This window comes from Streptomyces sp. NPDC104096 (assembly GCF_055584385.1).
In genome coordinates this window covers 114140-171471 of the sequence record NZ_JBVJMD010000006.1, presented here as the reverse complement: position 1 = coordinate 171471, position 57332 = coordinate 114140, and the positions used below count along the sequence as shown (strand labels likewise).

Below are 57332 nucleotides of genomic sequence, written 5' to 3'. Positions count from 1 at the left end.
GGGCGTGCCCGAGGGGGTGAAGTCCCGCAGGCTGCACGTCCATTCCTCCAGGTGGTGCCCCTGGCTCAGGTAGGTGTAGGCCTGCTGCGGAGGGCAGTCGACGTGGGCGTGGATCGTGCAGTACTGCCCGTAGACCTGATGGTGCGGGTACACGGAGTGGGTGAGCTCCATGCAGTGCGCGATGAGTTCCTCCTTACCGGGGTTCTCGATGCGCATCAGACCGGGGACGTCAGCCAATGCGGACGATGCCTTGCTCATGGGGACTCTCCTTGCTCTCGGTCTCCGGACTGTCGGCGGCGTCGCCGGTGCGGGGCGCTGCGGCGGCTTCGGTGAAGGACCGGAAGGGACGGAACGGAGGGATTTCATGGGGGTCGCACTCCAGCGCCACGAACGCGGGGCCCGCGCCCTCGTTGCCTTCCAGGAGCGCCTTGTGCAGCTGCGCCGCGTCAGCGGCATCGCAGACCTTCAGGGACGGGAAGGCGGCCGCCATCGCGGCGGCGATGTCGGTGCGGGCGAACAGGTCGTCGCCGCGGATTCCGCCCTGGAGGAATTTCTCCCGCAGCGCGCACATCGCGTGTGCGTTGTTGTTGAAGATCACGAAGGTCACGGGTGCGGCGTGCTCCACGGCGGTGTGCACCTCCATCCCGTGCATGAAGAACGCTCCGTCGCCGGCGAGTACGTAGGTACGGCGTCCGGTGGCGAGCGCGGCACCGATGCCGGCGCCGAAGGTGTAGCCCATGCCGCCCATGCCGAGCGCCACCACGAAACGGCCGTGGCGTGGCGCGGGCAGGTGATGGATCGCGCCGGCTCCCGCGTTGCCGGCGTCCACGAAGACGTGTGCGTCCTGGGGGAGTGCCGCCGCCACCGCGGCGAGAGCCTGGGGGTAGGGAACGGTTCGCGCCGTGTGCCGGGGCGCGGGGCCCGGTGTGAGGGTGGGGAGGGGACCGGCGTGCCGGGGGCAGGCCCGCGAGAGTGGCGGAAGCCGGTCGGCCACCGTGCGCAGCACCTCCCGCAGATCTCCGCCCAGCGCGGTGCCTTCGACGAACGCCGGCTCGGGCCCCAGGCACACGACTTCGGTGTCGGCCAGGGCATGGTCGAGGCCGCCACGCGCCACCAGCGGCAACCGGGTACCGGCCAGCACGCACACGTCGGCCCGCCGCAGGCAGTCCTCGACGTTGGAGTGACCCATCACCCCCGCCACGCCCGCGAACCGCGGATCACGGTTGTCGAAGACGTCCTTCGCGTCGGGGGTGACCGCCACCCATGCCCCCAGGCGCCGGGCCAGTTCGGCCAGTTCGGCACGCGCGTCGGCGGCGGCGACGTCCTCACCGGCGATGACGAGGACGCGGCCGGCCCCTCGAAGGGTCTGCGTCACGGAGGTGAGGGCCGCAGGGTCCGGCCGTGCCACCGGCGCCGCGGGCGCCAAAGCCGCGTTCGGTGCCGGTCTGTGGCCGGGTATCGGGAGCTGCGCCTGCTGCACGTCCTTGGGCAGCAGCAGCACCGCCGGTCCGCGCGGATGGGTCCGCGCCGCGGTCAGGGCCTGATCCAGCAACTCGGGCAGCGCGTCGGCGTCCTCGATGCGGGCGCAGAACCGGGAGACCGGTCCGAAGACATCCCGGGCGTCGAAGGAGCCCCCTCTGCCACTGGAGTCCTGGAACGCCCCGAGGCCCTCCTGCCCGGTCGGCGGCTGTCCCACCAGCGCCAGCACGGGTATCCGGGAGGCATGTGCCTCGGCCAGGCCAGGCAGGAGATTCATCGCGCCACCGCCCGAGGTGGCGGCGACCACGCCCAGGCGCCTGGTGGTGCGGGCGTATCCGTCGGCCATGGTGACGGCGGCGAACTCGTGCTTGGCGACGATGGCGCGGACGGCACCGCCGCGGTGAACGGCGTCGTACAAGTCCTCGATGTTCGCGCCGCCGACGCCGAACACATGGGTGACGCCCGAGCGGGCGAGTTCCCCCGCCAGGTAGTCGACCAGGCGTGTCGCTGCTGCCGCGGGCGGGTGCGAGGTCCTGGTCGTCATGCGGGGCTCCTGTCCGTCTCGTGGTGCCGGTCGGCGGGGCCGGACGTCGACACGAGCTGAAAGCGGTGCCGGTACTGCCTGGGGGTGAGTCCCAGTGCTCGTCCGAAGGAGCGGAAGAACGTCTCGGGGGCCGCGAATCCGCAGCGTCGCGCTATCTGGGCGATCGCCAGATCGGTGGTCTCCAGCAGCTCACGGGCGCGGGCGATGCGCTTTCGCTCGACGTACTGCCCCGGGGTCGCGCCCACCTCGCGCCGGAAGACTCGTGAGAAGTTGCGCGGGCTCATGTTGGCCCGCAGGGCGATCTCGGCCACGGGCAGCCGATGGTCCAGGTTGTGCATGATCCACTCCTGGGCGGCGCGGATCGGCGGATGGTCGGCCAGCTGCGCGTCGAGGACGGCGCTGACCTGCGGCTGTCCTCCGTGCCGCCTGAGGGGCAGCACCAGGAACCGTGCCACCTCCAGCGCGAGCGGGGCTCCGTGGTCGGCCTCCACCAGAGCAAGCGCCATGTCGATCCCGGTCGACACGCCCGCGGAGGTCACGAAGGGGCCGTCCCAGACGAAGATCGGCTCCGCGTCCACCGTCACTTCCGGATAGCGGCAGGCCATCGCCTCGGTGTATGCCCAGTGGGTGGTGGCGTGTCTGCCGTCCAGGAGGCCGGCCTCGGCCAGCAGAAAGGATCCACCGCATACGGAGGCGACCCGGCGGGAGCGCGCCGCCGCCCCGCGGATCCAGGAGACCAGCGCCCGGTCCCGCAGGGCGCTGTGGAGACCCCAACCGCCCGGCACGAGGAGCGTGTCGATCGCTCCTTCGCCCGCCGCCAGCGGCGAGGCCTCCACGGCCACTCCCGAACTTGTGCGCACTAGCGGTCCGTCGGCGGAGACGAGGTCGAGCAGATAGGGCCCTCCCGGCGAGCCGAGGAGCCGGTTGGCGGTATCGAACACTTCCATCGGTCCGGTGATGTCCAGGGCCAGTGCGCCCGTGTACAGCACCACAACAACACGTCGGTCTGACACGATCACACCCTGTATCGAACAGGGCACTGGCTGCAATGCCGGATTATTGACGTATCCGGCCAACGTCCAGGCGGTGACCATCCGAAAGGGGAGACTGACCAGGCAGTTCCGGTGCCGCCCGGAAGGGAGGCGGGTGCGGCGGCTCACCGGGTGTTGGCTTGAACAGCGTCGCCCTCGCCTCAAAACGAGTCGTTCTCGGGCTGGACGACGGCCTTCCCCACCCGCGGCAGCCGCCAGGCCTCGCCCCGGCCACCGAAGGGCCGCTGGCCGAGGCGCCCCGGGGCGAACAGCCTCTCGGCCGGGTCACCCGGGCCCCGCCCTTCAGGAACCCTTTGATCAGGAGTTGCACCGCTTGTCCTTGCACGCCCTTTTGAGGGAGAAGGCGTGGAGCTTGTTGTTGGGGACAAAGGGGGAGTGGTAGCCGGAGCCCCAGTAGACCGAACCGTTCACGATGGCAGCGCCGCCGACTGCCGACCCGCCACTGTCGAAGCTCCACTTGATGGTGCCGGTGGCGCCGTCCAGGGCGTACATGTCGCCGGACACGGAGCCGGCGTAGACCACGCCGTTGGCGCTGGAGACGAAACCGTAGTCGAAGGTGTGGCGGGACCGGACGACCTTGCCGGTCTTCAGGTCCAGACCCAGGACCGAGTCCACGTGGTTGTCCGGCGACGGCGTGGTGCAGCCGGTCTGGTCCGGCCTTGTGCAGACACCGTCCGGCACGGAGTAGTTGTTGCCCGTGCTCACGTACAGCAGCCCGGTCCGGTGGTCCACCACCGCGGTGCTGGACCACACCGCACCACCGGTGTATCCGGGTGGAACCGTGTGTGTCCTCCAGAGCACTTTTCCGGTGGCCACGCTCAGGGCGACGACGCTGCCGCGGAATGTGTACTGCGCGTCCGTGAGTTCGGAGTTGGAGGACACGCCCACATAGGCGATGCCGCGTTTCTCGTCGATCACCGGAGAACTGGTGATGAGCGCGTTCGGGTGGTCGTCGACCTTGGTGCGCCACAGCGGTGCGCCGGTCGCGGAGTTGGCGGCCATCACGTATGCGCCGTCGGCGCTGGTGGAGGTCAGCACGCCTTCCCCGAACACCAGTTTGCCGCGCGCGTGTACGCGGGGCTGGTGCGCGAGATGTCCCCGGCGACGCGGCTGTACACGCTGATCGGGTTCGACCACAGCGCCTTCCCCGTGGAGGTGCTCACCGCCGACAGCTTCCCGCCCCAGTCCGGTACGTACGCCACTCCGCGTACCACGGTCGGCGTCATCGGCGCCAGGCTCGCCGCCGGCCCCTGGAGCGGCTGTATGGCCGACGTGAATCGGCGCTGGTTGTTGAACCGGTCGACCCATTCGCCTGGGCGGCGGTCCCGGCAGGGACGCCGTGAACTCGGGCTTCATGTACATGCTCCTATTGGGTCCGAATCCAAAGGGAGCCTGGCGCATTCGTGATCAAGTGACCGGCAAGCACAATGGGGACACGCCGCTTGATCATCGGATCGGCTCAACAGGTAAACAGCCCGGACGGAAGACGCCTCAGCCACTTGACCCGTGTGTATGAGCTGTCCCCTCGAAAGGCGAGGCGGGGAAGGTCTGAGCCTCGGCCTGGGCTACCCACCGCCCGCCCCAAGGTCCCGAACGCTCGCCACAATGTGTCGGCACTCGCGAGGGGCGCCCGTCCATCCTGGAGCCTGAGCTACCCCGTCGGAGGCATCGTTCTGACGGTCACTGAGCGTCTACGGGTTTCCTTCATCCCTTGCGCTGCCAGGGGTCATCTGGCGAAACACGGGCCGAGCCAGGGCCGGACCGAGGCGAGGGCCGGCCAGTGCCCTAATCGTGTTGACCGCCCCCGGCAGGCAGTGCTGGAGTCGGCACGTGGACAGCATCCCCGCCAACCGGCGGCTCTGGAACCGGATCAGCAGCGCCTACCAGCACGAGCACGACCCGCAGATCGGCGCCGCACCCCGGCTGTGGGGCATGTACTCCATCCCCGACGCGCACCTGCACGCCCTGGGCGACGTCACCGGCAAGCGCGTCCTCGAACTCGGCTGCGGTGCCGGCCAGTGGTCCAGGGCGCTCGCCGCCGAGGGCGCCACCGTGGTCGGGCTCGATCTGTCCGAAGCCCAACTCGCCGCAGCGGCCCGCGCGATGGGAGCGGCCCGCTACCCGCTGGTGCAAGGCGCCGCCGAACAACTCCCCTTCGCCGACGGCAGCTTCGACCTGGTGTTCTGCGACTTCGGTGGGCTCAGCTGGGCGCCCCCGCATCTGGCCGTCCCGCAGGCCGCACGCGTCCTGCGCCGGGGCGGGCGCCTGGTGTTCAACGTCGCCAGCCCATGGTTCGAAGCCTGCTACGACGAGGCCGCCAGCCGCGTGACCACGACGCTGCAGCAGGACTACTTCGGGCTGAACGCCATCGCCGAAGGCGACGACGCGACCAGCTATCAGCTCACCTACGGCGACTGGGTCAGGGTCCTGCGCGGCGCGGGTCTCGTCATCGACGACCTCATCGAGCCGCGGCCCGGACTCGGAACACCCAACGGCTACAACGAAACCGACCCACCCGACTGGGCACACCGCTGGCCGGCGGAACTGCTCTGGGTAACCCACAAACCGTAAGTTCCGCCGCGTCGAGAGGTGAAGGCAGCATCCCCTCGACCTCGGCGTACGTGTCGTGGGAATCGAAGAGCGTCGGTGGTTGCCCGTCGTCCAGGCGTCGGGTCCAGCACTCGCACCAGAAGCCGGGCCCGGTCGTCGCCCTCAGCATGGGCGCCTTCGGCATGGACCGCAGGCCACCCTCGTCCACCTTGCTGACCAGGTCGACCGCGGACACCTGCCCGATACGTAGCCGACGCGAAAAAATCGCTGGTTACAGCGGTACCCGATAGGCAGAATCGGCGGAATGCCGCGTTTCTTGTGTGACCACTGTCGATTCCCCCTCACCGGACCGGTCGCCAAGGTGAAAGTACCGCTACCCGTCCCGATGTCAGAGATCCCGGGCGTCCGGACACGTCCGGCCCGTATGCCCCGCGGCACCTATGCCCCGAACCTCCGACTGTGCGAGTTCAGCAACGACGTCCCCGGCTTCGTCGTGCACCCCGACGACGTGATCGGTACGGAACAGCATCCCGAGCCGATGCGTTCGATCGGCTGCTGTCAGGGCCCCGCAGGCGGCAATGGCCAGAATCTGGTCTGCCGCGACTGCGGAGCCGAGGTCGCCACCCTGCAAGCGGACTGTTACACCCAGAACCAGGTGACCTTGGATCCGTCTGCGGTCTGCCTTTCCTTCTCCGACGACTGACTGCCGGGCCCGCCGCACATGGGCCGCGCTCGCCCGCCGGGCCCACGAGGAAGGGGCGGGCGCCGCGTTCGCCGCAGTCGACGGGGGGGGCGTCGACGCCCCCCCGTACGACGTGAAGCGGGAGGACTCGAAGCAAGCCCTCGACGTGGTCGCCGCGGCCGAACTCGCAGCAGCGCGCGACCTGCAAGAGGATGACGCGAACCCACGGGGCGCCCTCCTCCACTACCGGACGCAGGCTCGGCGCATGGCTCCGCGCCAACGAGGAACGCCACCGGCTTCGGGGGACGTGGCACCGGCTCCGCGCTGATGCCGAGCATGATGTCCTCATCACCTCGGCCGCTCCCACTGCGGCGATCCCGGCCGGCACCCGCTCTCTCACGGTCGACGGCGTCGAGCGGAGCTTCTTGGGCCAGACCGGCTGGGCCAACCTCACCAGCCGCGCCGGTCCGCCCAGTGTGGTCGTACCTGTGGCGCGGAACGCGGAGGGGCTCCCGATCGGCGTCCAGCTCGTGGGACCGATGCATTCGGACCGAGCCCTGCTCGCAGCGGCTACAGCGGAAAAGTATGCGGCACCGTACGGTGAAGGAGTGATCGTGATCAAGGTTCCTGCAGCCGACTGTAAGCGGCTCTTCAGGGGTTACGAATACCCGCATCAAAGTGGACTGGATGCAGAGGTTGCGATCCACGGCTATGACGTCGAGAAGCTTGATGAATATTCGAGGAGTTGGTACAAGCGACCTGGGCAAGCCCTCGCTGTCGGTGGTGGCTGCGCGGCTGAAGGGCATGGACAACGGCGATGAGCAGCTGCTGCGGGGGCCAGATCTATGGATTCGACGAAACTCTCCAGGCCTAGCCGCAGGAGGCGGAGGTCATGGGGGAGCGGTTCGTGATCGCCCGTGAGACGGTGGACGAGGTCGTGGCGGAGCCTCGCGCAGACGAGGTCGTGCCGCCGGTCCGGGCCCTGGCACGGTGGCGGCTCGCCCAGCGTGGATCCAGTGCGCTCCCTGCTGGTCAAAGGCGGAGGCTGCGGTGGAAGGGCGGCCTGCCGCACCCCTGCAGCAGGTCCGCATCCACGCCGAGTCGCACATCTGCAGTGTGGTCCGCGCGTCCTACTGGTCCAAGAGGGCCAGTTCCTCATCAGTGAGCCGGCTGAAACATGACTCGTCCGTGACCATGGCGGTGGCCTGGCTCAAGGCGCTTGCGCTGGCATGGCGCGCGTACAGGTTCCACCCCTGCTTCCGGTATGAAGCCATGAAGTAGGAGCCGTTTTCTCCGAGGGGCACTTCTTGGGACGGTTTGCTCTCCGCCCACCCCCGTGATTTGAGGCCGGCGAGCATGGCGTTGAGCTTTCGACGCGTTTGTGTCGAGGCAGTCGTGGACGCATTCCCCGTTTCAGCAGCCGACCAAGAGACCACACAGGGGGTGAGCCGAGACGCGAGGGCGGCCAACTTCCTATCCTTCTCCGAGGCCGCTGGGCCAGCCAATCGGTCGGACGCAGGAAAGCCCGCTTTCGACCTGCTTCCCGGCAGCCCTGCTGCGGCCAGGGCCGCGTCCAGGTCCATCTGCACGTTCCTTTGGCCGAAGGATGTCGAGGAGGAGGCGGTAGTCGGGGCGGGGCGTTCAGCGCCGCCACCGCATCCGGTGACAAGAAGGGCGATTGCCGCGGCCGCTGCTACTCGTCCGGCTCTGATTTTCGTGGTGCGCATGCTTTTCTTCCCGTGGTGCCTTGGCCGTGGGGGACGGCTCATCCAAGTCCCATGGCGTCTGTTGTGATTCGCTCGCCCCCGGAGCGTCGGTCACTCAGCTGGAAGCCTGGTGACCGACGCTGGCAGGGCGTTCTCTACTGCTTCTCGGGCAGCGCCGTATCGGGTGTCTGCCCCTGCCGGGCGCCGTCGGCGCGCAGGGGCGAGTGCTCCTGCGCGGTGCAGGCGGTGAGCAGGGCGAAGGCACACGCCACCGGCAATGCAGATCTCAACGGGGTTCCTGCCTGGTACGACGGCCCTATCGGCCCTGGTGGCCGCTCAGTTTGCCACGGCAGAGATCGCTCTCATCATCGAGGTCCGGCACCTCCAGTTCGGGCGCGAGTGCTGCGATGGGCGGCGCCGGCCCTTGCGCTGATGCCGTTGTCGCCTTTGTTCTCGTTCAACAGAAGGCACCGGACTGGAGTCCCGCTCCTCACGCAGATGTGCCTCAGACCTCGCGCTACGGCCGCTTTGCTGACGGTTTCAAAATGCGTTCGGCGGGAGACTGGAGCCGGCTCCACGCTTCCTGCCATCCTCGCCGTCGTGGCCGACGACCTGTCGTTGGACGACTGAGTCAGCCGGCCGGCGCACGTGGGACGGGCTGTCCCCTCGTGGTGAGGCATCTTCCTGAGCAGCGAGGATCTGAAGGAGCATTATGGCGATCTTGGTGACCGGAGCCACTGGCACTGTCGGCCGGAACGTGGTCCGGCAACTCGTTGAGGCCGGTGCGGAGGTGCGGGCTCTGACCCGCAGCCCACGCACAGCGGCGCTCCCGGAAGGCGTGCGCGTAGTCGCCGGAGATCTCATGCAACCGGACTCGTTCAGCGAAGCGTTAAGGGGTGTCGACCGGATGTATCTCTTCCCGGTCGCCGAAACGGCACGGGAAGTGGTTGCGTCGGCACGGCAAGCTGGCGTGAGTCGCGTTGTGGTGCTGTCCTCCGGGGCTGTCACGACGGGCTTCGACAGCGACTTCCACTTGCCGGTCGAGCAGGCCGTAGAGGCGTCGGGCCTGGAGTGGACTCACGTGCGCCCCGGCGAGTTCGCGATGAACAAACTGGCCTTGTGGGGCCCGTCCATCCGTGCCGAGGGGGTAGTGCGCGACCCCAACCCCGGCGCGGCAGGGTGTCCGGTGCACGAGCAGGACATCGCCGATGTCGCTGCCCTGGCTCTGCTGGAGGACGGACACTGCGGACGGGCGTACACCCTCAACGGCCCCGAAATGTTGTCCCAACGCCGGCAGGTTGAGCTCATCGCCGAGGCCATCGGGCGCCCGGTCCGTTTTGAAGTCGTGAGCCGGGACGAGGCACGGGAGAGCTACCGCAAGCAGGGGGGATTCGCAGCGGCGAACGCGAATTTCCTGCTCGGTTTCGAGGACTATTCGGGCGGCGAGACGGACCTGCAGGCACTCCAGGAATTCGATCCGACGGCGACCGGCCCGGTACCCACGGCCGAGGATGCCATCGGGGTCCCGGCTCGCACCTTCGCTCAGTGGGCACACGACCATGCCCGGGAGTTTCTTCCCGACTGACGGTTCCATCCGACGGATCGGAGCTTTCGAAGGCAGATGATGGTGCACGCCAGGGCCAACGACCCATGGTGGATGTCGGCGCTTCGTCCGTGGCTCGCCGGTGCCTGTACCCGGGCCCCGGCAGGGTCTCGTGGTGGAGCTGGTGTGTGCCGGCAGAGTTCCATCGGCGTGGGCGGTTCACCTGCGTCGGACGGCGATGACGTTGTCGGTGACGGTCGCGGTTTGTCCTCCGGGACCGGTGGCGGTGCGCTGGGGTGCGTCGCCTCGTGGAACGTTTCGGCGAGGTCGTGTCGCTGCGTGTGGACCCGGTGGGTGACCCCTTGCGCCGTGGCGCTGGCCGCCACGCGGTGGAGGGCGGTCTGTGACATGTCGACGGCGGTGACGTCCCAGCCCTGGGCGGCGAGCCAGAGGGCGTCGCCGCCGTGGCCGCAGCCCAGGTCCAGGGCGGTTCCGGGGCTCGGGGCCGGGTCGGCGAGCAGCGAGGTCAGGACCGCGTTGGGCTCGGTGCCCCACCGTGCGTCCATGCCGGCGTAGTGCTTCTCCCAGAATGCGGTGGACTCGTTGACGCTGTTCGTGTGGAGAGCCTTTCGGTGTCGGAGGTCACGAGGTGGCGGTGCTGGTGCGGGGGCTTGTGAGGAGGAGGCCGGTGGTGGCGAGGGCGAGGACGAACAGGGCGGCGCCGGCGAGGAAGGCGACGCGGTAACCGTGCACGTACCCGTCCAGCCAGGACGACGGTCAGGTAGCCGTCGGCGGGCTTGAGCAGTGTCAGCAGCAGGGCGCCGGGAAGGTCGTAGCGGCGGGTTCCTTCGGCGCGTCTCTCCTTGGGAGTCGGGAGGGCGGTCAGGGCCGCTGCGAGGTCGGCGCAGGGCTTCCTGAGGCGGACGCCGAGATGGATCTCGGGCGCTTGCCGGCTGTTGTCAGAGACGGAACAGGTCGGCTGCGTTGTCGTGGCACACGGCCCGTAGCCAGTCGTCGCCGAGGTCCAGTTGTTCCAGGGCCTGGAGTTGGTGGAGGTAGGGGTAGGGGATGTTGGGGAAGTCGGTTCCGAGCAGGATGCGGTCGCCGAGGTCGGCGAGGCGGGGCAGGGTCTTGCGGGGGAAGGGCATGAAGCCTTCGGTGAAGTCGGTGAACGCCATCGTGGTGTCGAGGCGTACCTGGTCGTGGCGTTCGGCGAGGTCGAGGAACTCCTCGTACTCGGGCATGCCCATGTGCGCGACGATCAGGCGCAGTCCGGGGTGGCGGGCGAGGACCCGGGCGACGGGTCCGGGGCCGGTGTGCTTGCCCGGCGCGGGCCCGGAGCCGCAGTGCATCACCACGGGAGTCCCGGCTTCGGCGAGCAGCCCCCAGGCTGTCTGGAACTGTTCATCGGCCGGGTCGTACGCGCCCACCTGGACGTGCGCCTTGAAGACCCGGGCGCCGGCTTCGAGGGCCTCTTGGACGTAGGCGGCGGTGTCGGGCTCGGGATACAAGGTCGCGGTGTGGAGACAGTCGCGGGTGCGGCGGGCGAAGTCGGCCGCCCAGTTGTTCAGCCATCGGGCCATGCCGGGTTTGTGCGGGTAGAGCATGGAGGTGAAGGCCCGCACACCGAAGTCACGCAGCAGGGCGGCGCGCTCGGCTTCTTCTCGCCGGTAGGTGATGGGCCAGGTCAAGCCGCCGATCATGGGCCCACTGGTGTCGAAGTAGTCCCAGACCTTGTGCAGGACGCGTTCGGGCATGAAGTGGGTGTGGACGTCGATGAGCCCGGGCAGACCGAGTCCGGTCCAGAAGGCGCGGACGTCACCGGCCTCGCTGCTCACAGCCGTGCGGGGAGTGTTGCTCACCTGGTGCTGCCTCCTTCGGGGACGGCCTGCCGTCGTTCCTGATCATCGAAGCCTGCCCGCGATTCCGGGTGAGGTCCAGGCCGCCTGGAACGGCGGCGCCGGTCGGGGGAGGTGAGGGCTGCGCCCGTGACGCCCAGGAAGGTGTCGGCCAGTTCCTCGCCGGTGTGCAGGGCGGGCCGATCAGGCCGATGGCGGTGGCGCGCCGAGGAGCTGTCCGGCGATAGCTGCCGCGGACAGGCGGCCGGGGCGCCGCCGACACCGGGGAGAGCCCGCTCCGGCATCGAGGGCTGCTGTCAGTGGGCTCTGCGATCGTGTGCGTCGTGGATGAAGTCGTGGAACGTGTCGATGCACGGGACCGTGTGCTGGGGCCGGTGAGTCGGACAGACGCCGTACGGGAGGGCTGGCTGCACCGGATTGCCGTGGTCGTGTGTCACGACCGGCGGGGTCGGATCCTCGTCCATCGGCGTGCTGGGCAGGTGCCCCGATTCCCTGGGCATTACGAGGTCGCAGTGGGTGGAGCCCTGGTGGTCGGGGAGTCTTATGAGCAGGCAGCCACCCGTGAGCTGGAGGAGGAACTGGGGGTGTCGGCGGCAGTACGCTTTCGGTTCAAGTTCCTCAACCGGAGCGGGCTGAGCCCTCACTGGCTCGGGGTGTGCGATGCCGTCGTTCCGCGGGCTGTCGTGCCGAACTCGAATGAGGTCGCCTGGCACGGCTGGCTGAGTGAGTCCGACCTGCCGCGGATCCTTCGGGAGTGGACTTTCACTCCCGACAGCCCGGAGATCCTGGGTCGGTATTTCGCTTGTCGCGCTGACGGGACGTCTGCGCGGTGACCGTGCTTTTGGGCCGGGCCGGAAGGCATCTGCCCACCGATCAACGGGCTTGTCTGGTCGGGCAAGGGGCCTGATCGGGTGATCGCGGTGCGGTCGGCGGATGACGGCAGGGCTCCGCGGCAGCTCGGGGTTGTCGAAGTCAACGAACTGCTCGGGAGACCCTGTTGCCGCAGTCCCGGACCCCGCGGATGCTGCGCGGGGCTGTGCCCGTCACCTGTTCCCGATGCGCCATGCCATGACGGCATCGGTGGATTCTGCGTTCGTTGCACGGGCCCGTGAGTCGTGCTTGGCTCGTCCGATGAACTTTCTGCTGACGGCGAGTGGCCTGCGTAACGAGACGCTGCGGGATGCGCTGCGGGACATGCTGGGTCGGCCGTTCGGATCGGCGAACGTCGTGTTCGTTCCCACGGCATCAGTGGCCGAGCCCGGGGACCACGGGTGGGTTGTCGCGGACATGAACCGGCTGCACGGCCTGGGCTGGAGGCAATTCGACATCCTGGAGCTGAATGGCCTGCCCCGGCAGATGGTGCTCGACCGACTGCTCCACGCCGACGTCGTCTACGTCGAGGGCGGCAGCCATTACCACCTCGCGCGCAGCATCACCGGGAACGGCCTGGCCGACGGCTTCCTGGAGGCGCTGGTGAGCCGGGTCTACGTGGGGGTCAGCGCCGGATCAATGATCTTCAGCCGTAATCTCACCGGACACTCCGCCGACGTCATCGGGGACACCGCGGATCTTCACGTGCTCGGCGCGACGACCGTGGAGCCGCCGTTCGGCCTCTTCGACTGGTATCTCAAGCCTCACCTGTACTCACCGGATTTCCCCGAACGGGACGACGCCTGGGCTGATCGCATCGTCGCGCGGGCGGACTTCCCGATCTACTTCATCGACGACGAGACGGCCGTTCGCGTCAGGGACGGCAAGGTGGATGTCATCTCTGAAGGCCGGTGGCGGTTCCATCCGTGACTCAGTACACGCGCTAGGCAGGGCAGTGCGACGCCCAGGGCATGGTCGGGACGGGGCGGTCGGTGCGATGACGGAGGCGACTGCAAGCTGGAGTCGGCAGTCCCGCAGGACTTTCAGGTTCTTCAGCCGCGACAGGGCGTGTTCCACTCGTGCTCGCGCCTGGCGGTGGACCGCGTTTTCCGCTTCCTGCCGCGGGCTGAGGTGGGTCTGCCCCGTTCTCTGCGGTGCGGGATGAGCAGGACGGTGCCTTGGTATCCGCCGTCGGCGATGGTCGGTGCCTCACGGCAGGCCCGGTCCACGCCGGATTCGGTGAAGGTCCGGAAGTCGTTGTGGCCGGAGCGGTCCGCGGGTGCTCGGCCCCTCACACAGTGACGAGCTCGGTGTTGAGAGGGAGGTTCGTCAGCTTTTGAGTGGCTCTTGCGGCGCCTGATTGCGTGGGCGCGGGCGGAATCCGCCGGTCCACAGCCGGCCCTCGTACGGGCCGTGCAGGAAGGCCGCCACGCGCGGGAGCTGGGCGCGGTGGAGCAGTGGATGAAGCCCTCCTCCTGGAGAGCGCGGCCACGCGTCGACGTCTCGTACGTGCCGGTCTCGCGGGCCGCGTCCCGGAGGGAGCGTTCGGTGATGTGCGTCAGCTCGGGTCTGAGCGACACGTCAAGTGATGTCGCCGAGGCGGGCCGCACGTGCCCGGAGGTAGCGCTGTTCGGGGAGGCTCAGGGTCTTGGCGGCGGCTGACTCATAGGCGGCTCGGGCGGCCTCGGGGTCGCCGGCGCGTTCCAGGAGGTGGGCGCGGACCGAGTCCAGGCGGTGGCCTGCGGCCAACTCCGCTGCGAGCACGTCCAGTTCGGCCAGGCCGGCCTTCGGTCCGTGGACCATGGCGATGGCCACGGCACGGTTGAGGCGTTCGACAGGGCTGGGGACAAGGTGGACGAGGACGTCGTAGAGGCCGAGGATCTCGGGCCAGTCGGTGCTGTCGGGCGAGTCCGCCTCGTCGTGGACGGCTGCGATCGCGGCCCTCAACTGGTAGGGGCCGGGACGGCGTCGGGACAGAGCCCAGGTCACCAGGGCCACGCCCTCCTCGATCGCCGCCTTGTCCCACAGCCCGCGGTCCTGCTCGTCGAGGGGGATCAGTTCGCCGCCCGCCCCGGTCCGCGCGGCGCGGCGGGCGTCGGTGAGGAGCATCAGGGCGAGCAGGCCGGTGACCTCACAGTCGCCGGGCAGCAGGCGGTGCACCGTACGGGCCAGCCGGATGGCCTCGCCCGCGAGTTCGGCGCGCTGGAGGGAGGCTCCGGAGGTGGCCGTGTAGCCCTCGTTGAAGATCAGGTAGAGCGTGTGGAGGACGGCGGGCAGTCGCTCCTCCCAATGATCGGGGCGGCTGAAACGCGTGCCCTTCACCCGCTGCTTGGCCCGGCTGATCCGCTGGGCCATCGTCGCCTCCGGCACCAGATGCGCGCGGGCGATCTCGGCCGTCGTCAGACCGCCGACGGCCCGCAGCGTCAGCGCGATCTGGGCGGGCGGGGGCAGATCCGGGTGGCAGCAGAGGAAGAGCAGGGTCAGCGTGTCGTCCTCGCAGGGCGCACGATCGGGCCCGGGCGGCGGTGCGGTGAAGGCGTCGCGCGGTGTGAGCGCCGCCGCCTTCTCCTCACGCAGCCGCCGCGCCTGATCACTGCGCAGCGCGTCCGTGAGCCGCCGCGAGGCGACCCTGATCAGCCAGCCCCGCGGATTGTCCGGAACCCCCGACTCGGGCCACTGTCCGGCCGCTGCCAGCAGCGCCTCCTGTACGGCGTCCTCGGCGGCGTCGAAGTGCCCGTACCGGCGTACGAGCGCGCCGAGGACCTGCGGCGCGTGCAGGCGCAGCAGGTCCTCGACCTCGCTCGTACGCCTCAAACGTCTCCCCTGCTCACACTTCGCCGAGCGGCCGGATGACGACGGGGTACGTGTTCGCGCCCTCGGGAACGGGGCACTGGGTGACCCGCGCGGCGATCTCCGTGACCCGCTCCAGGCTCTCGCACTCCAGGAGCCAGTAACCGGCGATCACTTCCTTGGTCTCGCCGTACGGCCCGTCGGTGATCACGGGCTTGCCGTCCGCGCCGGCGCTGACGAGGCGGGTCCTGGCAGGCTCGGCCAGCCCCTGGGCATCGATGAACTCGCCTGTCTCGGCGAGGTCGTTGTTGATCGCCCCCATGTGCTGGAACATCGCCTGCATATCCTTGTCGCTCCAGGCCGGGAGACCCGCGACGGGCTTGCCCGCCTGGGCCTCGTAGTCCGCCTGCGTGCCCTGCACCATCACCAGGTACTTCATGAGTCCGCTCCTTCGGCTCGGGCCGCCTGTGGTGGGCGGCTCTCATGGGGGACGTCGGAGCCGGCCCGCGCTTCTCTACACGCTCGCGGAAGTTTTTCAGGCTCGCGGGAAGAGTGTCAGGAGTCCCGCTGCTCGGCCCTGTCGACCGCCGGTCCGCTCTCCGTCGTGAGGACGGGCTCCGACTCGGCCTCTTCCGCCTCGTACGCCTGGTACGCCTGGTACGCCTGGTACTCGGGATCCTTGCACGGACCGGGACGCCACAGGGGCACGAACACGCCCAGGGTCTTGTGCCGGCGCACGACCTGCTCGACGAGATGTCCGCAAACGGGACAGACGTACTCATCACTGGCCATGTCCTCAGGACATCGCGCCATCCGGTGACGGGGTGTCGACCGTGACCCCACAGACCCGGGCCCCCGCCGCGCGGACGCCCCGCACCAGGTCTGCGGTGAGGCCGCGGTCCCGCTGCACGTAGAGCTGGAACCACGACGGTCCGCGCGCCGCCGCGGCCACTTCCTCGGTGGTCCGGGACGCGAAGACGAGAAGGTGTTCAGCGTCGGCGGCGCGTCGGCGTCGGCCGCACCCCGCGTAGTGGGGGTCTCCCCGTCGGTGTGGAACAGCCCGTGAGCGGCCGTGGGAGCCAGCAGGACCGGTGAATCGAGCATGGCCCAGAAGGTTCGCAATGCCATGCCCGTCCTACCGGCCGGCCCGCGCGAGCCGCAGGTCTCGGTAGAGGAACCACGCCGTACCTGTGACGACCGCCCCGCAGACCGTGGGCACGAGCAACCACGGAAGGCCCGTCCACACGAGGGACAGACCCACGACGGCGCAGGTGGTTCCCGTGACGATGAGCAGCCACTTGCCGTACGGGCGCCAGGTGAAGAGTCCGGGGTCACGCGGCCTGGCGAGACGCATCGCACCGAACATCAGCGCCAACGCCGCCAGCAGCCCTGCGAACGTGCCGATGGCGGCAGTCATCTGGGGTTCGTCGCGAGGCGCGTCGGAAGAATTCTGCTGGGCGTCCCCCTCGGCGACCACCACGACCACGCCACGCCACACGGTACCGGTGACGCGGTCCCCCCGGTGAAGCCCGCTCAGCACCGGGCTCGAATCGCCGAACGGCACGACCATCCTCGGGAAGGGTTCCGGACCGAGCAGGGTCGCCGTTTTGTGCTTGCGGGCATCGCGGGCGCCCTCGACGGTGAAGGCGACCTTCCGTAGGCAGTCCTCCGACCTCGGTACCACCGTGCGGGCGGGGCACGATTCGGCTGCCCTGTACTCCCGGTACTGGGTGCGATCGGTGGGCAGCCAGGCGGTGAAGACGAGATAGCAGGCCAGTGCGGCGGCCAGGGACAGAACAATCAGCGTCGCACCCACCAGCCGGCTGCGGCCGGCCCTTGATGGCGGCGGTCCGTCCGCCCCACGGGCAGTGCGGATTCTCATCGTGGTCATCGCTCGTCTCCCACGCCGTTCCTCAGCGATCAGGGCACCAGTCTCTTCCGGTCGTGATCAAGAAGGTAAGGAGCTCGACCGGCAGTCGGAGGTCACTGATCCTTTCCGTATCCGGGCAACGTGATGCTCGGACACTCACCAGCGCGCCCCATGGGGCGACGCATGGTCGTCGACCAACTGCCACAAGAACATCAGGTCGGCATGCCGATTTGGCCTCGTACGGACGTGCGACCGCATGCACGGCTGGTGAAGCGCCCGCACTGCCGAAGCCCGAGAGGAGTGGCAGAGGGCTTGCCGGACGAGCAGGCGGCCCAGGTGCAAGAGGGCTTGGAGATCTTCGCGGAGGGCCAAAGGAGGGCCAACGAGATGTTGGTCGACTCGGTCGGCTGATCCGGGCCGGCCGGGCGCACCACGGTCGCCCGGCCAGCAGGTCCTTGTGACGCTTCGCGGCCTCATCTCGTCTATGTGGTGACGGAGCGCCGATAAGACCAGGCCTCGTCCCGGCGCAGCGCGAAGAACCGGCACGTCGTCGGCCACGTCAATCGAGGGAATCCGATTCGGCGCCTCGAGGAATCCCGCCCCGGCGGGCCCGACCGTCCCGGACAGTGCCCGGCGGTCGGCGGGCGCCTGGGCGCGGGCGGGTGTTCTCCGCGCGGCCGCGCGGATCCTCCTGACTGGTGCGGGAGACCCAAGGAGGCGCCCGTCATCAAGCGGACGTGGTGGTGATGGTGCCTGGGCCTGTGGGTCACGGCCCTGGCTCTTTCGGCTCCACGGTGGCGGCAGGTTGTGCGGTTGTCGCCCGGACGGCTTGACCGGGCTCCGGCGGCGTGTCCGCGTTCCTCGGTCCGGACCGTGGTGCGGCCGGGTCAGGCAGTGCCGAGGCCGTTCAGGAACGTGGCGGCAACAAGGTCGGCGGCCTGGGGAGGCTCCAGATCGGGGAACCGGTGGGCGGCGGTGTCGACGAGTTCGTCCAGGATCGTCCGCGCCCAGGCCGCGTCGACGTCGGCGCGCAGGTAGCCCTCGTCCAGAGCACGGCGGATGAAGGCGTCGAGACGTGCACTCTGTACTTGCCTGCGCTCACGGGCGGCGGGATCGTTCTGCATCATGCGGCGCGTGTCGAGCGGCCATTGTCGGCTGACGGGGATGATCCCTTCGAGGTAGCGGTGGAGGGCGACCGGCAGGGGGGCCTCGACCAGGCGCGCCTCGTCCAGAACCTGCTCGGCGGAGTCGAGCTTGGCTTGGAATACGGCGCTGAGCAGGGCTTCGCGGTTCGCAAACCGACGATGGAGAGTGGTTCGGTCCACTCCGGCGGCGGCGGCGATGGCCGACATGGAAGTACCCGGGTCCTCGGCCAGGAGCCGAGCCCCGGCATGGAGGACGGCAGTCAGATTGCGTGCGGCGTCTGCTCTCATGATCTTGCGAGTCTATCGCACAGCGGTCATTTACACCCCTATCCGCCATTGATGAGATGCGGCACGGGCATGTTCTGCATCATCGGTGTTGCATTTCTGTTCGTTTCATCTACAGTCGAGTTGCTGGCCCGTTCGGGGGGCCTGGACGAGCAACGAGATGAGGAACACGCAATGGCACAGACTTGGCTGATCACTGGGGGCTCGCAGGGCCTGGGCAGGGCTCTCGTCCTCGCGGCCCTGGAGGCCGGCGACAACGTCGTGGTGACCTCCCGCAAGCCTGAGGCGCTGGCTTCCCTGAAGGCCGAGCACCCGGAACGGCTCGAAACGATCGCGCTGGACGTCACCTCTGCATCCCAGTCCCGGAACGTGGTGGACGCTGCGGTGGAGCGGTTCGGATCGGTCGACGTCGTCGTGAACAACGCCGGCTACGCAACCAGCGGTTCGATCGAGGACTTCCCCGAGGACGAATTCCGCGCGCAGATCGATGCCAACTTGTACGGCGTCGTCAACATGACCCGGGCGGTCCTGCCGGTCATGCGCCAACAGCGCTCCGGACACATCGTGCAGATCTCCTCGATCGGCGGTCGCGTGGGCGGTACGCCCGGTCTGGGTGCCTACCAGACCGCGAAATTCGCCGTCGAGGGGTTCTCCGAGGCACTGGCGAACGAGGTGGCACCGTTCGGCGTCAAGGTCACCATCGTCGAGCCGGGCGGCATCCGCACCGGCTGGGCCGCAGGGGCGGCAGAACCGTCCGGTCCCATCACCCCCGACTACGAGGAGACCGTGGGGCTGTGGCTGGCCCGCTTCGCGGAGTACGCCGGCAACGAGCCCGGCGACCCGGACCTCATGGCCCGAGCCATCGTCGGCGTCGTGGGCGCCGAGGAGCCCCCGCGCCGACTGCTGCTCGGCAGCGACGCCCTGACGATCGCCATCGGTTCAGAAGAAGGCCGTCTCGCCGAGGCCGACAAGTGGGCCGAAGTCAGCCGTTCCACGGACTACCCCGCCGCCTGACGGCGCCTTGCGGACACGGCGCCCCGCTGATCGAGACACCGGCCCCGGCGAAACAGACCACCGGGGCACGCGCTGCGGAGGATGCGAACTGGCGTGAGGTCGGTGTGTCCACCGGCCGAGACGGACTCGGCGATTTCGCCGACACCACGGTCGCCCGGATGGTTCGTCCGCCCGATCAAGGACTGACTGGGCCGACCTGCGTGCTGCCCGTCCGAGGCCGCATCCGCAACGGCCGACGGCATCGGCACGGCGAACTCTGTGTCACTGGCGCACAAGCCATGGCTCGACGCGACCGTGCCGTGCCCCCCGACCGCCCTCGCAACTCGCATATCAGCTTGCATCTCCGCCCAGATCCCCCTTCCTCGGCCCCACTTCCATGGCACTTGAAGGAAATACAGAAATGACTGTGCGCGACAATCTGTACATCGGCGGCTCCTGGGTCGCTCCCAGCGCTCCCGAGCTGACGCTCGACATCCTCTCCCCGCACGACCAGTCGCTGCTCGGCCGCGCGGCGCAGGCCGCGCCGGCCGACGTGGACAAGGCCGTCGCCGCGGCCCGCAAGGCTTTTGATCACGGTTCGTGGCCGCACACCGCGCCGGAGGAACGTCAGGAAATCGTTCGCCGCTACGACGCACTGCGTACCGCACGCGCCGACGAGATCGCGGCGGCGATCTCCGCGGAGAACGGTTCCGCCGGCTGGTTCACCAAGGCCGGCCAGCCCTTCCTGACTCGCCAGGTCAACGCCTACCTCAAGGCGGCCGAGGAGTTCGGCTGGGAGGAAGTCGTCGCACCGTCGGACCCGTCAGCAGCCTTCGACACCATCGTGCGCCGTGAAGCGATCGGTGTGGTCGCCGCGGTCATACCGTGGAACTCGCCGTTCTCCGCCGCCACCGCCAAGCTGATCCCTGCCCTCCTGGCCGGCAACACCGTCGTGCTGAAGGTCTCCCCGGAGAACTCGCTGAGCATGGCACTGCTCGCGGATCTCTGGAACGAGGCCGGCCTGCCCGAGGGCGTGCTGAGCGTCCTTCCGGCGGACCGTGAAACCAGCGAGTACCTCGTGTCACACGCCGGGGTGGACAAGATCTCCTTCACCGGTTCGACCCGGGCCGGCCGCCGTATCGCCTCCATCGCCGGAGAGCAGTTGAAGCGCGTGGGTCTGGAGCTGGGCGGCAAGTCCGCCGCTTTGATCCTGGACGACGCGGACCTGACGGCCGCGATGCAGGGCCTGCGGTTCGGTTCGTTGGGCAACAACGGTGAAGCATGCATCCTGCAGACCCGCATCCTGGCTCCCCGCAGCCGTTACGACGAGGTCGTGGCAGCGGTGAAGGAGATGGTCGAGGCGCTGAAGGTCGGCGACCCCGCCTCCTCCGACACCTTCATCGGCCCGATGGTCCGCCGTGACCAGCAGCAGCGGGTCATCGACTACATCAACGCCGGTATCGAGGAAGGCGCGCGGCTGGTGACCGGCGGCCCGCAGGTCCCCGAGGGCCTGGAAAAGGGCAACTACGTCACCCCGACCGTGTTCGCCGACGTCGACAACAGCATGCGCATTGCGCAGGAGGAGATCTTCGGCCCGGTTCTGGTCGTCATTGCCTACGACGGTGACGACGACGCCGTCCGCATCGCCAACGACTCCGAGTACGGTCTGTCCGGAGGTGTTTGGTCCGCCGACCCCGATCGCGCCCTGGCCATCGCCCAGCGTCTGCGCACCGGGACAGTCACGCTGAACGGATCACCGATCAGCTTCGACGGCCCCTTCGGCGGATACAAGGCGAGCGGGCTCGGCCGCGAGTACGGCAAGGTCGGTCTGACCGGCTATGTGGAGCACAAGTCGATCACCCGCAACCGGTAGTCACGCCCCGGTCGCACGAACCCCGGATGCGGGAAGGCGAATCCCGGATCCTCCCGAACACCCGTGCACTGACCGCAGATCATCTCCGTCCCATCGGATCCGGCACCGGCAGGCAACGCTCCACCTCACACCGCGCTGCCCCCCGTACCGCCGAGGCGCACCTGACGGGCGCCACCGACGGCCGTGATCCCACCTCTCGAAGCAAGCCACAACCGGGCCATGCCGCCGTTGCCCTTCCGGCGTGCCAGACACGCCCAAAGGACGACGGCCGGCGCCCCCTCCGGAGAGTCACTCCATGCCCCGTCCCTCGACACGCCTCACATTCACGGTCCTCGCGACCGGCGCAGGCGTGTTCTCCATGCTGCAGTCGCTGATCGCACCGGCTCTGCCGACGGTTCAGCACGCGCTGCACACCTCCCAGTCGACCGTGACCTGGGTGATGACCGCCTACCTGCTGTCCGCCTCCGTATTCACGCCGATCCTGGGCCGTGCCGGTGACCTGCTCGGCAAGAAGCGGACCATGGTCGCCGTCCTTCTGGCCGTCCTCGCGGGCTGTCTGCTCGCCGCTCTTGCACCGAACATCGGTGTCCTGATCACCGCCCGGATCGTCCAGGGCGCCGGCGGTGCGCTCTTCCCGCTGTCCTTCGGCATCATCCGCGACCAGTTCGCTCGCGAGAAGGTCAGCGGCAGCATCAGCAACCTGTCCGCCGTGATCGCTGCCGGCGGCGGCCTCGGCATGGTCGCCGCCGGCCCCGTCATCGGCGCCCTCGACTACCACTGGCTGTTCTGGATCCCCGTCTTCGTCGTCGCCGTGACCGCCGTGATGGCCCTGCGCTATGTTCCGGAGTCGCACAGCCGCGCTGCCGGCTCGGTCAACTGGACCGGCGCGGTGCTGCTGTCCGGCTGGCTGGTCGCCCTTCTCCTGCCCCTCACCCAGGGCAGGCAATGGGGTTGGGGCTCCGCCCGGGTGACCGGCCTCTTCGCCGCCGCCGTCGTACTGTGCGCGCTGTGGCTGTTCGCCGAATCCCGCGCCGAGAGCCCGCTGATCGACTTGCGCATCATGCGTCTGCCCGCCGTCTGGACCACCAATGCCGCAGGTCTGCTGTTCGGCGCCGGCATGTTCGGGATCTGGTCGTTCCTGCCCGGATTCGTACAGACGCCCAGCTCCGCCGGATACGGGTTCGGCGCAAGCGTCACGGGCTCGGGACTCCTCATGGTCCCCATGCTGATCGCCATGTTCGTCTCCGGCATCCTCAGCGGCCGCCTGGAGTCCGTTGTCGGGTCCAAACGCCTGCTCATCGCCGGTTCCGTCTTCGCCGCGGTCGCCTGCGGCGTCCTCGTACCGTGGCACGAGCAGCAGTGGCAGGTCGCACTCGTCGCAGGCCTGTTCGGCTTCGGCGTCGGCCTCGCCTTCGCCTCGATGGCAAACCTCGTCGTCCGCAGCGTGCCCGCCGAGCAGACCGGCGCCGCGACCGGCATGAACGCCAACCTCCGTACCATCGGCGGCTCCATGGGCACCGCCTTGACCAGCCTGCTGGTGACCAGTCGGCTGCAGCCCTCGGGGCTGCCCTACAACTCCGGTTATATTCACGGATTTACCCTCCTGGCCGGGCTCCTCGTCGCCGCCGCCCTCACGGCCACCCTCGTGCCGTCGCCCCGGCGTGGCGCCCGTGCGGCCGCCGCTGAGACCGATCCTGCTTCCGCGGCCGTCCCACCGGCCGCTGAAGCCCCGGCCCAGGTGTGGCGGCGGGAGAACCAGGGAGCGTGAAGTACGAGCAAGGTCACGGGCCACTTCGCACCAGGAGGGGCCCGTATCTCGTCCATCGGCGTCCCGGTCGAAACGGCCCGCGCCGTCATCGTGGCCATGGCCGAGAAGCAGTCCCTTGCCGTCTGCTGCTCGGCTCCGACGTCCTGGACGTCGCGGTCGAGGCACGGGCGGGCCGGCAGGCCGAGGCTCGCGCGTGGAGCGAGGTGGGCCGCTCCGTCGGTCATCAGTGAACGATCGGTCCCTGTCGACGACCGATCTCCCCTCGGCAGGAAGGAACCATGGCAACCACCACCCAGGAAGAAGGCCGCTACGCCGAGGCGCTCAGATCGCCGCGTACGCGGCGATCTGAGCGCCTTCGAGGGGTATCGGATCGCCTCGCAGGTGTTCGCCGAGACCGCGCGGGACCAGGAGCCGGGCGGAACGACCGGCACCTGAGGTCCCAAGGCCGGCCCGTCCCTTTTTCTGGACTTGCTGGTCCAATTTCTCGGTCGTACGTTGACGCACATGCCCTGTGGGTCAGGGCCCCCGTCCGGCCGAAGGCGCTGCCGCCTTCATGCCGCCCGGGTCCACGGTGAAGAACGAATGCAACGGAGTGGATCATGTCGATGCGTCTTGAGGGCAGGACCGCCCTGGTGACCGGAGCGACCAGCAACATCGGACGGGCGATCGCCGAAGCCTTCGCCGCCCAGGGGGCGCACGTGATCGTCTCCGGCCGGAGCGCCGAACGGGGCGGGGAGGTCGTCGAGGGGATTCGCGCGCGCGGCGGACGGGCCGACTTCGTGCAGGCCGACCTGGACGGCAGCGCCGCGGCCTCGCAGGCTCTGGCCGAGGAGGCGACCCGCGTCCTCGGCGGCCGGATCGACATCCTGGTGAACAACGCAGGCATCTATCCCGCCGGCTCCACGACGACGACGGACGAGAAGGCCTTCGACCAGGTCTACGCGGTGAACGTCAAGGCCCCGTTCTTCCTGACGGCGGCCGTCGCCCCCGCCATGGTGGAGGCCGGCGGCGGGGCGATCATCAACCTGGGTTCCTGGATCGCGCGCCTCGGGATCCCGGTCGGAGCGCTCTACAGCTCCACGAAGGGGGCCATGGAGACGCTGACCCGGGCATGGGCGGCGGAGTTCGGGCCTCAGGGTGTCCGCGTGAACGCCATCTCTCCGGGGGTGGTGCTGGCTGCGGCGTCCCCCGGAGAGGAACACCCTGCCGAGGTCATGATGAAGGGCACCCCGGCGAGTCGGATGGGCAGCCCCGAGGAGATCGCGAACGCCACCGTGTACCTGGCGTCCGACGAGTCGGCCTTCGTGCACGGCATCGTGCTCGACGTCGACGGTGGCCGCACCACTGTCGCGGTCGTCGCCGCCTGACATCCGGTGCGCGTCCCGGCGCGGCGGCCGCGCGGAGAACGCCGGGAGGCGGAGGGCGTGCAGCTCACTCCGTGGTGCCGGCCGCGTGCTTCAGGTCGTCGATCCCCTGATCGAGAGCGGCGCGCAGGTGAGTGGACCGTCCTGTCGAAAGCAGGATCGACACGCCTCCCTGGATCGCGGCCAGCAGTGACGCGGCCCGCCGGTCGACATCGAGGTCGGCGGGCAGGCCGCCGACCGCCTGGAGTGCCCTGATGCCCGCCGCGAGGCTCTCCTGCCAGCGTCGCATCAGCTCGATCACGATCGCCCGTGTCCCAGGGGTCGAGCGGCCGATCTGGAGGAACAGCGACCCGAGCGGACACTGGTCGCCCTGATCCTCGTAGCGCTTGACGACCACGTCCCGCCACTCGCTCCAGGCCTCCCACGAGTCGAGGCGGCCCAGGTAGGGCTGCTGGTCCTCCAGGACCTGGTCGGCCTCGAACCGGGCCACCGCGACGAGGAGTTCGTCCTTGCCCGCCGGGAAGTAGTGGAAGAGCTGGCTCTTGCTGCTGCGGGTCCGCACCATGATGTCGTCCAGGGTGGCCGACGCGACGCCCTTCTCCCGCAGTACCGCAGCAGCCCCCTCGACGATGCGGCTCCGCGTCGCCTTCCCCTTGGCCGTCAGCTCACCGCGCATGTCCCGCACCTCCTGCGAGTGGACCACCCGGTCCATCGTAGGGGTCTGCGAGGAACGCGGCCCTTGCGGGTCGCGGAGTGGGACGGTCTGTTCGCCGAGCAGGGCTGTTCCTCGGCACGGCGGGAATGCGATCGCCGGTATGCAGCGTTTGCAAGCAGCGCAACCGCGGAGAACCCAGCAACTTCCCCGCAGCAGGCACCCACTCCGTAAAACACCTGTTCACGCGTTGAGGAGACACCTACGTGAGCACGCTCTTCGAGCCACTTACCCTTCGGTCGCTGACGATCCCGAACCGGATCTGGATGGCCGCCATGTGCCAGTACAGCGCCGCTCCGGAAGGTGACCGGGCAGGTGTACCGAACGACTGGCATTTCACGCACCTCGCGGCGCGTGCCACCGGGGGCGCCGGGCTGATCATCACCGAGGCCACCGCGGTCAGCCCCGAAGGGCGCATCAGTCCCTACGACCTCGGCATCTGGAACGACACCCAGGCCGAGGGCTTCCGACGGATCACCACTTTCCTGAAGTCCCAGGGCACGGTGCCCGGCATCCAGCTCGCACATGCGGGCCGCAAGGCCTCCACCGAGCGGACCTGGGTAGAGCGCGGCGCCCCGATCGCCCCGAGCGAGGAACACGGCTGGACCCCGGTCGGCCCGAGCGCCGCCCCGTTCGGGCCGGCGTCCACCACGCCCGAGGAGCTCTCGGCCGAGGCGATCAGCCGCATCGTGGAGGACTTCGCCGACGCCGCACGACGAGCCCTGGACGCCGGATTCCAGGTGGCCGAGATCCACGGTGCGCACGGCTACCTGATCCACCAGTTCCTCTCCCCGCACAGCAACCACCGCACCGACACCTACGGCGGCGACTTCGCCGGCCGCACCCGCCTCGCCCTGGAGGTCGTCGACGCCGTCCGCGCCGTCTGGCCTGATGACCTGCCGCTCTTCTTCCGCGTCTCGGCCACTGACTGGCTCCAGGAGACCGGCGACGCCGACCGCGAAGGCTGGACCGCGGACGAGACGGTACGGCTGGCGAAGGAACTCAGCGCCCGCGGCGTCGACCTCCTCGACGTCTCCACCGGCGGTAACGTGCCCGACGCGAAGATCCCGGTCGGCCCCGACTACCAGGTGCCCTACGCCGGCCGCGTCCGCGCCGAGGCGGACATGCCTGTCGCTGCCGTAGGCCTGATCACCGAGCCCGACCAGGCTCAGGCGATCCTCGCCTCCGAGGCGGCCGACGCAGTCCTCCTCGGCCGGGTGCTGCTGCGCGACCCGTACTGGCCCCGGCACGCAGCCACGGCCCTGGGAGGGACGGTGCCCACCCCCGTCCAGTACCACCGCGCCTAACGCGCCGGGAAGGCAAGCCTCCCGAGGGGGCTGCGGCCTGACTCGCTACCGGGACCCCCTACCCGAACAGGCCCCCGTCGACAGCGACGGGGGCCTTTCCCGTACGCATGAGCTTGCAGGGCGGCGAGCGCCCAGGTGAGGGGGCCGACGTGGTTCACCGGCGAGTCCCGGCCTCGGCCGAGCCGCCACAGTGACGACCAACCGAAAGCCCAACCACATCCCGCCCGTGGCCGGGCAAACTCCGTTGTGTGGTGGAGCAGACCTTCGCCCTGCTCCACCAGTTCAGACGCCTCGCCATCCGCTGGGAACGCCGCGTCGAACTCCACGACGCCTTCGGCTCATCGGCGTGCGGCCTCATCTGCCGGCGACGGCTTCGGAAGCCCAAGAACGACGGACCGGTGCCAGGGCAGGCCAGGGCCCCAGCAGGCCGCTTCACAGCGTTGGTACTCTCCGCATCCAGGGCCCGGCGGAGGAGATGATCGTGGAAGCAGAACCGTCGAGTCCTCCGAGCAACCGGTTCAGCGGAATCGGCCTTGGTGTCCTCTTCGGCGGGCTGACCGCGGTGGTGACCACCGCTGCGATCGGGAGGGCATGGGCTGCTTGTGACATCGGCATCAACGCAGGGGCCAACGGCATGACTTTGCTGTTTCTTGCGCCCCTCATCTGGATCGCCGCCGCGGTTCCGTGGGTGATCCTGCACAGCACCCTCGGAAGACGTCATCGCAGGACAGCTCTGACGGCAGGGCTCATCTTCACCCTGTGGTTCACCTGGTTCCTCGTCACCTGGCTCGGGATGCCGGACCCCTACCCAGCCCCGTTCTGCCCGGGCAACGTCCCGCCCTGGTGGCCGAGTTTCATCCCGACATGACCCCGGCATGGCCTGTGAACCACCTTGGCACCGGCAGCGGCAACTCACTCGGCAGCGCCCCGGCCAGCCGCTTCACGTGAGCAAGATCGTGTTACGAGCTGAAAGGGCGGGCCTGTCGCGCTCATCGCTCGAAGGTGCCGTACACGGTGGCCCGCGCGATGGCGTGGGTGAACAGGAGAAAGTCCATGAGGGCCGGGGACGTCGTCTCCGACACGTCCAGCTTGCGTACGCCCACGGCGTGAACGACGAGGAAGTAGCGGTCCGGACCGTTGCCCGGCGGCGGAGCCGGGCCGAGGTATCGGCGGTATCCGGCGTCGTTGGGGAGTGCCACCGCGCCGCCGGGCAGGTCGCTGCCCGCTCCGGCCCCGGCCGGAAGGTCGGTCACGGAGGCCGGAAGGTTCGCCACAGCCCAGTGCCAGAAGCCTGAGGCAGTGGGCACGTCCGGATCGAACATGGCCACGGTGAAGCTCTGTGTCTCCTCCGGGAACCCGGACCAGCTCAGCTGCGGTGAGATGTCCGCTCCGCCCGCCCCCAGGATGCCGCTCACCTGTTCCAGGGCCAGTCGACCGCCGTGGGCCACGGACTCCGAGGTCACCGTAAAGTTCCTGATCGGCGGCATGAAATCGTAGGGGCCGTAGGGTTTGATCATGAAGGTTCTTCCCGTCCACGCACGGCACGCGTCGCGACCTGGCCATGACGAGCCGCTCGCGTCCTGACCGATCCATCTCCAGCGAGGCGACCGTCCACAACTGCGCCACGGGGATGGCGACCGTCCGGTCACCCAGCCCATGGCGCGCGACCTAGAAGCCCGCACATGCCAGCACGGTGACCCGAGCCGCGCGCCGCACTGCGGCCAGACCCGGATCACGGGCCTGCAGCCGATGCATCCAGCGCCGCACTCCCGTCGGTCAACCGTAGGCCTCCGCAGGTGGCCGTACCACTGCGCGCGACGGTACGGATCCCTCCCGGGCCCAGCCGGATGCCGTTCTCGCACATGCAGGCGGGGCACTGAGGGCGGGAGGGCGCCATGGCGTGGTGTTCGCGCGACGGGATCTGGATGCATGGTGACGGTGAATGCAGGAAGCCGGTGTCGTCCGAGGCGGTGGCCGCCGTAGCCAGCGCTGGAGTCGTGAGGCCGGCCCGCGTGTACCGCTTCTTGCGAGCGAAGGCGAGGGTCCCATGCAGATGCGAGCAGCTCGGATGCACGGATGCAACGAACCCTCCGGATCGAAGAGGTGGCGGTACCGGAACCTGGACCGGACGAAATCTTGTTGAAGGTCGCGGCAACAGGGATGTGCCGAAGCGACCACCAACTCCAGGACGGCTATTTCAAGGGGCCGTTCCCTGTTGAATTCCCATACATTCCCGGTCACGAGGTCACGGGCCGGGTGTCTGGGCCGGGCAGTGGCGTGCCGTCGACGGTGGGCTACACGGAGGGCGACATGGTTGTCGTCAATCCCAGTTGGGGTGACGGCACCCGCCGCCAGTGTCGGGAGGGCAACGAGCAGCTCTGCAGCGGGAGCGGCAGGTGGGTGGGGTTCGGTCCTCCGGGGGGCTTCGCCGAGTACATGGCCGTGGAGTGCCGGCACGTGATCCCGGTGTCGGAGGAAGCTGCGAAGTCGCCTGAGGTGCTGGCGCCGATGACGGACGCGGGGACGACCCCGTACCGGGGAATGCGAAAGCTATCGACGCGATCCTGGACTGCGTGGGCAGCGAGGCGTCCATTGAATACCACGACCCAGGCATTGTTGGGGGAAGCCCTCGTGGTTTGCGAGGGCCCCGGTCTGCCCTGGCCAGTTGAGACGACCCCGCGGTGGTACGGGTGGAGAAGCCCGAAGCGAACTGGAGCGGGTGAGGGAGGACCTGGGCCATGCGAAACGGGTCCCCCGGGCGTCGGGTGATCGGGCTCGAGCAGTCTCTGGAGGCGCTGGCCGAGGGGGAGCACTCGCCGTGGTGGTCGGCGGTCCGTCGCGGAGGAAGCCGGCAGGCACGCGCCGTGCGGGGCCGCATCGGGAATGCCGCCGGGTTCGAGGAGCTGTCCGCAGGTCGGCGCCCTGCGCGGCACGCAGTACGCCCCGGCGTGCCGAGGAAACGTCTCGGAGTCACGGGCATGACCAGCCGGACTTCCGCGCTCCGACGCCGCACGGGAGGACGCGGAGCTCACCGGGCAGGTGCCTGTCGAGTGGTCCGGCATCGACGGGCCGGGCCCGCAGTCGCTCCGGTGTCGCCCGGGGCTCCGGGGTGGACCCGGGTCCCGTCACCGGCCGAGGATGCGCGGCGTCGAGTTGCCGTGGAGACTCGGGGTTACCGGTGGGAGAAGGAAAACCACTCGACGGGAGATGGTCGCCCATGGCGACACTGATCGCGGTGAACGTGGGGTTGCCGCAGGACGTGCCCTGGAACGGCCGCACCACGCACACGGGTATCTGGAAGCGGCCGGTCACCGGGCCGCGGATGGTCCGGCGGCTCAACATCGACGGTGACGGGCAGGGCGACCTGGGCGGTCACGGCGGCCCCTGTCGTGCGGTCCTGGTCTACCAGTTGGACTCCTATCGCCACTGGCAGAAGCATCTGGGACGGGGCGACTTCGTCCACGGTCAGTTCGGTGAGAACTTCACGGTGGAGGGCCTGCCGGACGACGAGGTCTGCATCGGGGACCAGTACGCGATCGGGGACGCGCTGTTCGAGGTCACTCAGCCTCGAGTGACGTGCTACCGCGTCGGCCTGCGCATGAACGAACCCCGGATGCCCGCTCTGCTCGTGGCCCACGGTCGTCCCGGCTTCTATCTGAAGGTGCTGACCGAAGGACTCGTACAGGCGGGCGACGACATCATCAAGACTGCCGACGGTCCGGAAGGCATGACCGTGGCGGACATCGACGCCCTTCTCTACAAGTCCGACCACCCTCGCCCGCAACTCGAACGCGCCCTGCGTATCCCTGCGTTGAGCCCCGGCTGGCGGACTTCCATGCAGGCGCTCCTCGACGAGGCGCACGGCGCGGGAGAGGCCACCGGCAACGCCGGACTGACCGCCGCGGGGGCGGCTGCGCCCCCGGCCTGGCAGGGATTCCGCCCCCTGACGGTCACCGGTGTCGTCCCGGAGAGCGCCAGCGTCTTCTCCCTCGTCCTCGGCGCCCCGGACGGTGGTCCGCTCCCTGCCGCCCTGCCCGGCCAGTTCGTCACGGTCCGCATGCAGCCGGACCCGCGGGGACCTTCCGTCATCCGCAGCTACTCCCTGTCGGGACGGCCCGGCGACGCCTCGTACCGGATCAGCGTCAAACAAGAGCCCAACGGTGTCGGCAGCGGCTATCTGCGTCAGCGCGTCGCCGTCCACGACACCCTGGACGTGGCAGCGCCCCGAGGGACCTTCGTTCTCGGTAAGACCCCGGCACCGGTGGTGCTGATCTCCGCGGGAGTGGGAGCCACCCCGGTCCTGGCGATGCTGCACAGCCTGGCCGCGGGCAAGGACCCCCGCCAGGTGTGGTGGATCCACGGAGCACACGACGGCGCCGAACACCCTTTCGCTCAAGAGGTCCGCTCCCTGCTGGCCCGGCTGCCCTCGGCCCACCGGCACGTCGTCTACAGCAGGCCCCGCGACGACGACCGCCCGGGCGAGGACTACACCGGCGTCGGCAGGCTGTCCGGCGCCGTCCTGTCCGGCCTGCACCTGCCGCCGGAGGCGGAGGCCTACGTCTGCGGGCCGGCCGCGTTCATGGACGACATGACCATGGCTCTGGTGGACTGCGGGCTGGACCCGTCGCGCATCCGTACCGAGATCTTCGGGTCGGTCTCCGCGATCACCCCCGGTGTCCTGCCGACCGGCGCCCGCGCACCCCACGCGCCCGCCTCCCTGCCCGGGTCCGGTACCGGTCCGTCCGTCACGTTCGCCCGCAGCAGCCTCACCGTGCCCTGGGAATCCGGCTACGGCACCCTCCTCGAGCTGGCCGAAGCCTGCGACGTCCCTGTCCGGTGGTCCTGCCGCAGCGGGGTCTGCCACACGTGCGAGACCGCACTCGTCAGCGGCCAGGTCGACTACTTCCCCGACCCCGTCGACGCCCCGGCCGACGGCAACGTTCTGATCTGCTGCTCCCAGCCCCGCCTCGATGTGATCCTCGATCTTTGACCACCGCGAACGGCAAGGCCGGCCCCCAACCGTCGGCTCTGTCCAGGCAGCGCGTTCAGACGGGTCCACCGCTGCCGCGCAGGCGGCACTGCGGCCCACTGCGCCCGCCCCGGTCGCCGCACCCGCAGGCGAACGCGTTTTCCCGACTGGCGCCGAGCGGAGGGGCGAGGCATCACCGTCAGGTGTCGCGGGATGTCAGGCGCGCTCGCCGTTGGGTGCGGAGCCCACGACGTGCGTGCTGTCCGTGGTGCGGAAGCGGGTCCGATAGGCCCCGGGCGTGATGCCGAGGTTGCGCGTGAAGGCCCGGCGCAGCGACTCCGGTGAGCCGAAGCCGGTGCGCCGGGCGACCGTGGCCATGGGGTCGTCGCCGCCTTCGAGCATCACCTGGGCGGCTTCCATGCGGACCTGCTCGACGTAACGGGCAGGGGTCATGGCCATCTCGTCGTGGAACAGGCGCGTCATGTGCCGGGTGCTCACGCCCGCACGGCGCGCCATGGTGGTGAGGGTGTGCTCGGCGGACGGGTCTTCGGCGACCGCGTCCAGGACCCGGCGCAGCATCTCCTGGCGCGGGCGCGGGCTCTGCGTGCGGACGCTGAACTGTGACTGGCCTCCCGGCCGCTGCATGAAGACGACCATGTCCTTGGCGACGGCGCGGGCGACGTCGGCGCCGAGGTGCTCCTCGACCAGGGCGAGCGACAGGTCGATGCCCGAGCTGACGCCCGCGGAGGTCATGATGTGGCCGTCGCGGACGAACAGGGCGTCGGCCTCGACGGTCACCTGCGGGTACCGCAGGGCGAGCCGGTCGGCGAAGCGCCAGTGCGTGGTCGCTCTGCGTCCGTCGAGCAGTCCGGCGGCGGCGAGCAGGAAGGCGCCGGTGCAGATGGACGCGGTACGACGGCTGCGGGAGTCGAGTGCTCCGACGGCGTCCAGCAGAGCGTCGTCCTTGATGAGCGAGGGCCACTCGGGGCCGCCCGGGATGATGACGACGTCGCTCACGTCGTGTATCTGCGCGGCGGCCTGGTCGACGTGGAGTCCGGTGCCGGCCGCGGTGACCACGTCGGCGCCGTCCGGGGAGACCATGCGTACGCGGTAGCGTCCGCCGAAATCGTTGGCCGACGTGAAGACCTCGATCGGGCCGGTGACGTCGAGCAGGCGTACGCCCGGGAAGACCAGAACAGTTACCAGCAGCGGCTTCCTGCCGGACGGCTCGTCCTTCATCGCACGCCTCCTGGCCGGACGGACTCACCGAGGGTAAACGCCTTGGTTTTGATTATCAAACCCACATGGGCGGTTGGGCGACCGGGTAACTCGCCGCGGGCAGGGTGCACGGGAAATCACTCTCCGGCGACGACCGGCACGAGTGCTCGATGTCCTGGTGTGAGGGTGTTGTGTCGCGTGCGGTTCTGTGGCGGGATCCGTGGTGCGCCATAGGTTCGAAGCCGCCAACGGGCCGTCGGTCCCGGCCGCGCGCCGTGAACTGCTGGGTGCGGGCCGGGCGGTCGGCCTGTCACCGTCGCAGATCGTGGGCGGTGAGGAATCCGACCCGAGAAGAGAAGGCACCACGTCGTGGCACCCCACTCCAGTACCAGCCGAGCGGTCCCGGCCCAGGGCGGCCCGGTTTTGAGACCGTCCGCACATGCCCGTGACCGGCCGGTCGAGACGAACGACCGAGGCCGGGGGCGGCTCGGTCCCAGCTGGTTCGCGGCCGTCATGGGCAGCGGGATCGTCGCCGTGGCGGCCGCTACGCTGCCGCGCGGCTTTCCGGGGCTCGGCGTGGCTGCCACGGTGGTCTGGGCCGGGACCGCCGTGCTGCTGATCGTGCTGGTGGCCGCGTACCTCGGGCAGCGGCTGCTGCGCGTGCATGCCGGTGATCCGGTTCTGTCCCAGTTCTTCGGGGCGCCGCCGGTCGCGCTGCTCACCGTCGGGGCGTCGACGCTGCTGCTGGGCGGGCGGGTGATCGGGGAGCGTGCGGCTCTCTGTGCGGACTTGGTGTTGTGGTCCGCCGGTACGGTGCTCGGTCTCGTCACCGCCTGCACGGTTCCGTATCTGATGGTCACGCGGCACCGTTTCGCGCCGGACGCCGCGTTCGGCGGCTGGCTGCTGCCGGTGGTGCCCCCGATGGTCTCCGCGGCGACGGGCGCGCTGCTCATCCCGCGGGCGCCGGCCGGGCAGGTGCGGCTGGCCATGTTGCTGGGCTGCTATGCGATGCTCGGACTCGGGCTGATCGCGGTCGTGCTGGTCCTGGCCATGGTCTACAGCCGCCTCGTGCATCACGACGCTCCCAGCGGTGCGCTGGTGCCCACGGTGTGGATCGGCGTGGGGGCGCTGGACCAGGCGGTGACGGCGCTGGGTGCGCTGGCCACGGCGGCGCCGAGCGCGCTGCCCGCCCCGTACGCGCGCGGGTGTGCGGTCGCGGCGCTCCTGGGAGGGCTCGGCATCTGGGGCTTCGCCCTGCTGTGGCTGGTGCTCGCCACGGCGCTGACCGTGCGGGAGATCCGCAAGGGTTTGCCCTTCGCACCCACTTGGTGGTCCTTCATCTTCCCTCTCGGGGCCTGTGTCACCGGGACCAGCGCTCTTGCTTCCCGTACCGGTTCGCAGCTGTTCGTCTGGGGAGCCGTCGCCCTGTACGCCCTGCTCGTCGCCGCGTGGGCGGTGGTCGCCTGGCACTCTCTGCGCCACGTCGGCGGCGTCCGGCGCGAGCGCGCCCGCCGATGACCGATCCCTGAGGCGGCCCGCCGCGACACGGGGCGCAGCGTCCGGCCGAACCCACCGTGGTCCCTCGTCGGGCCGGTGGGTTCGCGCCGACGAGTGTGCCTGGAGCAGCGTCCGGGCGGACGAGGGGGCCCTGCTCTCGGCGTGGGACGCCTGTCTCGGATCGGCAGTGGGTCCCGCGGCCGCTGGGCGGGGTTGGGGCCCGGCGGCCCGCCATGGCGGCGAACACGACGGCCCAGACCCCTGCGGCGACCCAGATCTCCCAGCGACCCGTGGCCGTCGTCCCCCCGGGTTCCGGTCGCGCGTCCCAGCTCACGCGTGGTGACCGCGTGCACACCGACCGGGAACACGGTGTTCCACCAGCCGAGCCCGTAGCGCAGCGGAACCCGGCGCACCAGGTGCCGCCACACGCCCAGGGCCGGCAGCCTGGCCGGCACGATCGTGGCGATCAGCGGGTACTGCACGGGTCCGATCGCCCAACAGACCACCGCCGGCACCGGCAGGACCTGACCCGAGGTCACCCGGGCCGGCGAAGCCGCCGCGACCGCCACCGCAGTTCTTCGGGCTGCGGCGCGGAGCGTCGGCAAGGGCTGCTCCCGGCGAAGCCGGCCGGTGCTCGTACCGGCCGGTGTTCTGCTGTCCGATGGAGTGTCGGCCCGCCTCCATCCGTCGTACGCGGGCATCGGTGAACACCCCGTGCCGGACCTCGGTGACGAGGACCAGGAGCACATGCGTCATGAACGCACCGTGGCGACCCGTTGACGCGCGATCAGGCGTACGGAGCGCCGCTGTCCGCTGCCAGGCGGGTGAGCCACTCGCGCAGCAGGTGCTGCTCGGCGTCGCTCAGGACATCGGCGTCGTCAGGGAGAGCGGCGCGCAGCGCGCGGGCCGCCGCGGCCGGGCCGGTCTCCGCGGCGGGGACCGTCGGTTCGGCGCGGGTGACGGCGGCGATCATGGACTCGCGGAGGATGGTCAGCAGTGCCGGATCGCGGCGTTCGGCCGGGGTGGAGTGCCAGGTGGTGACCGCGCCCTGGCCGGTCGCCCGGATGATCTGGGCGGCCAGTTCCTCGTCGACCCGCAGCCACCCCCCGGCCGCCAGCCGGCGTACCCGCCCATGGAGGATCTCCAGGCCCGCGCGGTGTGCTGCGTCCGATGCCCGGCCGGTGGCCCGGTTCATCACCGCGAACAACTCCGGGCGCGTGACCCCGAACTCCACCACCATGTCCCAGCCGCGGCGCAGTTCCTCCACCGGGTCCTGCGGGTCGGGGTCGAGCTGCGCGCGCTTGCTCTGAAGGAACTGCGCGTAGCCGTGGTCGGCGACCGCCTCCAGCAGCCCTTCCTTGTCGCCGAAGAGGCGGTAGATCGCCGGCGGCTGCATCCCGGCCGCGGCGGCGACCGCACGGGTGCTCACCGCGTCGGGGCCGCCGCTCTCCAGCAGCTCGACCGCTGCCTCGACGATACGGCGACGAGGGCTGTCGGATGTCTCACGGGTAGCCATGTACCAATGATATCGAAGATTGCTTCCACTGATACTTCCAGTGTTACGGTTTAAGTGATTCCACTGGAAACATCGTCGGGAGAGCCCAATGATCATCGTGACCGGAGCCACCGGAAAACTCGGCCGCCGCACCGTCGAACGCCTCCTGGAGCGCGTCCACGCCGACCGCGTCGGCGTCAGCGTCCGCGACCCACGCAAGGCGAAGGACCTCGCCGACCGCGGCGTCCGTGTCCGGCAGGGCAGCTTCGACGACCCCGCCTCGCTCGAGCGTGCCTTCGAGGGGGCCGAGCAACTGCTCCTCGTCTCCCTCGACCGCACGGGCCAGGAGTGCGTCACCGGCCACCGCGCCGCCATCGACGCCGCCGTGCAGGCCGGCGTCGGCCGCATCCTCTACACCAGCCAGATGGGCGCCGCCCACGACTCCCGCTTCCAGGCGTGCCGCGACCACGCCCGGACCGAGGACCTGCTGCGCGCCACCGGCCTGCCCTGGACCGCGCTGCGCAACGGCTTCTACGCCTCCAGCGCCCTGCAGTTCCTGGAGTCCGCCCGCCACACCGGCGACATCGCCCTCCCCGCCGACGGCCCCGTCGCCTGGACCGGCCACGACGACCTCGCCGAGGCCACCGCGGCGATCCTCACCGAGGAGGCCCGCTTCGAGGGACCCACCCCGCCGCTCACCGGACCGTCGGCGCTCGACTTCGACACCATCGCCGAGATCGCGTCGCGGACCACCGGACGGCCCTTCACCCGCACCGTCGTCCCCGACGACGCCTTCCGTGAGCAGGCCTTGGCGCACGGCGCCCCCGCCCCGATCGCCGACCTGCTGCTGAGCATCTTCGCCGCGGCCCGCGAGGGCGAGTTCGCCGCTGTCGACTCCACGCTGGCCGAGCTGATCGAGCGGAAGCCCGCCACCTTCCTCTCCCAGTTGGAGCGCGCCTGGGCCGAATAGATCCGTGGGGGCGCCCGGACAACGTGGACCCACAAGAACGCACCCGGCGAACCCGCCGTCATCACTGAGCCAGGGCTGGAGCCCGACCCGCGACTGCTCTCCCGAACGATGGTCAGCGGGAGACCGCCGGCCGTTCGGCCGGCGGCCACGCCGCGTGGGCAGGGCCGCCGGCCGCGGTCCCACCCACGCGGTGCTGTCCCGGGTGACCTACCCGGGAGTGACGTCAGCGCAGACCGAAGGCCCGGGTGATCGTCTGCGAGACGGAGTTGCCCGCGCTGTCCCGGGCACTGGCCCGGAGGGTGACGAAGTCGGCGGACCGCGGCGCGCGCAGGTTCGTCCGCCATCCGTCGTCGCACCGGCTCAGGCCGGTCCGCTGCCAGGTCGCACCGTCGTCGTAGGACACCTCGACGGTCGGCCTCCCGATGACGGCGGTGGTGCCCGGCAGGTGCGAGGCGGTCACCGTCAGGCCCGCGTGCCGGTCGGCACGGCCGGACTCGTCGGTGTCCACGCCGTAGTCGAGCTGGATGAGCGGCAGGGACACCGCGGCATCGGGGCCGGTGACCGCGGAGGTGAAGTCCCACTCGGTCAGCGTGTGCGTCGAGTACGGGCCGGCCCAGGTGCCGCGGTCGTTGTCGAGGACCAGCCGGTAGGGCAGGCGCTCGGCGCTGAGGCCGGGAACCTGCAGGTATTCTGCGTTGCCCCAGTCGAGCTGCTGGTCGCCCTGGTAGAGCGCCATCCAGTCCTTGACGTCGAAGTTCGCGTTGGCCTCGCCGACGTGGCCGGACCCCGAGTCACCCCAGCCGGGCGCGGTCATGTACATCGTGTCGAGGTAGCGGACCGGCTGGTAGTTGATCGGCCCCATGCGGGGCCGCTGGATCGGGCCGAACCAGCTGACCTTGCCGGTCTTGTGTGCCGGGTAGTTCAGCGGGGCGATCGAGTGCTGCCCGGTCTCGCCCTGGATGAAGGCGTCGTCGAGCCACGTGGTGCCGGCGGTGACCCAGTCGGTGCGCTTGCCCCGGGCGGGAGCGGTGAGCTGGTTGCCGACGGCCCAGCCGCGCCAGACGTCCGGACGGAACTCCATCGCCTTGCCCTGCCGGTAGTTCCGGAAGGAGACGTTCACCCGGCCGAGGTCCTTGGACTCCTCACGCCAGGTCGGGTCCGCCGGAACGGCGCCCGTCCAATGGTGCACGACGTCGTAGACATAGTCGGTCGTGGGGTGCGAGGTGACCTTCAGCGAGACCGCGCCGTTGCGGAGTCGGCCGAGCAGGTCGGCGCCCTGGTCGGCGTCGAGCGTCGCCACCGTCACCGGGGCCGGGCTCTCCGGACTCCAGGGGTTCTCGTCCCAGGGCTGCAGGCGGCCTACGCCGTCGTTGACGACCAGCAGCAGCCGGGCGCCGGCGGCCGCGGCGGCCGCCGCCTGGGCCTTGATCCCTTCCGTGCCGGCGCCGCGCACCACGACCGCCTTGCCGCGCACGTTCTGCCGCGCGAGCTCCTCGACCGTGCCGTAACCGGCGAAGACGGCCGCCAGGTTGCGGGTACCGGCGGGCAGCGGCGTGGCCGCGCGCTTGACCAGCGGGTCGTCGAACGTCGTCGACTTCGTGCTCACGGTCAGCGCGGGCTGCTCGAGGCGGAAACGGGCGCCGGCCTCGAACTCGCCGTCGGTGACCTTCTTGCCGGTCGGGAGCGCCCAGATGCTGTCGTACGACGGGTCCGGCAGCATCGACGTCTCCACCAGACTGTCGGAGAAGGACCGGTGGGCGTCCAGGCGCGGTGCGACGGCGGTGGCCTGCTGCGGCACGCGCGCCAGGATCCGGCGTGCCTTGCGGCCGTCCAGGGTGACGGTACGGTCCTGGTCCAGCTTCACGTCGTTGAAGGCGAGCAGCACCATCCCGCGCGAGTGCGGGCCTTCGGCGCCCTGCACGTCACCGGTGAGCCAGCCGCTGTAGCTGCCGACGGGCAGTCGTACCGTGCCGGTGCCGGACGCGTCGAGGTCCATCACCGTGAAGAGGTGCTCGGCGCTCAGGACGACCCGGCCCTCCATCGGCCTGCCCGAACGGTCCTTGGCGACCACGGTCAGATTCTGCCGCCGGCCTTCGCGGGCCGCACCGATCAGAGTCCGGGCGCGGACCGCTCCGCTGCCGTCGGTACCAGTGATCATGGCGCTGACCGACTGGTCGCCGCCCAGCTTGTCCAGATCCGCCGTCAGGGTGACCGTGGCGGTGCCGTGGGCGGGCACGGTGACATCGTCGGAGGAGAGGCTGAACAACCCTGCCGGGACGGTGCCGTCGACCGCCAGCTTGAGGTCGGCCGGTGCGTCGCCGACGTTGGTGTACGTCACCGTCCGGAGGTCGGTCTGCCCCGGCTTCGGCGGCCACGTGTGGAAGCCGGAGTAGGCGCTCGTGGTGGCGAAGACCGTGGCGTGCACCGCCGCCGGCGCGTCGAGCCGGCCGGCGCCCGCCTGGTACGGGGTGTACGCCGGGGTCGCCTTGGCACTGCTGACCAGTGCCTCCTTGAGCTGGGTGCCCGTCCAGCCGGGGTGCGCGGAAGCGAGGAGCGCGGCGGCACCGGCGACGTGCGGCGTCGCCATCGACGTACCGCTCATCGTGGTGTAGTAGCCGGAGCCGCGCTTGTAGTGCGAGCGCGCCGCGACGATGTCGACGCCGGGCGCGGTGATCTCCGGCTTCAGCCCGGCGTCGCCGTCACGCGGGCCCTGGCTGGAGAAGCCGGCGAGCGTGTCGGTGGAGTCGACGGCGCCGACGGTCAGCGCGGAGTCCGCGGCACCGGGGCTGCTGATGGAGTGCGGGCCCCCGTTGCCCGCCGCGATCACGAACAACGCGCCCGTGTCCCGGCTGAGTTCGTCGACGGCCTGGCTCATCGGGTCGGTCTTGTCACCGCCGCCGCCCAGACTCATGCTGATGATCCTGGCCTTCTGGTCGCGGGCGGCCCATTCCATGCCCGCGATGATCCAGGATTCCTGGCCGCTGCCCTCGGAGTTGAGCACCTTGCCGACGGCCAGCCGGGCGCCGGAGGCGACACCCCGCTCCTTGCCGTCGGAGGCACTGCCCGTGCCGACGATGGTCGAGGCGACGTGCGTGCCGTGGCCGTTGTAGTCGGCGATGTCGTCCTCGCCGGGTACGAAGCTGGCGCTGTCGGACACCTGCCCGACCAGGTCCGGGTGTTCGGTGTCCGCGCCGCTGTCGAGCATCGCGACCTTCACGCCCTGGCCGGTGTCACCCTCCGCCCAGACCTTGTCCGCGCCGATCTGGGCGGTGGAGTCGGCCAGGTCGGCCTTGACCTTGCCGTCGAGCCAGACCTTGGCGACGCCGCCCGCGAAGGACGGCTTCGCGGACCGGGCCGCCGCGCCGGAACCCCCGGTGAGCGAGGACCAGAACTCCGGTGCCTGCTCGTGGTTCTGCGCGAGGGCCGCGCCCTGGATGCTGTCCAGGCGGCGGACGTCGGTCGAGCCGGCCATCTTCGTCCGGGTGCGGGCCTCGGCGGCAGCTCCGGTGTAGCGCACGATCAGCGGCAGCCGGGAGCTGCGGGCGTCGTCGTAGCCATCGGCGATCAGCCGCGTCACGTTGAAGAGCTGCTTGTCGAGCTTGCCGGCGCTCACGTACGGCAGGGCGGCGTCGGGGTAGACGTAGGTGGCGCCGTCCACGACAGCGCGGTGGAAGCCGGTGGTGGCTCCGCTCGCGGCCTGGAAGGAGCGCACGACGGTGCCGTCGGCGGCGGTCCCGATGGTGACCTTGTCACCCGTGATCAGGGTGACGGTGTGCGTGCCGGCACCGCCGGGGGTTCGGTGTCCGGCGTCGTTGTGCGACACCTCACCGGTGGAGTGCACGGACACAGCGGCGGTCGCCGGTATGACGCCGAGTGTGAGCGCGGCCGCCACGGCGAGGGCGATCGGCCCGGGCCGGGGGATGGGAACCTTGGGCAAGGAAGACTCCTGATTCGCGGCGAAGAGCGAAAGATCACTGGATCCTCCGGGCCTCCACCGCCGTCGTTCAAGGGGTCGCACCTGTCGCTGTAGTGCCATGGCACGGTTACGCCAAGAGCAGACGGGGTCGTCGGTCACCGTGCGTCTGGGGGCGGCGGCGGACCGCCCCGTTCGACGTGTCGAGGGACGGAGCAACGGGCCCGTGGGGCACCCCGGTCGGCGACTCGGCGCGTGTCCCCCGCCGGGGCGGACGTCAGGTGCGGCGGCCCCGCGCTCTCACGTCATCGATGCGCCTGGGACCGGATGCACCCTCGCCTCGCTCATCGCGGCCCCCTGGCTGGAGCATGCGGACGAGGAACTGCCCGTCCCGCACCTCGCGTTGATGCGAATGAAGGTCGAGCGTCTGCGGGGCGACCGGGACCTGGAACCCGTCCGGCCATGGTCCTCGCAGGACCGGCGAGAGCGCCGAACCCATACGCCCAGGCCCCGAACGACACCGATCGGGGAGTGGCTCGTTCGGTTCGTCCACGGGCCGCCAACTTGGTCACCTTGCCCCCATTGTGCGTTATGGGGCTTGGCGTAAAGGTGACTTGACGCCTGGTGGACAGGGCAAATTGCTGACCTCGGCACTCGACGGCACCACGCTGTCCTCCCATGAGAGACATGAACAACAGGTGGAGCCGCGGGATCCGCCCTCCCCGTCCCCGGCATACGGCGGTGGCCGCCGCCCTCGTGGCCCTTGTGGCCGGTCTGACCGCCGTCCCCGGCTCCGCTCAGGAGCTCGGCCCGTACCCAGGGCGAACGGAAGCCACCGCGCAGACCGCAGCGGCCCGGTCGCCGATCACCTCCCGGCACCAGCTCACCCTGATCACCGGCGACCGCGTCACGCTGGAGACGGACGCCTCGGGCAGGCAGAGCGTGTCGGTCGAGCCCGCCCCGGGCCGCGAACGCGTCGCGTTCATCAAGCGCCAGGCCGGCCGCGACTGGACGGTCATACCCGCCGACACGCTCCCGCTGCTCGCGACGGGCCGCCTCGACAAGGCGCTGTTCAACGTCTCCGCCCTGGTCCGGGGCAAGTACGCGCAGCGGTCGAGCCTGCCGCTGATCGTCGAGTACACCGGGGACGCGGGCACCGCCCGGCGACAGCTGACCGCCGCCGGAGCCGACACCGTCCGCCCCATCGGCGGGACCCCCTTCGCGACCCTCGGCGAACACCGCGCGGACGCCGCCGGGTTCTGGAAGGGCATCGCCCCCGGCCGGGCGGACGCCAGGTCCTTCGGGGCGGGTGTGCGCCGGATCTGGCTGGACGGCCACTCCAGGATCCAGCTCGACAGCACGGTGCCGCGCATCGGCGCCCCGCACGCCTGGGCGAAGGGCTACACCGGCACCGGCGTCAAGGTCGCCGTACTCGACACCGGTTACGACCCCGGCCACCCGGACCTCAAGGGCCTCGTCACCGAGTCCGCGAACTTCACCACCGAGCCCGACACCGACGACCTGAACGGTCACGGCACCCATGTGACCTCCACGGTGGCCGGCTCCGGCGCGGCCTCCGACGGCACGTACAAGGGTGTGGCACCCGGTGTGCAGATCCTGTCGGGCAAGGTGTGCACCGCGGACGGCAACTGCGACAACTCGAACATCGTCGAGGGACTGGCCTGGGCCGCCCAGCACGGCGCCAAGGTGATCAACCTCAGTCTGGGCGACACGGACACACCGGAGACCGACGCCCTGGAGGCCATGGTCGACACCGTGACCCGTGACTACGGCACGCTGGTCGTGGCCGCGGCCGGCAACAGCGGTCCCGGCAAGGTCTCCTCGCCCGCCTCCGACGACCGGGCGCTGGCCGTCGGCGCGGCCGAGGAGGACGACGACGTCGCCGTCTTCAGCTCGGTCGGCCCACGGGTGGGCGACTCCGGCCTCAAGCCGGACATCATCGCCCCCGGCGTCAACGTCGTCGCCGCGCGGGCGGGCGGCACCACCGCCGACGACGGCTATGTCGCCATGAGCGGCACGTCCATGGCCACACCCCATGTGACCGGAGCCGCCGCCATCCTGTTCCAGCAGCACCCCGACTGGACGGCGGAGCAGGTCAAGCGCCGGCTGATGCAGTCGGCGACCGGCGCCAAGGAGCACGGCGCCTACCTCCAGGGCGCCGGACGCGTCGACGTCGCCCGGGCGGTCGACCAGGACGTCACCGCCGACACCACCGCACTGGACTTCGGTCGGATCCGCTGGACGGACGGCACGCGTCCCCCGGTGACCAGGACCATCACCTACCGCAACCCGGGCGCCGAACCGGTCACCCTGCAGCTGAAGGACAACCCGAGCAGCGGGAAGAAGGACGTGCCCGCTCCCGCCGGCCTGTTCCGGCTCAGCGCCGACACGGTCACCGTGCCCGCGCACGGAACGGCGGCCGTCACCCTCACCGCGACCCCGGAAGCCACCACCGCCTACGCCGCCTACAGCGGTGCGGTGACCGCGAGCACCGCGGACCACCAGGTGTCGGTGCGCGTCCCGTTCGGCATCGACGTCGAGCAGCCGTCCTACGACCTGCGCATCGGCATGAAGAGCCGCACGGGCGCCGCCCCCGACAACGCCTACCTGCTGGTCAACTCGGCCGACGGCAAGGAGTACGAGGTCGAGGCGCTCGGCAGGAGCAGCACGGTGGTGCGACTGCCGAAGGACACTTACTCGGTGAGCGGCTTCTACTTCGACGCCTCCTTCACCGAGGGCATCATCGTGGGCGTACCGAAGGTCGTGATGAGCGCCGACCGGCAGGTGACCATCGACGCCCGGAAGGCCAAGCCCGTCACGGTGTCGGCACCGAGCCGCTCCGCGCGCATCATGTCGGCCGAGATCGGCACGATCAGCATGGCCGACCAGCTGCTCTCGGTCACCATGTACAACGCGATCGGCACCGACCACATCGACGGCGTGTACGCGGTGCCGACGGCCCGAGACGAGGACTCGAAGTTCACCTACCTCGTCACCAGCGTCTGGGGCGACCCGGCCGGCGCGGACGGCAACCCCGCCTCGGTCTACTACCTCACGCGACCGGTGCACGGCTCCATCCCGGCGGACCCCGCCTACAACCCCCGCACGTCGGAGCTGGCCAGGGTGAACACCACGTTCGCCGCCACCACGCCGGGCACCACGGCCATGCGCCTCGTGTGGACGTACGTCGGCGACGTGCGCTTCAGCGGACGGGCGATGGAGGGTATTCCGGTCCCGGCCCGGCGCGTCGACTACTTCTCGGCGGCCGATGGCCTGCGCTGGCAGACGGCCTTCGACCAGAACAGCTTCCTCGACCCGGACGCGCACGGGCAGAGCTACCTCAGCGACCTGCACGGCTACAAGGCCGGCTCCCAGGTCGAGGAGCGCTGGAACGGCGGGATCCAGGCCGTGGGCCTCTCGTCCCAGATGGCCGCCTTCCGAGAGGGCGACACGATGTACCGGCCCTTCCAGTCGGCCGCGAACGGCAACCTCGACCTGGTGGCCGACACCACCTCCGGCCTGCCCGAGGTAAAGCTGTGGCGCAACGGCGAGCTGGTCTCCCAGGACTGGAGCATGAGCGACGTCCCGGCCGACACCACCCCCGCCGACTACCGTCTGACGGTCGAGAACGACCGTGACATGGCCCCCAGCTCCGTCTCCACGAATGTGCGGGCGGAATGGCGGTTCCGGTCGCAGACCACGACGACCCGGCAGGCGCTGCCGCTGTACGCGGTCCGTATGTCGCCGAAGCTGGACGAGTGGAACCGGGCCGAGGCCGGCCGCACGCTCGACATCCCGGTCCTGATCCAGCGGACGACCGGCGCCCCGGCGTCGCCCATCCGCGTCTTCACCACCGAGGTCTCCTTCGACGAGGGGAAGACCTGGCAGTCGGTGCGGGTCAAGGGCTCCGGCATGGAGCGCACCGTGACCGTGGAGCATCCGCGCCGCACCGCGGGCGGCTCGGTCAGCCTGCGCGTCCACGTCGAGGACGCGGCGGGCAACTCCTTCAAGGAGACCGTCATCAAGGGCTACCTGCTCAGTTAGCCGCCTTCGCGGAGCAGCCACGTCCTTGAGCCACCGCCTCCGCGAGGAGCACGGCTCGGCCGCAGTGGCCGGACGAACAGGACAGGGCCCACCGGACACGTCCGGTGGGCCCTGTCCGTGCGCGTTGGGGCGTCCGCCGTGCTCAGAGCCAGTCGCGGCGGGCCGCGTGCCAGCCCAGCTGCATACGGGTCGCGACGCCCGCCAGGCTCATCAGGCCCTGGATGCGCCGCTGGACGGTGCGCTTGCTGATCCGTAGCTGTCCGGCTATCGCGTCGTCCGTCATGCCGGCGACCATCAGGGAGAGCAGGTGCCGGTCCTCCCCGACCGGCGAGGCGGCATCCGCGGTGCCCGCGCCGCCGATCTGGCCCTCCTCGGTCACCCGGAGCGGGGCACCGATCTCCCAGTGGTGTTCGAACAGGGCGATGAGCGCGTCCAGCAGACTGCTCTCCCGCACCACCGCGGCCCGCAGTTCCCGGGGGTTGCTGGACGTGGCCGAGGTGGCCAGCGGCAGGATGGCCACCGAGCGGTCGGCGATCGCCATCCGCAGCGGCAGCAGAGGCACCGCCCGGGACACCTCGCCGGCGCACACACCCTTGACGACGTAGTCCACGGCGTCGGGGTCGTCGAAGTACGCCTGCTCGTACAGGGCCCTGTAGAGCACGCCCCGGTCCAGGGCGTCGAATTCTTCCTGATTGCTCTCCGGGGACATGGCCACGTACTGGGCCTTCACGAACCACATCATCTCGCGGTCGGCGCCGTGCTGGAGCTGGCGCAGATGCTGGCGCAGTGCCGCCGCGCCGGTGATGATCTCGACGGTCTCGCCCGTGCTCCGGGCCCATGCGCTGCGGCGGTGTGTCTCCGCCAGTTCGTAGACGGCGGCCCGGGTCTGTTCCAAGGCGTCGAAGTGGCGTTGGAGCCGGGGCATGAGGGCCACCTGCGGAGGCACGGCCGTGAACCAATCGGGATTGTCCTCGACCGCCGACGCCAGACCCTTGTGCTCCAGCGCGCGCAGCAGGAGCAGCGCGGTCACGACGTCGAGGTCCGAGCGGCCGGAGATGTCCTCGGCGGACGCCGTCCCGGTGGCGACCAGCAGGCGGTACACCTCGCTCTCGTCGGCCGTCAGGCCCACCGTCTCCAGCATGCCGCTACCTTTCTCACCGTCAGGACCGTCTTCGCCGGGGTTCCCGTGCGGATGACGGTTGCCGTGGGGACAACGCCGTCGGCCCGGCGCATGATTCCACCACCCCCGCGACCGGACACCACGACGGTTGTCGTCGGTGGTGCATGGCCCTGCTGCCGCTGATGGTCGCCGAGCCCATCGTCCGGCGCAGGTACCACTGGCCGCGGGTCTCGCCCTTGATCGGCCGGCGCTCGAGGACCTGCACGCCTTTGAGGAAGTGCCCGCATGCCCAGGTCGTCTGCGTTTCCGGGCCCGTTTCCGCAGAGTTTCCCGTGCGTGATGCGCGTCACGTACGGATCTTCGGCCAGGCAGTACGCTGAGGACATGCTTGCGCTCGTTCGACGCCGCCACGTGGACTACGTCCGCGTCACAAGCATGGGCTGTCGACGCTTCCTCTGAGCCGTCCGGCCTCTCTGCGCGGTCTCGCGCTTCTGTGTTTTCTGCGGTTCACAGCCGCCTGCGCTTCCTCTTCTCCGTCCACCCGGCACCCCTGCGCCAGCTCACCCATGGCGGGCGCGCGGGACCCCGTACACCCGCGGATGCACCATGACGAACGTGATCCGGACGACTGCGACGCCGTCGTACCGGCAATTGCCGATCATCGACCTCTCCGCCGCCGACCGAGGGCCGCAGGCCCGGGCGCTGTTGCACAGCCACTTGCGCAGTGCCGCCCATGACGTGGGCTTCTTCCAGCTCGTGGGGCATGGAGTGAGCGAGGAGGAGACCGAGGGGCTGCTCTCCGCCATGCGGCGGTTCTTCGCCCTGACGGAGGCCGAGCGGCTCGCGATCGACAATGTGAACTCGCCGCACTTCCGGGGGTACACGAGGACTGGCGACGAGCGCACCGGCGGGCGGCAGGACTGGCGCGATCAGCTCGACATCGGGGCCGAGCGGCCCGCGCGGGTGCCGAGGCCCGGCGAACCGGCGTACTGGTGGCTGGAGGGGCCCAATCAGTGGCCGGCCGGGCTTCCCGAGCTGCGGGTGGCCGCCCTGCGGTGGATGGAGCGGCTCAGTGGTGTCGCCGAGAAGCTGCTGCACGAACTGCTCGCCTCGATCGGGGCGCCCGCCGACTTCTACGACTCGGTCTTCGGGGAGCGGGCACATCCGCATCTGAAGCTGGTGCGGTATCCGGGGAATGCGGGGAACGGGGCCGAACAGGGGGTGGGAGCCCACAAGGACTACGGGTTCCTGACCTTGCTGCTTCAGGACCAGGTGGGTGGGCTTCAGGTGCAGCGGGAGGACGGGCTGTTCCACGACGTGCCGCCGCTGCCCGGTGCCTTCGTCGTGAATCTCGGGGAGTTGCTGGAGGTGGCCACCAACGGATATCTCGTCGCCACCAATCACCGGGTGGTGTCGCCGCCCAGTGCCGTCGAGCGGTTCTCCGTGCCGTTCTTCTACAACCCTCGGCTGGACGCGCGCGTGGAGCCGCTGCCCTTCCCGCACGCCTCCGCCGCCCCCGGCGTGACCGACGATCCGGCCAATCCCCTGTTCGCCGAGTACGGGTTCAACGAGCTGAAGGGCAAGCTGCGGGCGCATCCGCTCGTCGCGGAGCGGCATCACGCGGAGCTGCTCAGCCCCGCGTGATGGCGCTCGTCCTCACCTGGTGGGCGACGTCCTGAGCGAAACCCTGGTGGGCGATGTCCCCTTGACCTGCTGCTTGGGCTGAAGCCCGTGGATTCTGGCCTTCTCCACCGGATGCCGTACCGCTACGCGGTACGGCATCCGGTGGAGATTCCGTGGCTTCCTGCAACGCCCTCTCAGACTGCTGCTGCCAGCTCCACTGCCGACACCACGTCGGCCCGGGTCGGCGCGCCGGAGGCGCGGCGAACAACACGACCGGTGCGGTCCAGGACGAGTACGGTCGGTGTCCGCATGACGTCGAAGCGGCGGACCAGTTCGAGCCGTGTCTCGGCGTCGATCTCCACGTGGCGTACACCGGGAGTTCCGTCAGCCACACCGGCCAGCAGACGGCGGGTACCGGGGCAGGTGGCACAGAGGGCCGTCGAGAACTGCACCAGCGTCGCCCGCTCGCCGAGCGTCACGCCCAACTCGCCAGAGGACAGGCGCAGTACGTCGCCTTGGGCTGTGTCGCGCAGCCTGCCGTCGCGTCGGACCCGTACCAGCCCGAAGACGGTTGCGGCCACCAGGACGGCGACGGCCACGAGAAGCCCCGCCGGATCGCTCACGGCCGCCTCACCCATGTCCCAGTCGGGCGCGGCTACGGACCGTGAGCAGGTAGAGCTCGCAGCCGAGGCAGTAGCCGAAGGCGGCATTCAGGAAGGCCGCCGCGAGCGCCGCCGCACTCGCCGCGATGCCGAGCCAGATGGCGCCGGAGAGGTAACCGAGCACCCCGACGGCGGCAAAGATCAGGCCGACGGCCTGCGCGAACCGCGGCGGCCGGGCGTCCTCGAGCTCCTGCGGCGGCCCGAGACGAGGACGCACCAGGCGGCTGTAGAGCCAGCCGTACGGGGACCAGCGCAGCCCCAGGACCGCACCGAGGGCGAAGACGACGGCCTGCGCCGCGAGCAGGGTGCCGCTGCCGGTGGCCAGCACCAGGAGGAGGACGAGGCTGGTGAGTACGGCGGCGAAGCGTTGACCACGTGGGTCGACTCTGACGGGCGTTCCAGGCGTACGGTCGGGCATGACGAACTCCGGGATCTTTCGAATGGAGACGATGTGAATCGGCGCGTGGTCAGCGACACGCGGCGGACCACACCCGGCCGAAGTCGATGTGGGCCCTGATCACCAGGCACGTCCCGGAGTGCATGGCGGTATTGCAACAGCCACCACTGCTGCGGTCAATCAGTGCTCACCTGTCGGACACGAGCAGACGTCGACGACCCATTCGGGCCAACCCGGCCGTGACCGGTGGGTGACCGGTCACAGCCGGGCATCGACGTCATCCGAAGTAGTTGTCGAACGTCCGCTGGAACTCTCCGCCCGCGAAGCGGTCCCAGTTGATCGACCACGTCATCAGGCCGCGCAGGGCGGGCCAGGTGCCATGCGGCGTGTACGAGCCGCAGTTGGTCCTCTTCGTCAGGCAGTCCAGCGCCTTGGTGACCTCGGCCGGGGCGACGTAGCCGTTGCCCGCGTTGGTGGACGCCGGCATGCCGATCGCGATCTGGTCCGGGCGCAGCGCCGGGAAGACGTTGTTGGCGTTGCCGGCCACCGGGAAGCCCGAGAGCAGCATGTCGGTCATGGCGATGTGGAAGTCCGCGCCGCCCATGGAGTGGTACTGGTTGTCGAGGCCCATGACGGGTCCCGAGTTGTAGTCCTGGACGTGCAGCAGGGTCAGGTCGTCGCGCAGGGCGTAGATCACCGGAAGGTAGGCCCCGCACCGCGGGTCCTGGCCGCCCCACTGGCCCGTGCCGTAGAACTGGTAGCCCATCTGCACGAAGAAGGTCTCGGGCGCCATGCTCAGGACGAACTTGGAGCCGTACCTGGCCTTGAGGGTCTTGAGCGCCGAGATGAGGTTCACGACGGTCGGTGTCTTCGGGTTCTTGAAGTCCGTGTCGCCGGTGTTCAGCGACAGGGAGTGGCCCTCGAAGTCGACGTCCAGGCCGTCGAGACCGTACTCATCGATGATCTTCGAGACGGACGAGACGAAGGTGTCGCGGGCTGCCGTCGTGGTCAGCTGGACCTGTCCGTTCTGTCCGCCGATGGAGATGAGCACCTTCTTGCCGGCCGCCTGCTTGGCCTTGACGGCCGCCTTGAAGTCGGCGTCGCTCTCGACGTTCGGGCATTCGGTGACCGGGCAGCGGGTGAAGCGGATGTCGCCCGAGGTGGTGGACGTGGGCTCACCGAAGGCCAGGTCGATGACGTCCCAGCTGTCGGGGACGTCGGCCATGCGCGTGTAGCCGGCGCCGTTGGCGAAGCTCGCGTGGAGGTAGCCGACCAGAGCATGGGTGGGCAGGTCGGCGGATCCTCCGCCGCCCGACCCCGCGGTCGTCGTCGCCGTCACCGCCGTCGACTTCGCCGACTCGCCGGCGTTGTTCACGCCGGCGACCTGGAACGTGTACGCGGTGGCGGCGGTCAGGCCGGTCACGGTGGCCGAAGTGCCGTTCACCGTCTGGACCTTGACGCCGTCGCGGTAGACCGCGTAACTCGTCGCACCACTTGCCGCCGACCAGGACAGGGCGACGCTGGAGGAGGTGACGGCGCCCGCCTTCAGGCCGGTCGGCACGGCGGGCGGCTGGCCGGCCGAGGCGCCCGGGCCGAACACGGACACGTCGTCGGCGTAGTACGCGCCGGTGTTGTACCAGCCGTGGGTGTAGATCGTCACCTGGGTGGTGGACGCGCCGGTGCGGAACGTCGTCGTGAGCCGCTGCCAGTCGGAGGCGGCCTGGGTCCAGGTGGAGACGTCGGTGGTGCCGGTGCCGCTCGCGCCGAGGTAGACGTAGGACCCGCGGACGTAACCGGACAGTGTGTACTGGGAGTTCGGCTGTACGGTCACCGTCTGCGAGCACTGCGCGTAGTCATTGCCGGCCGGGGTCGCCTGCAGTGCCGAGGTGCCGGTGCGTACGGGGCTGGTGACCGGCTTGCCGGCCGTGCAGCTCCAGCCGTCGAGGCCCGCCTCGAAGCCACCGTTGCGGATGAGTTCGGCATCGGCGGCCTGCGCGGTCGACGTGAGCGCGGCGATACCGGACACGGCCAGTGCCGCAGTCGTCAGCAGGGCGAGGACAGGTCTGGGGCGGTCCACAAGTGCCTCCGGGTGGGGGGTGGTTGAACTGCGGAGCGCGCTTAATTTGGTCCAGACCAATTCGTTTGTCAAGGCCCGCGGCGGACAGCCCCTGCCCGCGTCCGCCCCTCACTTCCCCCAGGGCGACTCTCCGAAGGGCCACATGCCGTGAGGCGCCCCGCCGGTCACCTCGGGAGCTGCCGGTCTGCTCGGGAACCGGTGGGGGCGCCACTGCCGAGAGCCCACGACCGGATGTCGCGGTAACGGATCGGCCCGCGGCTGCGGCCGGCATTGCTGCCGACCAGGTGCAGGCGTTCGGCGGGCCAGGGCAGACCGGTGAATTCAGCCAGCCCCTCAGCGATCTCTCCCGCCGACGACCGATCTCCTCGGCGGGCACGCGCCAGCGTCAGATGGGGGCGCAAGGGCCGCTCTTCGAAGACGATCCCGCAGTTCTTGACCGCGGTACGCACGTCGTCGGCGAGCATGTGCAGGGCATCGAGGTCTCCGTCGACTCCGCTCCACAGCACGCGGTCGTCGAAGTTTCCGCTGCCGCGCAGGAACAGGGGGATCGGCTGTCGCCCGGCAGCGAGTTCGGCGAGCGGCGCTTGCAGCAGCAGCGCCGTCTCGGGCGGCAGCTCTCCGAGGAACGCCAGAGTGATGTGCCAGTCCTCCACCCGGTTCCATCGCATCTGCGGATGAGTGCCGTAGGCGGAGTGCAGTTCCCGGGCCAGTTCCTCCTTGGCGTGGTCGGGCGGCGCGAGGGCGATGAACACGCGAACGGTGGCGGGCCGGGTCTGATCGGTCACAACGCAATTCCTGTCGGGGCGGCGGGTCGCTTTCCAGGGACGATACGAGGGCGGAGGACCCGGAGCCTCGGCGCGGGTCGGTCGCGGCGGCCGTGCCGGCCACCGCGGCGGCGATCACGACCGGCGACGGCGCAGCCGCGCTCGCCCCGGGCGACCCCGGCGCGCCCCTTCGTCGACCGGTGGGACACCCCTGCTGCCGCGGACCTCCGGCCGCAACACCGGATCGTCAGGCCGCCGTCGGCCCCGGGGTCCCGCAGACAAGCCGCCAGGCTTCGGTGAACGACATGGGGAGCGTGCCCGGCAGCAGTCCGCCGCGGATCAGGCCCGGGTGAAGGAACCCGGCCGACGGGTCGCCTGAGGCCGGCACCTCGCGCAGACGGACGACCCCGGGCAGCCCGTCGCGTACGGGGTCCACGGCAGGAAGGCCCGGGTACGTCCATGCCGGGGCGGCGCAGACGGTGTCCGCGACCGTCTCGGCGTCGTAGGGGCTCATGGCGTCCCACGCGGTGCGCGGACGACCGTGCTCGGAGGTGCCGGGCCGGACCCGCGGAGGGAACCCCGGCGGCAGGATCGCGTTCGCCGGGTCGAGGGCCGGATCGCGCAGGCGGGTCGCCGGCATCCGGGTCTTCAGCGCGACCGTGGCCTGCCAGGTGCTTCACGGCGGGGGCGGGCGGGCGCCGTGCTGCTCCGCCCGGGCCGTGGCGATGCGCTCCGCTGCGCGGGTGAGGTTGCCCGGCTCCCACACGTTCGCGGGATCCGCGGGCATCACGTCGGCGAGCGGGGCGGGCCGCGCGTCGTCGTTCAGCATCATCGACACGGCACTGGCCGCTACGAGTTCGCCGCTCCGGAAGCCGATCGCGATCTGTTCGTGCTGGTCGAGGACAGGCTCGTACCAGCCGTGCGCGCCGGAGTCGCCGCCCGGGACGAGGTGCGCGGCGGGGCGGCTCGGCCTCGAAGCAGAGGATCTTGCGCGTCGCCGGCAGATGCAGACCGAACGAGACGCCCCGGTGATCAGGGACGGTGAACGGCGTCGTCCCGGCGGGGCGTCCGGGCCGAAACGGCAGGCAGGAACAGCGAACGGTGTCTGCGCCCACATCCCCGGGGCGGCTTCCGCCCAGGCGCCGTCGGCGTACAGCGGCGGCCTTGGTGACGGCGGGACCTGTCGGGGCCGGTTGTGCTCGCGGCTGACACCGGACGACCGGTGAAGGCGTCGGCCTCCACCGGTCACGTCCGCTGGGAACGGCAGCGGGGTCGACGATCGAGTCAGGATCAGGCCGGCGTCCCGAAGACCTGGACCGCGCGGTCGCCGGAGACTCCGACACCGGTGTCGGTGAAGGAGCACCTCAGCATGTCCGCCCTGTGTGCGTCGCTGTTCAGCCAGCCGTCGACGTGGGCCCTCGAGGAGTCGTAGCCCGGTCCGGAGACGTTCTCACCCCAGGAGCTCCAGTTGTAGCCGGCCTTGTCGATACGGGCTTGTGCGCCGAGACCGTCGGAGCCGGTGTGGCCCGTCAGGTTGTTCGCCGCCATGTCGTCGGCGTGCTCCTGGGCGGCCTTGGTCAGTTGGGGGTTGACCTTCAGGGCCGGGCAGCCGACCTTCGCGCGTTCGGCGTCGACCAGGACCAGGATCTCGCCCGGGGAGGTCTGTTGTACGACAGGGAACCGAGGGAACGGTCACTGTGGCGGCGCCCGCGGTGGCTGCACCGCCGAACGCCAGGAGCGGGGTCGCGCAGACGGCGACGGTTATCCGGCGTATGCGACGAATCCTCATGGGCATGACATTCCCTTCGTCGTTCGGCAGTGATGCGCAGAACGTGGGGGAGGGGTGATTGTCGAGCACGGTCTTCTGGGCGAGCCGGGCCTGCCTCCCCGTCTTCGATCACTCTTCCCTCCATGCTGGACGCATTGGGCCATTCGTGCGCTTCGGGTCCCGGCGGCCCGGTGGTGAGGCGGAAGCGCAGCTGGTCACGGGGTTCGAGGCGGTGCAGCGGGTGGCCACGGGCCACTGGTCGGGCCGGGCGGCGATCGTGGGGCACGACTGTCCGCGTCTGATGCCGGAGCCGATTGTCCCGCCGGCCCGTCCCGAGCTGATGAAGGGTCTCGCCGGCCGGTCGGAGGTACTGAACGAGATGCTGCGGGTCATCCCCTTCCGTGAGGAGGTCGGACCACCGGCCGAGTCGGACAAGTAAGTCAAGCCTTACCTTTGGGGAGATCCGGCTGCATAGTGGAGGGCCGAGTCGAGAGGACGGCTGTCGTTGTCGCAGTTCGATGAGAGTGCCGCAAGCCAGATCGAAGTCGAGCAGGCACACGTGGCCGCCGTGTACGGGCTGCTCGACGAGCGCGAGGCGGATGTACGGGCCGAGCTGACGAACGTGGTGGGATCGTCGGCCGACAGCGCGGGCGAGGTGTACGCGCGCGATGTGGCCGCGGAGCGACTGGCGCGGGAGCTTCGCCGGCTCGAGGATGCCGAGGAAGGACTGGTGTTCGGCCGGATCGACGGCGCGGACGGAACAAGTCTGCACGTCGGGCGCCTCGGCCTGCACCTGGCCGACCGGGACCTGCCCCTGCTCGTCGATTGGCGGGCGGACGCGGCGCGGTCCTTCTACACGGCGACGACCATCCACCCGATGGGGTTGCGGCGGCGCCGTCACCTGAGGACCGACAAGCGTGCGGTACGAGCGGTGAGCGACGAACTGCTGGACGGATCCGCACCTGCGGCCGACGACATCGTCGGCGACGGGCCGTTGACGGAGGCGCTGGAGGCGCGGCGCACGGGGCGGATGCGTGCGGCGGTGGCGACGCTCCAGGCGGAGCAGGACGCGATCGTCCGATCGCCGCATCAGGGGGTGACGGTGGTGCAGGGCGGACCCGGCACCGGCAAGACCGTCGTCGCACTGCACCGTGCGGCCTACGTCCTCTACGCGTTTCCGCGGATCGCCGGTCGCGGGGTCCTGGTGCTCGGACCGAACGCACGGTTCCTCGACTACGTGTCCCAGGTGCTTCCCTCGCTCGGCGAGAACGACGTCGTCCTGGCGACGTGCGGGGAGCTGGCCGGGACGGTTCCGGAGGCGACGGAGCCGTGCGAGGTCGCCCGGCTCAAGGGGACTTCTCCGCTGGCCGAGGCGCTGGCGGGCCTGGTGCGCGCACGGCAGGCACCGCCGAGCGGCGCGTTCGCGGTCAGAGTGGGGCAGGAATGGGTCCGTCTGACGGGCACCGAAGTCGCGACGGCGACGGCAGCGGCGGTGGCGAGCGGCTCGGCGCACAACCGGGCGCGGAAGGTGTTCAAGGAACATCTGGTCGACGCGGTGGCGGCCACGCTGAAGCGCGGCACGATCGAGGCCCTCGAGAACATCGACGCCGAGATCACCGCAAGTACGGGCCTGGATCTCGACGCCGCGGCCGCGGCCGACCTGCGGGCACTCGGCTTCGACGGCGACACCCCGGCCGCGGGTGCGACCGAGGCCGGGGGGTTCGACGTGGAAGCCCTGCGGGACAGTCTCAGGGGAGACGCGCACGTCGACCAAGCGGTGGAATCGCTGTGGCCACGGCTGACCTCCGAAGCGGTCGTGCGGGCCCTGCTGACCGAGGCCGACACGCTGGCCACGCACCTGCCCTCGCTCACCGACGACGAGCGTCTGCGCCTGCTGCGCTCTCCCGACGCACCGTGGACCGACGCCGACGGACCACTGCTGGACGAGGCGACCGACCTGGTGGACGGGCCGCCGGAGCGAGCGTTCGGACACGTCGTCGTCGACGAGGCCCAGGAACTGACCGCCATGCAATGGCGGATGGTGCTGCGCCGGTGTCCGGCCAGGTCCATGACGCTGGTGGGCGACTTCGCCCAGGCCGGCCCCGCAACGGCGGTCGGCGACTGGTCGCAGGCGCTGGGCCCGCACATCGGCGGTCGATTCGCGCTGCACACGCTGACCGTCAGCTACCGCACCACCGAGGAGATCCTGGCGACCACCCACGACCTGCTCGCCCGGATCGCCCCGGGACAGACCCCCAGCCGGTCGATCCGCCACGGCGACCGTCCTCGCGCCCTCACCGCATCCCCGCACAGCCTCGCCACCACGGTGACCGGCGAACTGCGCGCGCAGGCCGCAGTACACCCGGGTGACCTGCTGGCCCTGATCTGCGCCGATGCCCGGGTCGCGGACATGGCAGCCGCCGGTGTCACCCAATGGGCACGCCTCGTGCCGGCGTCCGAGGCCCGAGGCCTGGAGTTCGACGCAACCGTCGTCGTCGATCCGGAGGAGATCGCCACGGCCCGCCCCAGCGGCGAACGCGACTTGTACGTCGCTCTCACCCGTGCCACCAAGAGGCTGTGCACGATCACCGTCGACGTCCCGTCGCAGTACGCTTCATGATTCTTCGGGGCAGGCACAGTTGATGCGGAGCCAGATGACGAGTGCGGCGAGGGTGACGGTGCCGAGGTAGATGTGGGCCCGTTTCTCGTAGCGTGTGGCGACGGCGCGGAAGCCTTTCAGGTGGTCGATGGCTCGCTCGATGGTGTTGCGTTTCTTGTAGCGCTCGCGGTCGAACCCGGTGAGCCGCGAGAACTGCGGGCATGACGGTGTCCGCGCTGGTCGAACCGTTCGGGGATGGTGTGCGATATTCCGTGTCGTCGCAGGTAGCGGCGGTGTTCGCGGGACGTGTGGGCCTTGTCGGCCAGGACATGGTCGGAACGCCCAGCTCATTCTGGAACAGTCGGTAAGCCTTTCTCTCCCGGCAGCCGGCCGCAGCGCCGACCGTCCCTGCCTGCTGCAACCAGGACCTTGCCGGCGGCGGAAGAGGGGATGCCCAAGTCCTCTGGTGACAGAACTGTCACACTGCGAGGCACAACTGGCTGCCGGGTCGATGGGTCTAACTGCGCATGACGACGGCACATTGCCTGACCACGGCACATTGCCTGACGGCCGAGCGCAGCGACACCGCGCAACACACGCACCCGGGGGACTCGTTGAACACCTTTGCACGCAAGGCCCGTACGTCGGTCGCCATTTCGGGGACTGCCCTGTTGCTGGCCGCCGCAGGCTTGGGCCTCGCGCCCGCCGCTTTCGCGGACGAGTCGCAGCCGCCCACGCTGGCGGTCGCCACGGCCGCGCCGACGGAGGTCGGACTGGCCGGCCTGCCGGTCGCCTTCACCACCAAGGTCTCCAACACCAGTGCCTACGACGCCTCGTCGACACGGCTGAGCTACCGGATCGACGGCGGAGCCGGCCTGCCGTCGAACGCCGTCAGCCTCCAGTACCAGCTCAGCGGCACGGAGTGGAAGACGGTGCCCCTGACGTACGCCGACGGGAAGTTCTCCGGGGAGGTTCCTGAGACCTTCCCGCTCGCCGCGGGCCAGTCCCGCACCGTGCAGCTGCGCATCGGGGTGCCCATGGGCACCCCGCACAACGGGGACAGCGACGGCGGGACCCAGCAGCTGAAGCTGACCACTCTCGTCTCCCACGGCGCCTCCGGAGCGGCCTCCGGCACCGACGACGACACCATCAAGGTCGACGGCCTCAGCACCGCGCTGTCCGGGGTCCCGGCGACCGTGACCGCCGGCGGCCCTGCCGTCGGTTTCGAGGCCACGGTGACCAACCCCACCGCGTCGGGGTACGAGAACGTCACCGACACGCTGATCACCGACAAGTACGCCTCCGTGCAGGTGCTGCGCTCCGGGACCTGGAAGACCCTCACGCCGGTCACCTCGGACACCGAGGCCGACGTGTACGGATTCGACGTGATCGGCAAGGACGCCTCCCTCGCCGCGCACAGCACCACGGTCGCCAAGGTCCGGGTGACGTACCGCAAGGACACGCCCACCGGAAAGGCCACCGTGCGGTCCTGCGTATTCGTCAACCAGGGGTCGACCCCGTTCCGCGGCACCACGTTCTGCGGAGAGAGCGCGACCTTGACGGTGCTCGCGGCGAACTCCACCGGAAGCACGTCCACCCCGACCCCGACCGCTTCCGCCTCCGCCTCCGCCTCGCCGTCCTCCTCGGCCCAGACCCCGTCCGCGACCTCGGGCACCTCCGGGGCGGGCACGCAGCTGGCCGAGACCGGAGGCAGTGGGACGTCCACGATCGCCGCGGCCTCCGGCGCCTTCCTGCTGGCCGGAGCCGGAGCACTGGGCGCCGTGGCCCTGCGCCGCCGCACCC

General features: G+C 70.1%; 48 protein-coding genes and 4 pseudogenes (2 of these 52 running past the window's edge). 22 read left to right on the top strand and 30 right to left on the bottom strand.

Features of this window, described 5'->3' with window-relative positions; translation table 11 throughout:
* The 5 genes from ACZ60B_RS09665 to ACZ60B_RS09645 form a co-directional block, all read right to left on the bottom strand.
* Window positions 1-258 carry the beginning of an SRPBCC family protein gene (locus tag ACZ60B_RS09665; RefSeq protein WP_469385462.1) on the bottom strand. Its footprint begins 396 nt before the window's first position, so 258 of the gene's 654 nt are visible here — the first part of the coding sequence; its start codon is at window positions 256-258; its stop codon lies off the left edge, out of view.
* Window positions 230-2023 (bottom strand): thiamine pyrophosphate-binding protein, encoded by a 1794-nt coding sequence (locus ACZ60B_RS09660; RefSeq protein ID WP_469385461.1) that lies wholly within the window; start codon window positions 2021-2023, stop codon window positions 230-232. The genes ACZ60B_RS09665 and ACZ60B_RS09660 overlap by 29 nt, the downstream gene beginning before the upstream one ends.
* Complete coding sequence (locus ACZ60B_RS09655; protein WP_469385460.1) at window positions 2020-3036, bottom strand: GlxA family transcriptional regulator; 1017 nt, start codon at window positions 3034-3036, stop codon at window positions 2020-2022. Before ACZ60B_RS09655 ends, ACZ60B_RS09660 begins: the two co-directional genes overlap by 4 nt.
* Window positions 3037-3372: 336 nt before the next feature.
* Window positions 3373-4113: an outer membrane protein assembly factor BamB family protein gene (locus ACZ60B_RS09650; RefSeq protein ID WP_469385459.1), complete on the bottom strand. Its 741-nt coding sequence runs from the start codon at window positions 4111-4113 to the stop codon at window positions 3373-3375.
* Window positions 4107-4301: a hypothetical protein gene (locus ACZ60B_RS09645; RefSeq protein WP_469385458.1), complete on the bottom strand. Its 195-nt coding sequence runs from the start codon at window positions 4299-4301 to the stop codon at window positions 4107-4109. The genes ACZ60B_RS09650 and ACZ60B_RS09645 overlap by 7 nt, the downstream gene beginning before the upstream one ends.
* A gap of 604 nt (window positions 4302-4905) precedes the next feature.
* Here ACZ60B_RS09645 and ACZ60B_RS09640 point away from each other — a divergent pair.
* From ACZ60B_RS09640 to ACZ60B_RS09630, 3 genes are all read left to right on the top strand, one after another.
* Window positions 4906-5646, top strand: coding sequence for a class I SAM-dependent methyltransferase (locus tag ACZ60B_RS09640; RefSeq protein ID WP_469385457.1), 741 nt, complete (start codon window positions 4906-4908; stop codon window positions 5644-5646).
* Window positions 5647-5929: 283 nt separating this feature from the next.
* Window positions 5930-6328, top strand: coding sequence for a hypothetical protein (locus ACZ60B_RS09635; RefSeq protein WP_469385456.1), 399 nt, complete (start codon window positions 5930-5932; stop codon window positions 6326-6328).
* Window positions 6329-6519: 191 nt separating this feature from the next.
* A complete protein-coding gene (locus tag ACZ60B_RS09630) occupies window positions 6520-7128 on the top strand; it encodes an amidase family protein (protein WP_469385455.1) in 609 nt (202 codons plus the stop codon).
* 1040 nt (window positions 7129-8168) lie between these two features.
* Here ACZ60B_RS09630 and ACZ60B_RS09625 read toward each other — a convergent pair.
* Window positions 8169-8303: a hypothetical protein gene (locus ACZ60B_RS09625; protein ID WP_469385454.1), complete on the bottom strand. Its 135-nt coding sequence runs from the start codon at window positions 8301-8303 to the stop codon at window positions 8169-8171.
* A 422-nt stretch (window positions 8304-8725) separates the two neighbouring features.
* Here ACZ60B_RS09625 and ACZ60B_RS09620 point away from each other — a divergent pair, with 422 nt between their 5' ends.
* Window positions 8726-9598: an NAD(P)H-binding protein gene (locus tag ACZ60B_RS09620; protein WP_469385453.1), complete on the top strand. Its 873-nt coding sequence runs from the start codon at window positions 8726-8728 to the stop codon at window positions 9596-9598.
* On the opposite strand, the gene ACZ60B_RS09615 is transcribed toward ACZ60B_RS09620, so the two are convergent.
* Entirely contained in the window at window positions 9556-10122 is a 567-nt protein-coding gene (locus ACZ60B_RS09615; protein WP_469385452.1) for a class I SAM-dependent methyltransferase, read from the bottom strand. The two genes, ACZ60B_RS09620 and ACZ60B_RS09615, sit on opposite strands and share 43 nt — an antisense overlap.
* 393 nt (window positions 10123-10515) lie before the next feature.
* Complete coding sequence (locus ACZ60B_RS09610; RefSeq protein ID WP_469385451.1) at window positions 10516-11418, bottom strand: amidohydrolase family protein; 903 nt, start codon at window positions 11416-11418, stop codon at window positions 10516-10518.
* A gap of 332 nt (window positions 11419-11750) precedes the next feature.
* Between ACZ60B_RS09610 and ACZ60B_RS09605 the strand changes: the two genes are divergently transcribed.
* On the top strand, window positions 11751-12248 hold the full coding sequence (locus tag ACZ60B_RS09605) for an NUDIX domain-containing protein (RefSeq protein WP_469385559.1): 498 nt from the start codon (window positions 11751-11753) through the stop codon (window positions 12246-12248).
* A 298-nt stretch (window positions 12249-12546) separates the two neighbouring features.
* A complete protein-coding gene (locus ACZ60B_RS09600) occupies window positions 12547-13215 on the top strand; it encodes a Type 1 glutamine amidotransferase-like domain-containing protein (RefSeq protein ID WP_469385450.1) in 669 nt (222 codons plus the stop codon).
* Between the two features lie 87 nt (window positions 13216-13302).
* Here ACZ60B_RS09600 and ACZ60B_RS09595 read toward each other — a convergent pair.
* The 8 genes and pseudogenes from ACZ60B_RS09595 to ACZ60B_RS09560 all read right to left on the bottom strand — a co-directional run.
* Window positions 13303-13544: pseudogene (locus tag ACZ60B_RS09595) on the bottom strand (transposase family protein); the annotation flags it as partial.
* Between the two features lie 322 nt (window positions 13545-13866).
* Window positions 13867-15099: an RNA polymerase sigma factor gene (locus ACZ60B_RS09590; protein ID WP_469385449.1), complete on the bottom strand. Its 1233-nt coding sequence runs from the start codon at window positions 15097-15099 to the stop codon at window positions 13867-13869.
* Window positions 15100-15112: 13 nt separating this feature from the next.
* Complete coding sequence (locus tag ACZ60B_RS09585; RefSeq protein ID WP_392270320.1) at window positions 15113-15514, bottom strand: YciI family protein; 402 nt, start codon at window positions 15512-15514, stop codon at window positions 15113-15115.
* A 116-nt stretch (window positions 15515-15630) separates the two neighbouring features.
* Entirely contained in the window at window positions 15631-15867 is a 237-nt protein-coding gene (locus ACZ60B_RS09580; protein WP_469385558.1) for a hypothetical protein, read from the bottom strand.
* 4 nt (window positions 15868-15871) lie between these two features.
* Window positions 15872-16039 (bottom strand): annotated as a pseudogene (locus ACZ60B_RS09575) (alpha-hydroxy-acid oxidizing protein); the annotation flags it as partial.
* A gap of 32 nt (window positions 16040-16071) precedes the next feature.
* Window positions 16072-16179 (bottom strand): annotated as a pseudogene (locus ACZ60B_RS09570) (alpha-hydroxy-acid oxidizing protein); the annotation flags it as partial.
* Between the two features lie 31 nt (window positions 16180-16210).
* Complete coding sequence (locus tag ACZ60B_RS09565; protein ID WP_469385448.1) at window positions 16211-16966, bottom strand: hypothetical protein; 756 nt, start codon at window positions 16964-16966, stop codon at window positions 16211-16213.
* A gap of 866 nt (window positions 16967-17832) precedes the next feature.
* Window positions 17833-18378 (bottom strand): TetR/AcrR family transcriptional regulator, encoded by a 546-nt coding sequence (locus ACZ60B_RS09560; RefSeq protein ID WP_469385447.1) that lies wholly within the window; start codon window positions 18376-18378, stop codon window positions 17833-17835.
* A 171-nt stretch (window positions 18379-18549) separates the two neighbouring features.
* Between ACZ60B_RS09560 and ACZ60B_RS09555 the strand changes: the two genes are divergently transcribed.
* The 4 genes from ACZ60B_RS09555 to ACZ60B_RS09540 all read left to right on the top strand — a co-directional run bounded on the left by ACZ60B_RS09555 (window position 18550) and on the right by ACZ60B_RS09540 (window position 24376).
* A complete protein-coding gene (locus tag ACZ60B_RS09555) occupies window positions 18550-19389 on the top strand; it encodes an oxidoreductase (protein WP_469385446.1) in 840 nt (279 codons plus the stop codon).
* Window positions 19390-19789: 400 nt separating this feature from the next.
* Window positions 19790-21241 carry an aldehyde dehydrogenase gene (locus tag ACZ60B_RS09550; RefSeq protein WP_469385445.1) on the top strand — a complete coding sequence of 484 codons (1452 nt, stop codon included), beginning with the start codon at window positions 19790-19792 and terminating at the stop codon, window positions 21239-21241.
* A 295-nt stretch (window positions 21242-21536) separates the two neighbouring features.
* Complete coding sequence (locus ACZ60B_RS09545) at window positions 21537-23009, top strand: MFS transporter (protein ID WP_469385444.1); 1473 nt, start codon at window positions 21537-21539, stop codon at window positions 23007-23009.
* A 599-nt stretch (window positions 23010-23608) separates the two neighbouring features.
* Window positions 23609-24376: an SDR family NAD(P)-dependent oxidoreductase gene (locus tag ACZ60B_RS09540; RefSeq protein WP_469385443.1), complete on the top strand. Its 768-nt coding sequence runs from the start codon at window positions 23609-23611 to the stop codon at window positions 24374-24376.
* A gap of 64 nt (window positions 24377-24440) precedes the next feature.
* On the opposite strand, the gene ACZ60B_RS09535 is transcribed toward ACZ60B_RS09540, so the two are convergent.
* Complete coding sequence (locus ACZ60B_RS09535) at window positions 24441-25049, bottom strand: TetR/AcrR family transcriptional regulator (RefSeq protein WP_469385557.1); 609 nt, start codon at window positions 25047-25049, stop codon at window positions 24441-24443.
* Between the two features lie 242 nt (window positions 25050-25291).
* Here ACZ60B_RS09535 and ACZ60B_RS09530 point away from each other — a divergent pair, with 242 nt between their 5' ends.
* Both ACZ60B_RS09530 and ACZ60B_RS09525 read left to right on the top strand, forming a co-directional pair.
* On the top strand, window positions 25292-26392 hold the full coding sequence (locus ACZ60B_RS09530; RefSeq protein ID WP_469385442.1) for an NADH:flavin oxidoreductase/NADH oxidase: 1101 nt from the start codon (window positions 25292-25294) through the stop codon (window positions 26390-26392).
* A 481-nt stretch (window positions 26393-26873) separates the two neighbouring features.
* Window positions 26874-27260, top strand: a complete 387-nt coding sequence (locus tag ACZ60B_RS09525; protein WP_469385441.1) for a hypothetical protein — start codon at window positions 26874-26876, stop codon at window positions 27258-27260.
* 121 nt (window positions 27261-27381) lie between these two features.
* Here ACZ60B_RS09525 and ACZ60B_RS09520 read toward each other — a convergent pair whose 3' ends face one another.
* Entirely contained in the window at window positions 27382-27855 is a 474-nt protein-coding gene (locus tag ACZ60B_RS09520) for a YbhB/YbcL family Raf kinase inhibitor-like protein (protein ID WP_469385440.1), read from the bottom strand.
* A gap of 613 nt (window positions 27856-28468) precedes the next feature.
* Between ACZ60B_RS09520 and ACZ60B_RS09515 the strand changes: the two genes are divergently transcribed.
* Together ACZ60B_RS09515 and ACZ60B_RS09510 are read left to right on the top strand one after the other, a co-directional pair.
* Window positions 28469-29161, top strand: coding sequence for an alcohol dehydrogenase catalytic domain-containing protein (locus ACZ60B_RS09515; RefSeq protein ID WP_469385439.1), 693 nt, complete (start codon window positions 28469-28471; stop codon window positions 29159-29161).
* 448 nt (window positions 29162-29609) lie between these two features.
* Window positions 29610-31382, top strand: coding sequence for an MOSC domain-containing protein (locus ACZ60B_RS09510; RefSeq protein WP_469385438.1), 1773 nt, complete (start codon window positions 29610-29612; stop codon window positions 31380-31382).
* A 195-nt stretch (window positions 31383-31577) separates the two neighbouring features.
* Here the strand turns inward: ACZ60B_RS09510 and ACZ60B_RS09505 are convergent, their stop codons facing one another.
* Window positions 31578-32600, bottom strand: a complete 1023-nt coding sequence (locus ACZ60B_RS09505) for a GlxA family transcriptional regulator (RefSeq protein WP_469385437.1) — start codon at window positions 32598-32600, stop codon at window positions 31578-31580.
* A 402-nt stretch (window positions 32601-33002) separates the two neighbouring features.
* On the opposite strand from ACZ60B_RS09505, the gene ACZ60B_RS09500 reads away from it, so the two are divergent.
* Both ACZ60B_RS09500 and ACZ60B_RS09495 read left to right on the top strand, forming a co-directional pair.
* The gene (locus tag ACZ60B_RS09500; RefSeq protein WP_469385436.1) at window positions 33003-34097 is read left to right on the top strand and encodes a TDT family transporter; all 1095 of its coding nucleotides are present in this window, start codon (window positions 33003-33005) and stop codon (window positions 34095-34097) included.
* A 609-nt stretch (window positions 34098-34706) separates the two neighbouring features.
* Window positions 34707-34856: a hypothetical protein gene (locus tag ACZ60B_RS09495; protein ID WP_469385435.1), complete on the top strand. Its 150-nt coding sequence runs from the start codon at window positions 34707-34709 to the stop codon at window positions 34854-34856.
* 7 nt (window positions 34857-34863) lie between these two features.
* Here the strand turns inward: ACZ60B_RS09495 and ACZ60B_RS09490 are convergent, their stop codons facing one another.
* Window positions 34864-35592, bottom strand: coding sequence for a TetR/AcrR family transcriptional regulator (locus ACZ60B_RS09490; RefSeq protein ID WP_469385434.1), 729 nt, complete (start codon window positions 35590-35592; stop codon window positions 34864-34866).
* Window positions 35593-35680: 88 nt separating this feature from the next.
* On the opposite strand from ACZ60B_RS09490, the gene ACZ60B_RS09485 reads away from it, so the two are divergent.
* Entirely contained in the window at window positions 35681-36541 is an 861-nt protein-coding gene (locus ACZ60B_RS09485) for an SDR family oxidoreductase (RefSeq protein ID WP_469385433.1), read from the top strand.
* A 223-nt stretch (window positions 36542-36764) separates the two neighbouring features.
* On the opposite strand, the gene ACZ60B_RS09480 is transcribed toward ACZ60B_RS09485, so the two are convergent.
* Window positions 36765-40478 (bottom strand): S8 family serine peptidase, encoded by a 3714-nt coding sequence (locus ACZ60B_RS09480; protein ID WP_469385432.1) that lies wholly within the window; start codon window positions 40476-40478, stop codon window positions 36765-36767.
* 654 nt (window positions 40479-41132) lie between these two features.
* On the opposite strand from ACZ60B_RS09480, the gene ACZ60B_RS09475 reads away from it, so the two are divergent.
* The gene (locus ACZ60B_RS09475) at window positions 41133-44519 is read left to right on the top strand and encodes a S8 family peptidase (protein WP_469385431.1); all 3387 of its coding nucleotides are present in this window, start codon (window positions 41133-41135) and stop codon (window positions 44517-44519) included.
* A 142-nt stretch (window positions 44520-44661) separates the two neighbouring features.
* Here ACZ60B_RS09475 and ACZ60B_RS09470 read toward each other — a convergent pair whose 3' ends face one another.
* Both ACZ60B_RS09470 and ACZ60B_RS09465 read right to left on the bottom strand, forming a co-directional pair.
* The gene (locus ACZ60B_RS09470; RefSeq protein WP_469385430.1) at window positions 44662-45660 is read right to left on the bottom strand and encodes a helix-turn-helix domain-containing protein; all 999 of its coding nucleotides are present in this window, start codon (window positions 45658-45660) and stop codon (window positions 44662-44664) included.
* A 139-nt stretch (window positions 45661-45799) separates the two neighbouring features.
* Window positions 45800-45928, bottom strand: a pseudogene (locus ACZ60B_RS09465) (acyl-CoA desaturase); the annotation flags it as partial.
* Between the two features lie 317 nt (window positions 45929-46245).
* Between ACZ60B_RS09465 and ACZ60B_RS09460 the strand changes: the two are divergent.
* Complete coding sequence (locus tag ACZ60B_RS09460; RefSeq protein ID WP_469385429.1) at window positions 46246-47283, top strand: isopenicillin N synthase family dioxygenase; 1038 nt, start codon at window positions 46246-46248, stop codon at window positions 47281-47283.
* Window positions 47284-47456: 173 nt separating this feature from the next.
* Here the strand turns inward: ACZ60B_RS09460 and ACZ60B_RS09455 are convergent, their stop codons facing one another.
* From ACZ60B_RS09455 to ACZ60B_RS09425, 7 genes are all read right to left on the bottom strand, one after another.
* Complete coding sequence (locus ACZ60B_RS09455) at window positions 47457-47885, bottom strand: thioredoxin family protein (RefSeq protein WP_469385428.1); 429 nt, start codon at window positions 47883-47885, stop codon at window positions 47457-47459.
* Between the two features lie 7 nt (window positions 47886-47892).
* The gene (locus tag ACZ60B_RS09450; protein ID WP_469385427.1) at window positions 47893-48342 is read right to left on the bottom strand and encodes a DUF4395 domain-containing protein; all 450 of its coding nucleotides are present in this window, start codon (window positions 48340-48342) and stop codon (window positions 47893-47895) included.
* Between the two features lie 256 nt (window positions 48343-48598).
* Entirely contained in the window at window positions 48599-50398 is a 1800-nt protein-coding gene (locus tag ACZ60B_RS09445; RefSeq protein ID WP_469385426.1) for a chitinase, read from the bottom strand.
* A gap of 164 nt (window positions 50399-50562) precedes the next feature.
* Complete coding sequence (gene thpR, locus ACZ60B_RS09440) at window positions 50563-51183, bottom strand: RNA 2',3'-cyclic phosphodiesterase (RefSeq protein WP_469385425.1); 621 nt, start codon at window positions 51181-51183, stop codon at window positions 50563-50565.
* Window positions 51184-51409: 226 nt separating this feature from the next.
* On the bottom strand, window positions 51410-51802 hold the full coding sequence (locus ACZ60B_RS09435) for a hypothetical protein (RefSeq protein WP_469385424.1): 393 nt from the start codon (window positions 51800-51802) through the stop codon (window positions 51410-51412).
* A gap of 36 nt (window positions 51803-51838) precedes the next feature.
* A complete protein-coding gene (locus ACZ60B_RS09430; RefSeq protein WP_469385423.1) occupies window positions 51839-52000 on the bottom strand; it encodes a hypothetical protein in 162 nt (53 codons plus the stop codon).
* Between the two features lie 452 nt (window positions 52001-52452).
* Entirely contained in the window at window positions 52453-52800 is a 348-nt protein-coding gene (locus ACZ60B_RS09425) for a CAP domain-containing protein (RefSeq protein WP_469385556.1), read from the bottom strand.
* A 296-nt stretch (window positions 52801-53096) separates the two neighbouring features.
* Here ACZ60B_RS09425 and ACZ60B_RS09420 point away from each other — a divergent pair, with 296 nt between their 5' ends.
* The 3 genes from ACZ60B_RS09420 to ACZ60B_RS09410 form a co-directional block, all read left to right on the top strand.
* A complete protein-coding gene (locus tag ACZ60B_RS09420; protein WP_469385422.1) occupies window positions 53097-53369 on the top strand; it encodes a hypothetical protein in 273 nt (90 codons plus the stop codon).
* Between the two features lie 66 nt (window positions 53370-53435).
* Window positions 53436-55550, top strand: a complete 2115-nt coding sequence (locus tag ACZ60B_RS09415; protein ID WP_469385421.1) for a HelD family protein — start codon at window positions 53436-53438, stop codon at window positions 55548-55550.
* Window positions 55551-56143: 593 nt separating this feature from the next.
* Window positions 56144-57332: the 5' portion of a hypothetical protein gene (locus tag ACZ60B_RS09410; protein WP_469385420.1), read on the top strand. Its footprint extends 8 nt past the window's final position; only the first 1189 of its 1197 coding nucleotides appear in the window; its start codon is at window positions 56144-56146; its stop codon lies off the right edge, out of view.

Bases quoted from the DNA above. Each gene is read 5' to 3' on its own strand.
- ACZ60B_RS09660 (WP_469385461.1), bottom strand. From the start codon at position 2,023: ATGACGACCAGGACCTCGCACCCGCCCGCGGCAGCAGCGACACGCCTG.
- ACZ60B_RS09645 (WP_469385458.1), bottom strand. From the start codon at position 4,301: ATGACGCCGACCGTGGTACGCGGAGTGGCGTACGTACCGGACTGGGGC.
- ACZ60B_RS09635 (WP_469385456.1), top strand. From the start codon at position 5,930: ATGCCGCGTTTCTTGTGTGACCACTGTCGATTCCCCCTCACCGGACCG.
- ACZ60B_RS09630 (WP_469385455.1), top strand. From the start codon at position 6,520: ATGACGCGAACCCACGGGGCGCCCTCCTCCACTACCGGACGCAGGCTC.
- ACZ60B_RS09620 (WP_469385453.1), top strand. From the start codon at position 8,726: ATGGCGATCTTGGTGACCGGAGCCACTGGCACTGTCGGCCGGAACGTG.
- ACZ60B_RS09615 (WP_469385452.1), bottom strand. From the start codon at position 10,122: ATGGACGCACGGTGGGGCACCGAGCCCAACGCGGTCCTGACCTCGCTG.
- ACZ60B_RS09600 (WP_469385450.1), top strand. From the start codon at position 12,547: ATGAACTTTCTGCTGACGGCGAGTGGCCTGCGTAACGAGACGCTGCGG.
- ACZ60B_RS09585 (WP_392270320.1), bottom strand. From the start codon at position 15,514: ATGAAGTACCTGGTGATGGTGCAGGGCACGCAGGCGGACTACGAGGCC.
- ACZ60B_RS09580 (WP_469385558.1), bottom strand. From the start codon at position 15,867: ATGGCCAGTGATGAGTACGTCTGTCCCGTTTGCGGACATCTCGTCGAG.
- ACZ60B_RS09565 (WP_469385448.1), bottom strand. From the start codon at position 16,966: ATGACCACGATGAGAATCCGCACTGCCCGTGGGGCGGACGGACCGCCG.
- ACZ60B_RS09560 (WP_469385447.1), bottom strand. From the start codon at position 18,378: ATGAGAGCAGACGCCGCACGCAATCTGACTGCCGTCCTCCATGCCGGG.
- ACZ60B_RS09555 (WP_469385446.1), top strand. From the start codon at position 18,550: ATGGCACAGACTTGGCTGATCACTGGGGGCTCGCAGGGCCTGGGCAGG.
- ACZ60B_RS09550 (WP_469385445.1), top strand. From the start codon at position 19,790: ATGACTGTGCGCGACAATCTGTACATCGGCGGCTCCTGGGTCGCTCCC.
- ACZ60B_RS09545 (WP_469385444.1), top strand. From the start codon at position 21,537: ATGCCCCGTCCCTCGACACGCCTCACATTCACGGTCCTCGCGACCGGC.
- ACZ60B_RS09540 (WP_469385443.1), top strand. From the start codon at position 23,609: ATGTCGATGCGTCTTGAGGGCAGGACCGCCCTGGTGACCGGAGCGACC.
- ACZ60B_RS09535 (WP_469385557.1), bottom strand. From the start codon at position 25,049: ATGCGCGGTGAGCTGACGGCCAAGGGGAAGGCGACGCGGAGCCGCATC.
- ACZ60B_RS09515 (WP_469385439.1), top strand. From the start codon at position 28,469: ATGCAACGAACCCTCCGGATCGAAGAGGTGGCGGTACCGGAACCTGGA.
- ACZ60B_RS09510 (WP_469385438.1), top strand. From the start codon at position 29,610: ATGGCGACACTGATCGCGGTGAACGTGGGGTTGCCGCAGGACGTGCCC.
- ACZ60B_RS09505 (WP_469385437.1), bottom strand. From the start codon at position 32,600: ATGAAGGACGAGCCGTCCGGCAGGAAGCCGCTGCTGGTAACTGTTCTG.
- ACZ60B_RS09490 (WP_469385434.1), bottom strand. From the start codon at position 35,592: ATGGCTACCCGTGAGACATCCGACAGCCCTCGTCGCCGTATCGTCGAG.
- ACZ60B_RS09485 (WP_469385433.1), top strand. From the start codon at position 35,681: ATGATCATCGTGACCGGAGCCACCGGAAAACTCGGCCGCCGCACCGTC.
- ACZ60B_RS09475 (WP_469385431.1), top strand. From the start codon at position 41,133: ATGAGAGACATGAACAACAGGTGGAGCCGCGGGATCCGCCCTCCCCGT.
- ACZ60B_RS09470 (WP_469385430.1), bottom strand. From the start codon at position 45,660: ATGCTGGAGACGGTGGGCCTGACGGCCGACGAGAGCGAGGTGTACCGC.
- ACZ60B_RS09460 (WP_469385429.1), top strand. From the start codon at position 46,246: ATGACGAACGTGATCCGGACGACTGCGACGCCGTCGTACCGGCAATTG.
- ACZ60B_RS09450 (WP_469385427.1), bottom strand. From the start codon at position 48,342: ATGCCCGACCGTACGCCTGGAACGCCCGTCAGAGTCGACCCACGTGGT.
- ACZ60B_RS09435 (WP_469385424.1), bottom strand. From the start codon at position 51,802: ATGCCGGCGACCCGCCTGCGCGATCCGGCCCTCGACCCGGCGAACGCG.